This is a genomic window from Pseudonocardia parietis, from assembly GCF_017876315.1.
GTDB classification, from domain to species: Bacteria; Actinomycetota; Actinomycetes; order Mycobacteriales; family Pseudonocardiaceae; genus Pseudonocardia; species Pseudonocardia parietis.
Window position 1 is genome coordinate 1,819,993 of sequence record NZ_JAGINU010000001.1, and the last position, 56,467, is coordinate 1,876,459.

48 protein-coding genes (1 of these 48 cut by a window edge) are annotated in these 56,467 nt (G+C 73.0%); 26 read left to right on the top strand and 22 right to left on the bottom strand.

Annotated features, from left to right (window positions below):
- The 3 genes from JOF36_RS08650 to ybaK form a co-directional block, all read right to left on the bottom strand.
- Positions 1–263, bottom strand: partial view of a putative bifunctional diguanylate cyclase/phosphodiesterase gene (locus JOF36_RS08650; RefSeq protein WP_210026022.1) — the beginning only. 1,948 nt of this gene lie to the left of the window's left edge; 263 of the gene's 2,211 nt are visible here — the first part of the coding sequence; it begins with the start codon at positions 261–263; its stop codon lies beyond the left edge, outside the window.
- 54 nt (positions 264–317) lie between these two features.
- Positions 318–1,121, bottom strand: a complete 804-nt coding sequence (locus JOF36_RS08655; protein ID WP_210026024.1) for an SAM-dependent methyltransferase — start codon at positions 1,119–1,121, stop codon at positions 318–320.
- A gap of 99 nt (positions 1,122–1,220) precedes the next feature.
- A complete protein-coding gene (ybaK, locus tag JOF36_RS08660; RefSeq protein WP_210026026.1) occupies positions 1,221–1,697 on the bottom strand; it encodes a Cys-tRNA(Pro) deacylase in 477 nt (158 codons plus the stop codon).
- A gap of 205 nt (positions 1,698–1,902) precedes the next feature.
- Here ybaK and JOF36_RS08665 point away from each other — a divergent pair, with 205 nt between their 5' ends.
- A complete protein-coding gene (locus tag JOF36_RS08665; protein WP_307862279.1) occupies positions 1,903–2,631 on the top strand; it encodes a sigma-70 family RNA polymerase sigma factor in 729 nt (242 codons plus the stop codon).
- Complete coding sequence (rsrA, locus tag JOF36_RS08670; RefSeq protein ID WP_372447370.1) at positions 2,628–2,993, top strand: mycothiol system anti-sigma-R factor; 366 nt, start codon at positions 2,628–2,630, stop codon at positions 2,991–2,993. Before JOF36_RS08665 ends, rsrA begins: the two co-directional genes overlap by 4 nt.
- Positions 2,994–3,092: 99 nt before the next feature.
- Here rsrA and JOF36_RS41350 read toward each other — a convergent pair whose 3' ends face one another.
- Positions 3,093–3,167 (bottom strand): 50S ribosomal protein bL37, encoded by a 75-nt coding sequence (locus tag JOF36_RS41350; protein WP_372447449.1) that lies wholly within the window; start codon positions 3,165–3,167, stop codon positions 3,093–3,095.
- Positions 3,168–3,259: 92 nt separating this feature from the next.
- On the opposite strand from JOF36_RS41350, the gene JOF36_RS08675 reads away from it, so the two are divergent.
- Positions 3,260–4,786 (top strand): sensor histidine kinase, encoded by a 1,527-nt coding sequence (locus tag JOF36_RS08675; RefSeq protein ID WP_210026028.1) that lies wholly within the window; start codon positions 3,260–3,262, stop codon positions 4,784–4,786.
- Positions 4,787–5,161: 375 nt separating this feature from the next.
- Here JOF36_RS08675 and JOF36_RS08680 read toward each other — a convergent pair whose 3' ends face one another.
- Together JOF36_RS08680 and JOF36_RS08685 are read right to left on the bottom strand one after the other, a co-directional pair.
- Positions 5,162–5,413: a WhiB family transcriptional regulator gene (locus tag JOF36_RS08680; protein ID WP_210026029.1), complete on the bottom strand. Its 252-nt coding sequence runs from the start codon at positions 5,411–5,413 to the stop codon at positions 5,162–5,164.
- A gap of 462 nt (positions 5,414–5,875) precedes the next feature.
- Complete coding sequence (locus JOF36_RS08685; protein ID WP_210026031.1) at positions 5,876–6,826, bottom strand: diacylglycerol/lipid kinase family protein; 951 nt, start codon at positions 6,824–6,826, stop codon at positions 5,876–5,878.
- Positions 6,827–6,868: 42 nt separating this feature from the next.
- Here JOF36_RS08685 and JOF36_RS08690 point away from each other — a divergent pair, with 42 nt between their 5' ends.
- Positions 6,869–7,294 (top strand): hypothetical protein, encoded by a 426-nt coding sequence (locus JOF36_RS08690; protein WP_210026033.1) that lies wholly within the window; start codon positions 6,869–6,871, stop codon positions 7,292–7,294.
- Between the two features lie 111 nt (positions 7,295–7,405).
- Here JOF36_RS08690 and JOF36_RS08695 read toward each other — a convergent pair whose 3' ends face one another.
- Together JOF36_RS08695 and JOF36_RS08700 are read right to left on the bottom strand one after the other, a co-directional pair.
- Positions 7,406–7,888, bottom strand: coding sequence for a GNAT family N-acetyltransferase (locus tag JOF36_RS08695; RefSeq protein ID WP_307862280.1), 483 nt, complete (start codon positions 7,886–7,888; stop codon positions 7,406–7,408).
- The gene (locus tag JOF36_RS08700) at positions 7,885–8,532 is read right to left on the bottom strand and encodes a histidine phosphatase family protein (RefSeq protein ID WP_210026035.1); all 648 of its coding nucleotides are present in this window, start codon (positions 8,530–8,532) and stop codon (positions 7,885–7,887) included. Before JOF36_RS08700 ends, JOF36_RS08695 begins: the two co-directional genes overlap by 4 nt.
- 228 nt (positions 8,533–8,760) lie before the next feature.
- On the opposite strand from JOF36_RS08700, the gene JOF36_RS08705 reads away from it, so the two are divergent.
- The 3 genes from JOF36_RS08705 (at position 8,761) to JOF36_RS38740 (ending at position 14,444) form a co-directional block, all read left to right on the top strand.
- Positions 8,761–9,744, top strand: a complete 984-nt coding sequence (locus tag JOF36_RS08705; RefSeq protein ID WP_210026037.1) for a serine protease — start codon at positions 8,761–8,763, stop codon at positions 9,742–9,744.
- Between the two features lie 360 nt (positions 9,745–10,104).
- Positions 10,105–11,277 carry an NAD(P)-dependent malic enzyme gene (locus JOF36_RS08710; RefSeq protein WP_210026039.1) on the top strand — a complete coding sequence of 391 codons (1,173 nt, stop codon included), beginning with the start codon at positions 10,105–10,107 and terminating at the stop codon, positions 11,275–11,277.
- Between the two features lie 332 nt (positions 11,278–11,609).
- Complete coding sequence (locus tag JOF36_RS38740) at positions 11,610–14,444, top strand: putative bifunctional diguanylate cyclase/phosphodiesterase (RefSeq protein ID WP_210026041.1); 2,835 nt, start codon at positions 11,610–11,612, stop codon at positions 14,442–14,444.
- 33 nt (positions 14,445–14,477) lie between these two features.
- On the opposite strand, the gene JOF36_RS08720 is transcribed toward JOF36_RS38740, so the two are convergent.
- Complete coding sequence (locus JOF36_RS08720) at positions 14,478–15,278, bottom strand: TIGR03620 family F420-dependent LLM class oxidoreductase (protein WP_210026043.1); 801 nt, start codon at positions 15,276–15,278, stop codon at positions 14,478–14,480.
- 167 nt (positions 15,279–15,445) lie between these two features.
- Between JOF36_RS08720 and JOF36_RS08725 the strand changes: the two genes are divergently transcribed.
- The 5 genes from JOF36_RS08725 to JOF36_RS08745 are packed head-to-tail and all read left to right on the top strand — an operon-like array spanning position 15,446 to position 19,598.
- Positions 15,446–16,525, top strand: a complete 1,080-nt coding sequence (locus JOF36_RS08725) for an ABC transporter ATP-binding protein (protein ID WP_210026045.1) — start codon at positions 15,446–15,448, stop codon at positions 16,523–16,525.
- A 10-nt stretch (positions 16,526–16,535) separates the two neighbouring features.
- On the top strand, positions 16,536–17,186 hold the full coding sequence (locus tag JOF36_RS08730) for an ABC transporter permease (RefSeq protein ID WP_210026047.1): 651 nt from the start codon (positions 16,536–16,538) through the stop codon (positions 17,184–17,186).
- On the top strand, positions 17,183–17,902 hold the full coding sequence (locus JOF36_RS08735; protein ID WP_210026049.1) for an ABC transporter permease: 720 nt from the start codon (positions 17,183–17,185) through the stop codon (positions 17,900–17,902). Before JOF36_RS08730 ends, JOF36_RS08735 begins: the two co-directional genes overlap by 4 nt.
- The gene (locus JOF36_RS08740) at positions 17,899–18,807 is read left to right on the top strand and encodes an ABC transporter substrate-binding protein (RefSeq protein ID WP_210026051.1); all 909 of its coding nucleotides are present in this window, start codon (positions 17,899–17,901) and stop codon (positions 18,805–18,807) included. Before JOF36_RS08735 ends, JOF36_RS08740 begins: the two co-directional genes overlap by 4 nt.
- On the top strand, positions 18,804–19,598 hold the full coding sequence (locus JOF36_RS08745) for an MOSC domain-containing protein (RefSeq protein WP_210026052.1): 795 nt from the start codon (positions 18,804–18,806) through the stop codon (positions 19,596–19,598). Before JOF36_RS08740 ends, JOF36_RS08745 begins: the two co-directional genes overlap by 4 nt.
- Positions 19,599–19,605: 7 nt before the next feature.
- On the opposite strand, the gene JOF36_RS08750 is transcribed toward JOF36_RS08745, so the two are convergent.
- Positions 19,606–20,955 carry an Nramp family divalent metal transporter gene (locus JOF36_RS08750; protein ID WP_210035289.1) on the bottom strand — a complete coding sequence of 450 codons (1,350 nt, stop codon included), beginning with the start codon at positions 20,953–20,955 and terminating at the stop codon, positions 19,606–19,608.
- Between the two features lie 255 nt (positions 20,956–21,210).
- On the opposite strand from JOF36_RS08750, the gene JOF36_RS08755 reads away from it, so the two are divergent.
- Genes JOF36_RS08755 through JOF36_RS08765 form a run of 3 tightly spaced genes read left to right on the top strand, consistent with a single transcriptional unit; the run spans position 21,211 to position 24,633 of the window.
- Positions 21,211–21,471 (top strand): hypothetical protein, encoded by a 261-nt coding sequence (locus tag JOF36_RS08755; RefSeq protein WP_210026053.1) that lies wholly within the window; start codon positions 21,211–21,213, stop codon positions 21,469–21,471.
- Between the two features lie 28 nt (positions 21,472–21,499).
- Positions 21,500–24,280: an FtsK/SpoIIIE domain-containing protein gene (locus tag JOF36_RS08760; RefSeq protein ID WP_210026057.1), complete on the top strand. Its 2,781-nt coding sequence runs from the start codon at positions 21,500–21,502 to the stop codon at positions 24,278–24,280.
- Positions 24,277–24,633 carry a hypothetical protein gene (locus JOF36_RS08765; protein WP_210026059.1) on the top strand — a complete coding sequence of 119 codons (357 nt, stop codon included), beginning with the start codon at positions 24,277–24,279 and terminating at the stop codon, positions 24,631–24,633. Before JOF36_RS08760 ends, JOF36_RS08765 begins: the two co-directional genes overlap by 4 nt.
- Before the next feature lie 103 nt (positions 24,634–24,736).
- Here JOF36_RS08765 and JOF36_RS08770 read toward each other — a convergent pair whose 3' ends face one another.
- The 5 genes from JOF36_RS08770 to JOF36_RS08790 form a co-directional block, all read right to left on the bottom strand.
- Positions 24,737–24,913 (bottom strand): DUF6104 family protein, encoded by a 177-nt coding sequence (locus JOF36_RS08770; RefSeq protein ID WP_010225846.1) that lies wholly within the window; start codon positions 24,911–24,913, stop codon positions 24,737–24,739.
- A gap of 82 nt (positions 24,914–24,995) precedes the next feature.
- A complete protein-coding gene (locus JOF36_RS08775) occupies positions 24,996–28,820 on the bottom strand; it encodes a multifunctional oxoglutarate decarboxylase/oxoglutarate dehydrogenase thiamine pyrophosphate-binding subunit/dihydrolipoyllysine-residue succinyltransferase subunit (RefSeq protein ID WP_245350729.1) in 3,825 nt (1,274 codons plus the stop codon).
- 210 nt (positions 28,821–29,030) lie between these two features.
- The gene (locus JOF36_RS08780) at positions 29,031–29,879 is read right to left on the bottom strand and encodes a hypothetical protein (protein ID WP_210026064.1); all 849 of its coding nucleotides are present in this window, start codon (positions 29,877–29,879) and stop codon (positions 29,031–29,033) included.
- A gap of 84 nt (positions 29,880–29,963) precedes the next feature.
- A complete protein-coding gene (locus JOF36_RS08785; protein WP_210026065.1) occupies positions 29,964–31,604 on the bottom strand; it encodes a flavin-containing monooxygenase in 1,641 nt (546 codons plus the stop codon).
- Between the two features lie 44 nt (positions 31,605–31,648).
- Positions 31,649–32,677, bottom strand: a complete 1,029-nt coding sequence (locus JOF36_RS08790; RefSeq protein WP_210026067.1) for an LLM class F420-dependent oxidoreductase — start codon at positions 32,675–32,677, stop codon at positions 31,649–31,651.
- Positions 32,678–32,797: 120 nt separating this feature from the next.
- Between JOF36_RS08790 and JOF36_RS08795 the strand changes: the two genes are divergently transcribed.
- Positions 32,798–33,754 carry an acyl-CoA desaturase gene (locus JOF36_RS08795; protein WP_210026070.1) on the top strand — a complete coding sequence of 319 codons (957 nt, stop codon included), beginning with the start codon at positions 32,798–32,800 and terminating at the stop codon, positions 33,752–33,754.
- 71 nt (positions 33,755–33,825) lie between these two features.
- Here the strand turns inward: JOF36_RS08795 and JOF36_RS08800 are convergent, their stop codons facing one another.
- Positions 33,826–34,533, bottom strand: coding sequence for a LysR substrate-binding domain-containing protein (locus JOF36_RS08800; RefSeq protein WP_210026072.1), 708 nt, complete (start codon positions 34,531–34,533; stop codon positions 33,826–33,828).
- A 58-nt stretch (positions 34,534–34,591) separates the two neighbouring features.
- Here JOF36_RS08800 and JOF36_RS08805 point away from each other — a divergent pair, with 58 nt between their 5' ends.
- The 4 genes from JOF36_RS08805 (at position 34,592) to JOF36_RS08820 (ending at position 38,108) form a co-directional block, all read left to right on the top strand.
- On the top strand, positions 34,592–34,969 hold the full coding sequence (locus tag JOF36_RS08805; protein ID WP_210026074.1) for a DUF5997 family protein: 378 nt from the start codon (positions 34,592–34,594) through the stop codon (positions 34,967–34,969).
- A 460-nt stretch (positions 34,970–35,429) separates the two neighbouring features.
- Complete coding sequence (locus tag JOF36_RS08810; protein WP_210035291.1) at positions 35,430–36,353, top strand: slipin family protein; 924 nt, start codon at positions 35,430–35,432, stop codon at positions 36,351–36,353.
- A complete protein-coding gene (locus JOF36_RS08815; protein WP_210026077.1) occupies positions 36,350–37,324 on the top strand; it encodes a universal stress protein in 975 nt (324 codons plus the stop codon). Before JOF36_RS08810 ends, JOF36_RS08815 begins: the two co-directional genes overlap by 4 nt.
- A 61-nt stretch (positions 37,325–37,385) precedes the next feature.
- Entirely contained in the window at positions 37,386–38,108 is a 723-nt protein-coding gene (locus JOF36_RS08820) for an alpha/beta fold hydrolase (protein ID WP_210026079.1), read from the top strand.
- 375 nt (positions 38,109–38,483) lie between these two features.
- On the opposite strand, the gene katG is transcribed toward JOF36_RS08820, so the two are convergent.
- From katG to JOF36_RS08835, 3 genes are all read right to left on the bottom strand, one after another.
- Entirely contained in the window at positions 38,484–40,736 is a 2,253-nt protein-coding gene (gene katG / locus JOF36_RS08825) for a catalase/peroxidase HPI (protein ID WP_210026081.1), read from the bottom strand.
- Positions 40,729–41,157: a Fur family transcriptional regulator gene (locus tag JOF36_RS08830; protein WP_245351620.1), complete on the bottom strand. Its 429-nt coding sequence runs from the start codon at positions 41,155–41,157 to the stop codon at positions 40,729–40,731. The genes katG and JOF36_RS08830 overlap by 8 nt, the downstream gene beginning before the upstream one ends.
- Before the next feature lie 82 nt (positions 41,158–41,239).
- Positions 41,240–42,799 (bottom strand): long-chain-fatty-acid--CoA ligase, encoded by a 1,560-nt coding sequence (locus tag JOF36_RS08835; protein ID WP_307862281.1) that lies wholly within the window; start codon positions 42,797–42,799, stop codon positions 41,240–41,242.
- A gap of 266 nt (positions 42,800–43,065) precedes the next feature.
- Between JOF36_RS08835 and JOF36_RS08840 the strand changes: the two genes are divergently transcribed.
- From JOF36_RS08840 to JOF36_RS08850, 3 genes are all read left to right on the top strand, one after another.
- The gene (locus JOF36_RS08840) at positions 43,066–43,989 is read left to right on the top strand and encodes an ATP-binding cassette domain-containing protein (protein ID WP_210026088.1); all 924 of its coding nucleotides are present in this window, start codon (positions 43,066–43,068) and stop codon (positions 43,987–43,989) included.
- Positions 43,986–44,843, top strand: a complete 858-nt coding sequence (locus JOF36_RS08845) for a hypothetical protein (RefSeq protein WP_210026090.1) — start codon at positions 43,986–43,988, stop codon at positions 44,841–44,843. Before JOF36_RS08840 ends, JOF36_RS08845 begins: the two co-directional genes overlap by 4 nt.
- A 121-nt stretch (positions 44,844–44,964) precedes the next feature.
- Complete coding sequence (locus tag JOF36_RS08850) at positions 44,965–48,726, top strand: ABC transporter ATP-binding protein (protein WP_210026092.1); 3,762 nt, start codon at positions 44,965–44,967, stop codon at positions 48,724–48,726.
- A gap of 24 nt (positions 48,727–48,750) precedes the next feature.
- Here JOF36_RS08850 and JOF36_RS08855 read toward each other — a convergent pair whose 3' ends face one another.
- Entirely contained in the window at positions 48,751–50,247 is a 1,497-nt protein-coding gene (locus JOF36_RS08855; RefSeq protein WP_210035292.1) for a GAF domain-containing protein, read from the bottom strand.
- Between the two features lie 257 nt (positions 50,248–50,504).
- On the opposite strand from JOF36_RS08855, the gene JOF36_RS08860 reads away from it, so the two are divergent.
- The gene (locus JOF36_RS08860; protein WP_210026094.1) at positions 50,505–51,233 is read left to right on the top strand and encodes a LuxR C-terminal-related transcriptional regulator; all 729 of its coding nucleotides are present in this window, start codon (positions 50,505–50,507) and stop codon (positions 51,231–51,233) included.
- A gap of 387 nt (positions 51,234–51,620) precedes the next feature.
- Complete coding sequence (locus tag JOF36_RS08865; RefSeq protein WP_210035293.1) at positions 51,621–53,699, top strand: PhoX family protein; 2,079 nt, start codon at positions 51,621–51,623, stop codon at positions 53,697–53,699.
- Between the two features lie 6 nt (positions 53,700–53,705).
- Here JOF36_RS08865 and JOF36_RS08870 read toward each other — a convergent pair whose 3' ends face one another.
- Positions 53,706–54,506 carry a VldE C-terminal domain-containing protein gene (locus JOF36_RS08870; RefSeq protein ID WP_210026096.1) on the bottom strand — a complete coding sequence of 267 codons (801 nt, stop codon included), beginning with the start codon at positions 54,504–54,506 and terminating at the stop codon, positions 53,706–53,708.
- A 296-nt stretch (positions 54,507–54,802) separates the two neighbouring features.
- On the opposite strand from JOF36_RS08870, the gene JOF36_RS08875 reads away from it, so the two are divergent.
- A complete protein-coding gene (locus JOF36_RS08875) occupies positions 54,803–56,140 on the top strand; it encodes an MFS transporter (protein WP_210026098.1) in 1,338 nt (445 codons plus the stop codon).
- Positions 56,141–56,194: 54 nt separating this feature from the next.
- Here the strand turns inward: JOF36_RS08875 and JOF36_RS08880 are convergent, their stop codons facing one another.
- On the bottom strand, positions 56,195–56,452 hold the full coding sequence (locus JOF36_RS08880; RefSeq protein WP_210026100.1) for a hypothetical protein: 258 nt from the start codon (positions 56,450–56,452) through the stop codon (positions 56,195–56,197).
- Positions 56,453–56,467: the final 15 nt, after the last annotated feature.

The window sequence follows — 56,467 nt, forward strand, 5'->3', positions numbered from 1 at the left end:
TCCAGCGAGCAGCGCAGCGCCGCCGGGTCCGTCAGGTGCGCGGCGACCAGCGCCGCTCCGACCTCGCCGGCCGTCTCGATCTCGGCCCGGCCGTCCACGACGGCGCTCGTCCACCACGCAGCTCCGAAGAGCACGGAGTACAGCTCGGCCCGCCCGGCGGAGACGAACCCACGTGCGTGGATCGTCGCCACCCAGGCGTCGGTCAGCTCCTCGACGCCGGCGTCGGGCCGTCCGCCTCGACGGGCGGGTACGGGATCGCCCACGGCGACCTCCTCCGCGGCCTCCTCGGGGGAGTCCGCTCCGTCCGGGATGTCCGGTCAGCGGCGCGCCACGCCGGCCAGACCCGGGTAGCGCTGCGCCTCCGGGCCGACCGGGGACTCCGGCCGCCACAGCGGGATCCGTACCACTCCCGGTTCCAGTATTTCCAGGTCACCGAACAGCGCCCGCACCTCGTCCGCGTTCCGCATCCGCATCGGGTTCGGCGACTTGTCACGGTTGTAGAGGTTCTGGGCGTCGTTCGCACCCGAGTGCCCGCCCTCGTTACTCGCATGGGTGATCACGACGTGGCTGCCGGGCACGGTCGCGTCCACGAAGGAACGGACGAGGCCGGCGGGCCCCAGCTCGTCCGGCACGAAGTGCAGGACCGAGACCAGCAGCACCGCGACCGGGCGCGTGAGGTCGAGGTGCGTGCGGGTCAGCGGGTGCTCCAGGATCCGCTGCGGTTCGGTGAGGTCGCCGGCGAGCACCGCGGTGTGGTCGTCACCGTCGAGCAGAGCACGGCTGTGCACGACGGCAATCGGGTCGTTGTCGACATACAGGACGCGGGCGTCGTCGCACTCGGCGCTCGCGATCTCGTGCACGTTGCCCGCGGTCGGGATGCCCGAGCCCAGGTCGAGGAACTGGGTCACACCCTGGGCGCACAGGTGCCGCACGATCCGGCGCAGGAACGCCCGGTTCGCCTGCGCGACCGTCGCCATCTCGGGCAGGACGTGCAGGACCTGCTCGGCGAACCGCCGGTCGGCCTCGAAGTTGTGCGAACCACCGAGGTAGTAGTCGTAGACGCGCGCGACGCTCGGACGGGTGATGTCGACCTCGTCCGGCGCCCACGATGGTCTGTCCATTTTCTACCCCGCAACCGATCGACCGAACCCGACAGATGCACCCTAACCTGCGACGCGACCCGCATTCCCGGTCACACCGGCGCGGTCACACCGGCCCGATCACGCCGTCGCGATGCGGGCGACGGTGGCCCCGGTGAGCGACGCCAGGTCGTCGGGGGACAGCTCGATCTCCAGACCACGCCGTCCGCCGGAGCAGAACACCGTCGGGTGCTCGCGGGCGGAGGCGTCGAGGACGGTGGGCAGGCGCTTGCGCTGGCCGAGCGGGGAGATCCCGCCCGCGACGTAGCCGGTGGCCCGCTCGGCCTCGACGATCTCGGCCAGCACCGCCTTCTTGCCGCCCGCGGCGGCAGCGAGCGCCTTGAGGTCCAGCTGGGCGGAGACGGGCACGATCCCGACCGTCAGTACCCCGTCGACCCGCGCGACGAGCGTCTTGAACACCCGTCGCGGGTCCTGGCCCATGCGCGCGGCCGCCTCCTCGCCGTACCCGGCGCCGTCCTGGTGGGTGTAGCTGTGCACCTCGTGGCGCACCTTGCGCTTCGCCAGCAGCGCCGTCGCCGGAGTGCCCCTGCCCGCCATCGCCGTCGTCCTCCTGAGGGTCGCGCTGTGGGGGAGCGCGCGAGCAACCTACGGGAATGCCGGGGCGGGGCGCACCGTTGTTCCGGGCGTGACCACAGCAGTGATGGAGGCGCCGACGAGCGCGGGCGCGCCCGGCCGCGAGCGCCGCGAACGCGTACCCTCCCACGGGTCTGCAGTGCCGGTGACCCACACCGGTACGCGGCCCGTGTCACTGGAGAGGGAACAGTTGTCGGACCACTCGGAACAGCCGGAGCAGGCCCCCGGGCCCGGTGAGCCGGAGGCGACGGTCGAACAGGTCGGTGCGGCCGATCCCGACGGCAACCGCGCCCCCGAGGACGAGAGCGTCGAGGAGCGCACCGCCCGCTTCGAGCGCGACGCCATGCCGCTGCTCGACCAGCTCTACGGCGCGGCCCTGCGGATGACCCGTAACCCGGCCGATGCCGAGGACGTGGTGCAGGAGACCTTCCTGAAGGCGTACTCGGCCTTCGGGTCGTTCCGCCGCGGGACGAACCTCAAGGCCTGGCTGTACCGGATCCTGACCAACACCTACATCAACGGCTATCGCAAGCGGCAGCGCCAGCCGCTGCAGTCGCCGACCGACGAGATCACCGACTACCAGCTCGCGCAGGCCGGTCAGCACACCTCGACGGGGCTGCGGTCGGCCGAGGTGGAGGCGCTGGACGCGCTGCCGGACAACGACGTGAAGGAAGCGCTCCAGGCGCTCCCCGAGGACTTCCGGATCGCGGTCTACCTCGCCGACGTCGAGGGCTTCGCCTACAAGGAGATCGCCGAGATCATGGGCACGCCGATCGGCACGGTGATGTCGCGACTGCACCGGGGGCGTCGCCAGCTGCGCGACATGCTGACCCACGTCGCCCGCGACCGCGGGGTCGTCCGCGGTGGCGCCGGCAACCAGGAGGTGACGACGTCGTGAGTGCCGAGGACGCTCCGCTCGAGCAGGACCCGATGGGCGGGCACGGCGGCAACTGCGGTGAGGTGCTGGCCGAGGTGTGGCTGTTCCTGGACCAGGAGTGCGACCCGGACCGCAGGCGGTACCTGCAGCGGCACATCGACGAGTGCGCCCCGTGCCTGGCCGAGTACGGCATCGACGAGAAGCTCAAGGCGCTGCTCGCGCGCAAGTGCGGTGGTGAGGCGGCGCCGGAGTCGCTGAAGGACCGGCTGCGCACCCAGATCCGTTCGGCGGTGCTGGAGCAGGCGCAGGTGACCGTCGAGCGCGGCCCCGAGGGGACGAGCGTGTCGGTGTCCCGGCGGCGTACCGAGTACCGCGAGAGCTGACCCCCACGAACCACGAAGGGCGGGCACCTGCACAGGTGCCCGCCCTTCGTCGTTTCGCCCACCGGGAGAAGCGCAGGCGGAACGAGCATCAGCGCCGACTCAGGTGTTCGGCTTCTTGCCGTGGTTCGCCTTCTTCTTGCCGCGGTCGCGACGCTTGCGGGCACGCTTCGACATGGTCGGTCTCCTTCCCTCTACGTGATCTCGGATCCGCGGGATACCGCGGGAGCTGGTGGGGACCATTCTCGCATGTGGTGGGATGGGCGACCGTGACCACGCTGAGCGAGCTGCTCGCCGAGCACACGACGATGGACGGCGAGACGGCCGACCACCTGCAACGGGTGGTGGGCGAATGGCAGCTGCTTGCCGACATGTCGTTCGCCGACTTCCTGCTCTGGGTGCCGCTGGACGACCTGCACGGGGCCGCCGACCACACCGGGGACGGCTCCTCCCGGGCGGCGACGGCGCAGTTCCTCTGCGTCGCCCAGGCCCGCCCGACGACGGCGCCCACCGCGCACGCCGACGACGTCGTCGGCCGGCGGGCGGCACCGGTCGAGGTCGGGCAGCTGCGCCGGGCGGTCCGGGAGGGCCGGATCTGCCGCGACGACGACCCGCGCTGGCACCTGGAGGTCCCGGTCCGCCGGGAGACGATCCCGGTCCGCTACCGGGGCCGCATCGTCGCCGTCCTGTCCCGGGACACGAACCTCTCCATGCCGCGGGTGCCGTCCCCGCTGGAGATCGCCTACCTGGGCAGCGCATCGGACCTGTGCCAGATGATCGTCGACGGGACGTTCCCCCCGCAGTCCGGCCCGCCGGGGTCCGCCGAGGGCAGCCCGCGCGCCGGCGACGGTCTGGTCCGCCTCGACGTACACGGCAACGTCGCCTACGCCAGTCCGAACGCGCTGTCGGCCTACCACCGCATGGGACACGCCAGCGACGTCGCCGGGGCCGATCTCGCCGCGGTCACCAAGGCACTGGTGCTCGATCCGTTCGACGCCACGGACGTCACGAACCGGATCACCGAGGCGCTGGGCGGCACCCCGTCGTCCCGGATGGAGGTCCGCGGGCGGCGGGCGACGATGCTGGTCCGGGCGCTGCCGCTGCGCCCGCGCGGGGACCCCGCAGGCGCGCTCGTGCTGGTTCGTGACGTCACCGACCTGCGTCGCCGGGACGCCGCGCTGATGTCGAAGGACGCCACCATCCGGGAGATCCATCACCGGGTGAAGAACAACCTGCAGACGGTCGCCGCGCTGCTGCGGATGCAGGCCCGTCGCAGCGAGCACCCGCAGGCCGCCCGGGCGCTGGAGGAGTCGGTCCGCCGGGTCACCTCGATCGCCCTGGTGCACGAGGCGCTCGCGTACTCGGTGGCCGAGGTCGTCGAGCTCGACGAGCTGCTGCCGAAGGTGCTCCCGGCGATCCGGGACGGCGCGACCACCGAGTCCCGCGCCCGGGTCCGGGTCGACGCCGGGTTCGGCGCGCTCCCCGCGGCGAAGGCCACCCCGCTGGTCCTCGTGCTGGCCGAGCTGGTGCACAACGCCCTCGCACACGCCTACGACCCCGGTGTCGCCGGTGAGGTCGTCGTCAGCCCGCAGCGCTCCGCCAGCCGGCTGGAGGTCTCGATCGCCGACGACGGCCACGGCATGCCCCCCGAGTTCGACTTCGAGAAGTCGAAGGGCCTGGGGCTGCAGATCGTGCGCACCCTGCTGCGCTCCGAGCTGGAGGCGACGATCTCGGTCTCCGACCGCGAGGGCGGTGGGACGGTCGCGCTGGTCCGGATGCCGCTGGGCGGTTCGTGAACCGGGTCCGTGCGGTACACCGGCAGTGGCACCGGCCCCGGCGCAACGACGCCGCCACCGGTCGTCCCCGGACGGTCGTCGTGGTGCGCCGGGTGACCGTAACCGTCACCGCGGGTGACCCGGGGCGTCAGCGGGGGCCCGGAGGGGAGGCGATACCCTCGTCTCGTGACCGTCGATCCCGGTGCCGTGGTCGCGCCGGCACCGTGGTGGACGGACCACACGAGGTGGCAGATCACCTCGAACGCACCTCGGGCCCGTGGCCGGTGGCGTCCGGCTACGGGCCCGAGGTCGGGGAACTGTTCTTCAGTTGGTGTTTCTCAGCGAGCGCACGCCGTCAGGCTCAGACAATGCAGGCCTTCAGGCGATGCGAGCCTCTCAGGCGGTGTGAGCGCGCGGACGGCTGCTGCGCCGCTTCAGCGCGCGCCGCTCGTCCTCACTCATGCCGCCCCAGACACCCGCATCCTGCCCGGACTCGAGCGCCCACTGCAGGCACGACTCGGTGACGGGGCAGCGCCGGCATACGCTCTTGGCCTCGGCGATCTGCATCAGGGCGGGGCCGCTGGTACCAACCGGGAAGAACAGCTCCGGGTCCTCGTCGCGGCAGATCGCGTCGTGACGCCAGTCCATGATTGCCTACTCCTCTGGTGCGCGATCGGGGTCGCGCCGATCGTCATCGTGTTACGTGCGTGTTTCGCAGCTTGTGAATACTTTCACGAGCTGCGGCGGTCCTCAACGGGAAACTGCTCATCGGATGCGTGAGTGGCCTCATAGGCACTCGCGCACGACAGACCTGAACTCCCGGCTTCAGCCGGGGCCGGTTCCTCCGACCAGTGTCCCTGTCCGACATGGAATCGGCTACCCGAAAATCATGTCGTATCGAACACCCCGCCGGACCGACGCTCGGCCGGTCCGAACTGCCACGGGCTGCGTTGCCCGTGGCCCCTCGCTTGCGTAGGACCCACCTTGGATCACCGGTTTGGGCTGGTGTAAGCCCCAACGGGACCGGCGGTCCGCTCACATCGGTGAATGGCGGGGTTGCTCACTCCAGCGTGTGAGAGCGCACGCACGAGGCGCGACGAACCGTCCGTCTCACACGACGACGCGTAACGCTCCGGGCACGCTCAGGAACTCCACCTCGGTGCGCATCCCGAGGTGGTCGCCGTCCAGCTGCAGCGCGAGGGGGCGTTCCGAGGTGATCCGGGCCCGGGGGACCGCGTCGTGCCGGACGATGTGGCGCCCGTGCGGGTCGCCGTCGGGGGACAGGATCTGGCGCAGCGTGGAGGCGATCGTCCCGGGCCCGAGACGGGTCAGGGCGAACAGCCCGAGCCCGCTGCCGAACGACGAGCGCGGGTTGGTCCGCACCGCGCGGCCGGACAGGTAGGTCCACGGGTCGGTGTTCGACACGAAGGCCAGCCGGACGCCGTCGAGCGGCGCGGCGCCCGGGAGCTCCACCGTCATCGACGGCGGTCTGCGGAGCTGCGCGACGTACTGCGCGATGGCGGTCACGGCGTAGCGGCCGGGGCTGGCCTCGTGCCCCTGCGCCCGGGCCCGCTCGACGGCGGCGACCACGTCGGCGTCCCACCCGATGCCGGCGTTGAAGGTGAACCAGCGGTCGTCGGCGTGCCCCAGGCCGACCAGCCGGCGTCGCCGCTGTGCGAGGGCCTCCAGCACCCGGCCGGTCGCCTCCACCGGGTCCCGTGGCATGTCGAGCGCGCGGGCGAAGACGTTCGCGGATCCGCCCGGGACGACGGCGAGCATCGCGGTGGCGTCCGGGTCCGGGCGGGGTGCACCGGTGCCGGTACCGGTCTGCGCGGCGAGTAGCCCGTTGACGACCTCGTTCACGGTGCCGTCGCCGCCGAGCGCGACCACCAGCTCGATGCCTGCGGAGACGGCCGCGGCGGTGGCCTCCGCGGCGTGACCGCGGTACCGGGTCTGCAGCACATCCAGCTTCAGCTCGCTGGCGAGTGCCTTGGTCAGCACATCCCGTCCGGCGGCGGTGGTGGACGTGGCCTGGGGGTTGACCACGAGCAGCGCGCGCACGGGGCGACTGTAACGATCGGCCCGGCCTCTATCCTCGACCCCGTGGCCGACGAGCAGGAGAACGGCGCCCCGGCGCGGTCGAGGGTCCCGGAGAACGTGAAGGTCGCCGGGGTCCTGGTGGCGGTGCAGGGCCTGGTGGGCGTGGTGGTCGCCGTCGTGCTGGGCGTGCGGGCGGTCGGCGCCGAGGGGCCGCGGGGCTACTACGGCTTCGCCGAGGCCGGCATCTTCCTGCTGATGGCCTGTGCCGTCGCCGGCCTCGGGTACGGCCTGGTCCGGGGTGTGCACGGCTGCCGGACCCCGGCCATCGTCATCCAGCTGCTGCTGTTCCCGGTGATCTACTACACGCTCGGGCCGAGCCGGCAGCTGTTCTGGGGCATCGTCTGCGGCCTCTACGTGCTGCTGACGTTCCTGATGCTGATCAGCGAGCAGTCCCGGCGCTGGTCGATGGGCGACGAGTACCCGGACTGAGAACGGACTTCACACCCTTTCGCCGCGCCTCACACCTGTTGCGACAGGTGTGAGGCCGGGTCATGGGGTGTGAGGCGCGCCTCAGCTCCGGGCGGCTCAGCGCCGGGCGGCTCAGCTCCGGGCGGCGAGTTCCGTCAGGGGCGGGCCTGTCAGGCGGTAGGTGGTCCAGCCGTCCTGTGGGGTGGCGTTGATCGCGCGGTAGAAGCCTATGGCGGGGGTGTTCCAGTCGAGGACGTTCCACTCCAGCCGGGCCCAGCCGCGGCGCGTGCACTCCGCGGCCAGCTCCGCGAGCAGCCGGAAGCCGTGCCCTCCGCCGCGGTGGGCGGGGGAGACGTACAGGTCCTCCAGGTGCATGCCGGCGACGCCCTCCCAGGTCGAGAAGGTGCGGAACCAGATCGCCACGCCGACCACGCCGTCGGCGGGCGTGGTCGCGACGAACGCACCCGCGACCGGGTCGTCGCCGAACAGTGCGGCGTGCAGCAGGTCCTCGGTCAGGCCGCACTCGTCGGCGGCCTTCTCGTAGTCGGCCAGCTCGTGTACGAGGCGGACCATCACCGGCACGTCACCGGGCACGGCCACGCGGACGTCGTTCACTCGTGCTCCGTCGGTCGCTGGTTGACGTGGTCCAGGCGCGGGACCCCGCGCTCGAAGCCCAGCACGGTCACCCCGGCCGGGTCCATCTTGAAGTGCACTCCGCCACTCGCGGGCAGGCCGATCCAGCGCGCGGTCAGGACCCGGGAGAAGTGACCGTGCCCGACGAGCACGACATCGCCACCCGGCCGGTCGGAGGCGGAGCCCGTGTCGGACCCGCCCAGCAGTGACCGTGCGTCGGCGAGCACGGCGTCGGCCCTGGCGCACACGTCGTCCGCGGTCTCGCCGCCGGGCCACGGTCCGTCCCAGACCGTCCAGCCGGGCAGGGTCTCGCGGATCTGCGGCGTGGTGCGGCCCTCGCCGTCGCCGTAGTCCCACTCGGCCAGGCGCTCGTCGACGTCGTCCACGACCAGCCCGGCGAGCTCCGCGGTGTCGCGCGCGCGTGTGCGCGGGGAGCAACGGACGAGGGCGAGCGGGCTGTCGTTGCGGACCAGCGCGAGCGCGTCCCGGATCCCGCGCGCGGCCGCACGGCCGGCGTCGGTGAGCGGGACGTCGGTGCGGCCGGTGTGCCGACCGGTCCGCGACCACTCGGTCTCGCCGTGGCGCAGCAGCAGTATCCGGCCGCGGGGACCGGTCTCGGGTGTCACGGGCGGCGACGTTAGCGCCACGCCGCCCGATCCGCCCCATTTCACGAAGCGGTGCGGGAGCAGGTCGCAGTGGATCGGCGTCGGGCTCGCCCGGTCGGGGACGTTTCCCACCCGTCCGAGGGGTCATCGGTCGCGGGAGCGCCTCATCGGGCCACCCGTCCGGTGAGATCGACCCGGAAGGCGATCGGTCCCGGAACGCCTGCTCCCCACCGGCTCCCGAGGAGTGTCATGTCGCAGCATCCCCGCCGCGCCGCCCGGCGGATCGCCGGGCTCGGCGCCGCGGCCGGTCTGGCGCTCGCCGCCGCACTGACGGTGCCCGCCGTCGCCGGCTCCGCCGCGGCGCAGCCCGCGCCGATGGCCGCGATCGGGCCCGGCGTGCAGATCGCGACGCCGGTCACCGGTGGGGCTGAGCTGTGTACCGCGAACTTCCTCTACACCCCGGTGGCGGGTCAGGACGGGCACCGGGACGGCGACGGCGCGGAGTACCAGAGCGCGCCGGCCGGGAAGCTCTACCTCGGTGCCGCTGCGCACTGCATGGCCGGCGAGCAGGCCCGGTCGTCGGTGGACGGTTGCGTCGAGCCGGTGATGCCGGAGGGGACCGCGATCGGGGTCGTCGGGCGGGACGGGAAGACCTATTCCGGCCGCCTCGCCTACAACTCCTGGGCGGCGATGAAGGAGCAGGGCGAGACCGACCCGCGGCTCTGTCTCTACAACGACTTCTCGTTGATCGAGCTGAGCCCGGAGGCGGCAGCCGTCGCCGACCCGACCGTGCCCGGCTTCGGCGGCCCGGTGGCGCTGGACACCGACGGCACCCGCAGCGGTGAGACGGTCTACAGCTTCCAGCCGAACCAGCTCGGCGGGACGCCGTACAAGCAGGGGCTCGGCCTCGGGCAGCCGGAGGGGCCGCGCACGCACGTCGTCGCGACGGTCCCGCCCGGCGTCCCGGGCGACTCCGGCGCCGGCTACCTCGACTCCCGGGGACGGGCGTTCGGCCTGCTGTCCAGCCTGATGCTGCCGACCAGCACCAACGGCGTCACCGACATGGCGCGCGCTCTGGAGTACGCCGCCGAGCACGGGTCGATCGGTGCGGTCGACCTCGTGCCGGGCACGCGACCCTTCACCCCGGGTGTGTTGTCGCTGACCGAGACGCCGAGCGGTCCCGCGCTGCCGTCGCAGCCGTTGCCGGAGCTGACCCCGGCGCCGCTGGGCTGAACCGGCGCCGCTGGGCTTGAAAGGGCTCCGCGGGGCCGAACCGGCTCCGGTGGGCTGAACCCGGCCCCGCCGCGGGCCGTCCCGGTCGTCCGGTGTGGTCCGCCGCCGGTTGCGGTCCCCGCCGTACGCGCGTCCTGTGCCGGTGCCCACTCCGGTGGAGCGGGAGCGGCGGGCACGGCCGTCTTCCTGGTTAGACTTCCGCGCAGTACCCGACAGCCGAGTCCCGCCACGGATCCGCATCCGGAACCGCAGCGGTGGGATGGCCGTCCGGCACCGCGACCCGGTCGACGACACCCGCGACCTCCGGTGCAACGGCAGGCGCCCGACGCCGCTCACGTACCTATCGCATGGAGGTCTTCGATGACGCTCGCCCAGGACCGTCCGGTCACCGCTCCCGCCCCGGAGGAGGTGTTCGGCGCGCACGAGGGGGGCAAGCTCGCGACCGGCCTCACCGCGCCGCTGGCCGACGCCCGGGACCTGTCGATCGCCTACACCCCCGGTGTCGCCGACGTGTGCCGCGCGATCGCCGACGACGTCTCGCTCGCCTCCCGCTACACCTGGGCGCACCGGCTGGTCGCGGTCGTCAGCGACGGCACCGCGGTGCTGGGCCTGGGTGACATCGGCCCGCGGGCCTCGCTGCCGGTGATGGAGGGCAAGTCCGCGCTGTTCAAGTCGTTCGCCGGGCTGGACTCGATCCCGCTGGTGCTCGACACCACCGACGTCGACGAGATCGTCGAGACCCTCGTGCGGCTGCGTCCGACCTTCGGCGCGGTGAACCTCGAAGACGTCGCCGCCCCCCGGTGCTTCGAGCTCGAGCGCCGGCTGATCGAGGCGCTGGACTGCCCGGTGATGCACGACGACCAGCACGGCACCGCCGTTGTCCTGCTCGCGGCGCTGGACGGTGCGTGCCGGCTGCAGGGCCGGGCGCTGTCCGACCTGAAGGTCGTGATCTCCGGTGCCGGTGCGGCGGGGATCGCCTGCGCGCGGATCCTGCTCACCGCGGGCGCGTCCGACGTCGTGCTGCTCGACTCCCGCGGGGTCGTCGACGCCGGGCGCGGCGGGGAGAAGGCCGAGCTGGCGGCGGTGACCAACCCGCGCGGGATCAGCGGCGGGATCGCCGAGGCACTCGACGGGGCGGACGTGTTCGTCGGGCTGTCCAGCGCGACGCTCCCCGAGGACGTCCTGGCCACGATGGCACCGGAGTGCATGGTCTTCGCGCTGTCCAACCCGGACCCCGAGGTGCACCCGGAGGTGGCCGCCCGGCACGCGGCGATCGTCGCGACGGGCCGCAGCGACTTCCCGAACCAGATCAACAACGTGCTGGCCTTCCCGGGGATCTTCCGCGGTGCCCTCGACGCGCACGCCCGCCGGATCACCGACGGGATGAAGGTGGCCGCGGCACGGGCGATCGCGGACGTGGTGGCCGACGAGCTCGAGCCCACGAAGATCGTTCCCGGACCGTTCGACCTGCGGGTGGCGCCCGCGGTCGCCGCGGCGGTCGCCCGCGCCGCCGCCACGTCGGGTGTCACGTGAGTGTTGCGATCACCGCCCTCAGGTGACATCGGTCCGGGCGGTGGGTGGTTACGAAGGGTGTGCGACGGCGGTGTGCGTTGAGCGGTCCCTCACGCTGTGAGCGGTCGATCACGCTCTGTCCGGATTTCGTACACCGTTTGCCGACCCGGTGGCGCCCTTCACCCGTGGACATCAGCGTGTCACCGACGGTGAGCGTGTCCGGAGCGCGGTGATTGCGCCGAATGGCGTCGTCACCCGTTGTAGCGGGTAGCTCGATCGGGGTACCTGGGCGGATCGCCCGGCCTGGTGGCTCGTTGGATCCGGTGGAACAGCCGAGGAGAACGGAGGCACGCGTGGCCGAGTGGGAACCGCGGACGGGAGACCGTCCGGGTGGTGCGCTCCGTGGCGTGGCCGGCGAGCCGGGTGCCGGAGGTGCCGAGGACGGGCGCCGGGACGCCGACCGGCCCGCCGAGCTGGCCGGTGACCTCGCCCGGGCCTTCGCGGGCCCCGGCGGGACCCCGGCCTCGCGTCCCCCGTCCCCCGGCCCGCGTGCCGTGGAGGCCGGGGCGATGGCGGGGCCCCGGGTCGTGCAGCCGGCCGCCGACGCCCTCGGTGGTGGTCCGGCCCTCGGTGCCGGCCCGCCGTCCGGGACAGGCGCGCCCGGGGACGGCAGCCCCGGCTCCGGCCCCGGCTCCGGCGAACCGATGCCCGACGGTGCCGGCCGGGTGCCGTCGCCGCATCCGCCCGTTGCGGCGCAGGCGTTCGGCCAGGAGGGCGCGGACCCCGCCGAGCAGCTCGATCTCACCGACCACTCGGCGGTCCAGCTCCCGCCGTCGCCCGCGTTGCTCTGCGACGGGTCCGGCATCGTTCTGCACACCAACGCCGCGCTCCGCCGGCTCGCCGGGTCCGCCGACCCTACCGGCATGAAGCTCCGGCAGCTGCTCGTCGGCCCGGACTCCGACGCCCGGCTGGTCCGCGCCGACCGCCGGCTCGCCCGGGTGAAGGTGGTCCGGTGGCCGCAGGCAGGCGACCGCACCGTCGTCCTGCTGACCGCGTTCCCGGACGCCGCGCCCGCGGCGTCGGACGAGGCGCCCGCCCTGGATCTGGAGCGTGCGACCCGCTCCGGCACCTGGACGTTCGACCTGCAGGCCGGGACGCTCACCCGTAGCGAGGGCCTGGTCGAGCTCTACCGCACGCTGGGCGTGCGCCCGGACGGCCCGGACGGCCCGATCGAGGGCGAGCAGGTCGAGCGGGTGTGCCGGATGCTGCGCCGCGGCCCGGACGACTCCCCGTCGCCGGTCCGTGGGGGCCACTCCTCGGAGATCCGCCCGGAGGGCGGCTCCGTGCTGTCCTGCCGCACCCGGGTCGACCGCACCCCTGGCGGCGCCCCGCTGCGGCTGATCGGGACCGTCCAGGACGTCTCCGACCGGCGCCGCGCCGAGTCCCGTGCGCAGCGCTCCGGGCAGCGGTTCGCCGATCTCGTGGCCACCATCACCACCGGTGTGGCGATGCTCGACGGCCGCGGCCGGATCGTCGACGCCAACCCGGCGCTGTGCCAGCTGCTCGACGCCGATCTCGAGATCCTGCGCGGCGTCCCCGCCCGCAGCCTGTCCGCGGAGAAGCAGTCCGGCGAGCGGAGCGGTCTTCCGGACTGGCTGCGCGACCCGTCGCACCCGGAGCCGACCTACCGGATCGAGCAGCTGCCGCTGCTGCGCGCGGACGGCACCCGGGTCGACTGCGAGGTCGTGGTCAACGCAGCCCCGTCCGACGACGGCCGCCCGTTCTGGCTGCTGGTCGTCACCGACGTCGGCGAGCGCCGCCGCGCCGCGGACGTGCTGCGCGAGGCGAACACCGTCGACCCGCTCACCCGGCTGCCGAACCGGGCCGGGCTGCTCGAGATCGCCGACCGGTTGCTGGCCGGGCCGGACGCCGAGCGGGTCGCCGTGGTCAGCGGCGACGTCGACGACTTCGCCCGGGTCAACACCGGCCTGGGCCACGAGGCGGGCGACGCCCTGCTCGTCGAGCTGGCCGCCCGGCTGCAGCGGGAGCTCCCTCCACTGTGCACCGCCGGCCGGTTGTCCGCGGACGAGTTCGCCGTCGTCTGCGCCGACGTGGGTGACGCAGGCGGTCCGCAGGCGCTCGCGGCCACCGTCGCCGAGCTGATGCGCGGCACCGTGACCGTCGCCGGCCGGCCTGCCACGCTGACCGCGTCGGTCGGCGTCGCCACCCGGGACGGGGTGCCTGCCGGGCCGCGCCCGCCGCGCGGGGACGACCTGCTGCGCTCGGCCGAGGTCGCGGTGCAGCAGGCCAAGCAGCGCGGCCGGGGCACCGTTGCGGTCGCCGACCGGGGCACGGTCGGCCCGGTCCAGCGCCAGCTGGAGCTGGAGGCGGAGCTGCGTGCCGCGATCGAGACGGACGCGCTGCGGCTGGAGTACCAGCCGGTCGTCGGGCCGGACGGGACGGTGCTGTCCGCCGAGGCGCTGCTGCGCTGGTCGCACCCGGTGCACGGGGAGGTCTCGCCGGGCGAGTTCCTGCCGGTCGCCCAGCGCGGCGGTCTGCAGCGCGACCTGGACCTGTGGGTGCTGCGGACCGCGGCCGCCGAGGCCGCCACCTGGCCGCGGCACGGCCAGCGGATCGCCGTGGCGGTCAACCTCGCCGGGCTGCTGCCCGCCGACCCGGCATTCCTCGACGAGGTCGCCGCGGTCGTGGACGCCACCGGGCTGGGCTGGGACCAGCTGGTGCTCGAACTGGTCGAGACCAGCCTGGTCGCGCTGCCGCGCCCGGCGCTGGACGCGATGAGCGAGCTCGTCCGGCGCGGGGTCCGGTTCGCCGTCGACGACTTCGGCACCGGCTACTCGTCGCTGGCTCGGCTCAAGGAGCTGCCCGCGCAGACCGTGAAGGTCGACCGGGCGTTCGTCACCGGGGTCGGGACGGACCCGGCGGACTTCGCGCTGGCCCGCGCGGTGGTCGAGGTGGCCCGGGCGATGGGCCGCACCACCGTGGCCGAGGGCGTCGAGACCGCCGAGCAGTTCCACGTGCTGCGCGGGCTCGGGGTGAACGCGTTCCAGGGCTGGCTGTTCGCCCGCTCGCTGCGCCCCGACGACCTGCACCGGGTGCTGCGCGGCGGTGGGCTGCCCACCCCGGCGACGACGGCGACCCCGGCGGGAGGCACGCCCGGCGACTGGTGAGACCCGGCGCACGAGTGTGCCCGGCCGGGACCGTCAGGAGGGCACGCTCCCGGCCAGTGCGCGCACCGTGTCGAGACCTCCGGACGGATCCCCAGCCGGACTCAGCACGACGTGGTCGGCCCCGGCCGCACGGTGCTCGGCGACCCGGTCCGCGATGTCGTCCGGGGTGCCCGACGCGGAGATCGCGCCGGCGAGCCGGTCGTCGGGAGCGTCCATCTCGGCGTCGGTGAAGCCGAGCCTGCGGGTGTTGGCCCGGTAGCCCGGGACCTGGAGCAGGAAGCCCGCCAGCTCGCGGACCGGTGCGAGATCGGCACCGAGCACGACGGGCAGCATCACCGCGAGAAGCCGGTCCGGGCCCAGCACCGCGCGGGCACCGGCGGTGTGCTCGGGCGTGACGAGCAGGGTCACCGCACCGGCGAACCGGTCCCGGGCGAGTGCCAGCTTGCGTGGTCCGAGTGCGGCGAGGATCCGCTCGTGGGACGGGACCGGCGGATCGGCGGCGTCGAGCGCGTCCACGTAGGAGCCGAGCGCGGCGAGCGCCCGCGGCTGTTGCGGTGCGCCGAGCCCGAGCAGGAACCGCCCGGGATGCCGCCGTGCGGCGTCGGCGTGCAGGGCGGTCACCCCCTCGGCCGGGTGCACGCCGGTCGGCACGATGCCGGGCACGACGGCGGCCTCGCGGGTGCCGTCGAGCAGTTCGGTGAGCCGGTCGAGCCGGTCGATCGAGCCGCCGCCGAGCCACAGCGTGCGGGCGCCCGCATCCTCCAGCGCAGCGGCGTCGGCGGGATCGGGGCCGGTGGCGAAGCCGACCGGGCCGAGGGACGTCGTCGTGGTCATGCCGACGATCCTGCGACCTGTACCCGACTTCAGGTCAAGGTGCGTGTCGACGGTCCGGACACTCCGGATCGGTCGCGGGACGGGGTCGCCGGTCGTGCACGGCCGGGTTAGTGTGCTGCGACCAGTGGCCGATCCGGCCGCACGCCGGGAGCACGGGGGAGTCGGCGATGATCGAGTTCCGGGGCGTCACCAAACGCTTTCCGGGTGGGACGCTCGCGGTCGACGAGCTCGACCTGGTCGCGGAGCAGGGGCGCATCACGGTGTTCGTGGGCCCGTCCGGCTGCGGCAAGACGACGTCCCTCCGCATGATCAACAGGATGGTCGAGCCGACCTCGGGCGAGCTGCGGGTCGACGGGCAGGACGTCCTCGCCGCCGACCCGGCCGATCTGCGCCGCGGGATCGGCTACGTGATCCAGCAGGCCGGCCTGTTCCCGCACCGCACGGTCGTGGACAACATCGCCACCGTCCCGATGCTGCTCGGCCGCGGCCGGAAGGCCGCCCGGGACCGGGCGATGGAGCTGATGGAGACCGTCGGTCTCGACACGTCGATGGCGCGGCGGTACCCGGCCCAGCTCTCCGGTGGCCAGCAGCAGCGGGTCGGCGTGGCCCGCGCGCTCGCCGCGGACCCGCCGGTGCTGCTGATGGACGAGCCGTTCTCCGCGGTGGACCCGGTCGTGCGGGAGAGCCTGCAGGACGAGCTGCTGCGGCTCCAGTCCGAGATCGGCAAGACGATCGTCTTCGTCACCCACGACATCGACGAGGCGGTCAAGCTCGGGGACAAGGTCGCGGTGTTCCGGGTCGGCGGGAAGCTCGCGCAGTACGACGAGCCGGGCGTGCTGCTGTCACGCCCGGTCGACGACTTCGTGGACAACTTCGTCGGCCGCGACCGCGGCTACCGCGGGCTCGGGTTCCTCACCTCGGAGACCATCCTGCTCGGATCGCTCGACATGCTCTCGATGGGCGACCCGAGGCCCGACGACGGCTGGGCCCTCGTGCTGGACGGCACCGGCCGTCCGCTGGGCTGGGTGGCGGACGGGGACGGCCCCGTCACCGAGGACACGATCGTCCCCGGTGGCTCGCTCTACACCGTCGGCTCCGGCTCGCTGCGCGGCGCGCTGGACGCGGCGCTGTCGTCGCCGTCCGGGCAGGGCGTCGCCGTCGACGCCGACGGCCGGGTCGCCGGCTCGATCACCGCCGACGCCGTGCTCGCCGCGCTGCCGGCCGCCCGCGACGACTCCGCCGCGTAGGGGCGGGCGGATGGACTGGGTCCTGCGCAACTCGGAACTGGTGCTGGAGCTGACCCGGGAGCACCTGGTGCTCTCGCTGGTCCCGGTGCTGGTCGGCCTGCTGCTGGCCATCCCGCTCGGCTGGCTGGCCAACCGCCGCTCGTGGGGCCGGACGCTGACGCTCAACGCGGCCGGATTCCTCTACACGCTGCCCTCGCTGGCGCTGTTCGTGTTCCTGCCACCGATCATCGGCACCCGGATCCTCGACCCGGTGAACGTGATCGTCGCACTCACCGTCTACGTGCTGGCGCTGCTCGTGCGGACCGTCGCCGACGGGCTCTCGGCGGTCCCGGCCAGGATCGTCGACTCCGCGACGGCGATGGGCTTCCGCCCGGTGCGCCGGTTCCTCGTCGTCGAGCTGCCGATGGCGGTCCCGGTGATCGTCGCCGGGCTGCGGGTCGCCGCGGTGAGCTCGATCAGCCTGGTCACCGTCGGCTCCGTGATCGGGTTCGGCGGGCTCGGGAAGATGTTCACCGAGGGCTTCCAGCGGGAGATCCCGCAGCAGACGGTCGCCGGGATCGTGCTCGTGCTGCTGCTGGCCCTGGTGATCGACGCCCTGCTGGTGCTGGCGGGGCGGCTGCTCACCCCCTGGGAACGCGCACGATCGGGGGCGGGCGCATGAACCACCTCGGCTGGCTGTTCACCGGTGCGAACTGGTCGGGCCCGGAGGGGATCCTGGTCCGGCTCGCCGAGCACCTCGGCTACACCGCCCTCACGATGCTGGTCGCGATGGTGATCGCGCTGCCGCTGGGCGCCTGGATCGGGCACACCGGCCGCGGCGGGTTCGTCGTCGTCGCGCTGGCGAACGCGCTGCGCGCGCTGCCCACGCTCGGCCTGCTGGTGCTGCTGTTCCTGATGATCGGGCTCGGCCTGCTCGGTCCGCTGATCGCGCTGGTGATCATCGCTGTGCCGCCGCTGCTGGCAGGCGCCTACGCCGGTGTGCGCAACGTCGATCCCGCGGTGGTGGACGCCGCGCGCGGCATGGGCATGCGCGGGCCCGAGGTGCTGTGGAAGGTCGAGCTGCCCAACGCGCTGCCACTGGTCATCGGCGGTATCCGCAGCGCGACCCTGCAGGTGATCTCGACGGCCACCGTGGCCGCGTACGTCGGCATCGGTGGCCTGGGCCGGTTCATCCTCGACGGCCTCGGTCAGCGCGACTTCGGGGCGATGATCGGCGGATCGATCCTGGTGGCCGCGCTCGCCGTCGTCGCCGACCTGGTGCTGGGCGGGCTGCAGCGGCTGCTGGTCTCACCGGGGCTGCAGCTGACGGCCGAGCACGGCCGCCGGCCGTTGCGGCTGATCCGCGGCGGCGGGGGAGAGAAGGTTCGGGCGGCATGAGAAGGCTCGTGGCGACGCTGCTGGTGGCGGCGTTCGCGTTGGCCGGCTGCGGGGGCGACCCGCTGGCCGGAGGTGCCGACACCGACCCGGACGTGATCGCGATCGGCTCCGGGAACTTCACCGAGTCCCAGCTGCTCGCCGAGGTGTACGCGCTCGCCCTGCGGGACGCGGGCGTCGACGTCGAGAACCCGGTCGCCATCGGGTCGCGGGAGGCGTACTTCCCGGCCCTGCAGGACGGCTCGGTCGACCTGATCCCGGACTACTCCGGAGCGCTGCTGACCTACCTCGACGAGGAGGCCACCGCCGTCGAACCCGACGACGTGTACCGCGACCTGCAGGCCGCGCTACCGCCCGGGCTGGTGCTGGGTGAGCGGTCCGAGGCGGAGAACAAGGACGCCGTCGTCGTGACCCGGGAGACGGCGCAGCGGTGGAACCTGCGGTCCCTCGAGGACCTGGCGCGCTACTGTCCGGACATGGTCTTCGGCGGTGGCTCGGAGTTCCGGACCCGGCCGGACGGTATCCCCGGCCTGGAGGAGAACTACGGCTGCACCTTCGGCCAGTACCGGGTGCTGGACTCCGGCGGCCCGCTGACCGTGGCGGCCCTGAGCGGTGGGGACGTGCAGGCGGCGAACCTGTTCACCACCGACCCGGCCCTGCCGCAGAACGACTTCGTCCCGCTCGCCGACCCGAAGGAGAACTTCGCGGCGCAGAACGTCGTGCCGGTGATGGCGGAGCGGAAGGCGACGCCGCAGGTGCGGGCGGTGCTGGACCGGATCTCGGCCGAGCTGTCGACCGAGGAACTGCTCGCGATGAACGCCGAGGCCGCCGGGCCGGACAAGCCCGCGCTGCGCACCGTGGCCGCGGACTGGCTGGCCCGTAAACAGATCGTCGGAGGTGCCCCGTGAAGATCCGGTCCCTGTACCGGTACCCGGTGAAGTCGATGCTGGGGGAGGAGCTCGGTTCGCTCGAGGTGGACACGCACGGCGTCGTCGGCGACCGGGTGTTCGCCCTGATCGACACCGAGCACGGCCGGGTCGCGACCGCGAAACAGCCCCGGCACTGGCGGGCGCTGCTGCGCTGCCGCTCGGCCGGCTCCGGATCCGAGGTGACGGTCGTCCTGCCGGACGGCCGCAGCGTGGCGGCCGAGTCGGCCGCCGGTCCGCTGTCCGAGCTGCTGGGCCGGGCGGTCACCGTGAGCACCCGGCGGTCCGACGGGGCGGTCGTCGAGCGACCGGACCCGGAGGACGTCCTGGCCCGGGGACTCGACGCCGAGGTCGACGCACCGCTGCTGGAGATCGCCCAGGGCGCGCCCGGCGGACGGTTCGTCGACCACTCGCCGGTGCACGTGATCACCACGGCGACGCTCGACGAGCTGGGTGTGGAGGCGCTGCGCTACCGGCCCAACGTCGTCGTCACCACGCCGGCGGGGACACCGGCGTTCGTCGAGAACGACTGGCTGGGCCGCACGCTGACGATCGGTGGCGTCACCCTGGTGCCCACGCTGCCGACGCCGCGCTGCTCGGTGCCGACCCTGGAGCACGGCGACCTGCCGCGCGCCCCGGAGGCGCTGCGCGGGCCGGCGCAGCGCAACCGGGTCGACGTGCCCGGTTTCGGGGTGCTCCCGTGCGCAGGCCTCTACGCCCGGGTCGAGGTTCCCGGGACGTTCCGCCGAGGCGACGCGGTGGAGATCGCCTGAGGCCCGATCAGAACAGCCGCGACTGCACGTCGGTGATCAGCAGGATGAGGAACAGCACCGACGAGACGGTCAGCACGGTGTTCGACAGCCACCCGTTGCGCCCCTCCTTCGGGACCAGCTTCGTGTTCAGCAGCAGGAGCAGCGTGATCGCCAGGAACGGCATGAAGAACGAGCCCAGCACGCCGTAGGCCAGGGTCAGCGCGAACGGCCGGTCCAGGAACAGCAGCGCCATCGGGGGGAAGGTCAGCCACAGCATGTAGCCGCGGAACGCCCACGAGCGCTCGGCCTTCACCGCCTCGTAGACGCCGGCCCGGCCGGGCCCGGCACCACGCTCGGCCGGTTCCTCGCCGGCGACGACCGAGTCCTGCGGGCCGATCACGGCCGCCTTGCCGTGCGGTAGCCGGATCGCCCGCACCCAGTCGGTGAACAGCAGCGACACCCCGTTCCACACGCCGAGCAGCGAGGTCAGGGTCGCGGCCAGGAAGCCGATCAGGAACACGATCCGCACCCCGGGGCCGTGGAGCTCGCCGAGCCGGTCACCGAGGATCAGCAGCCCCTCGTCGTCGTCGGTGATGTCCGTGCCGAACAGGATAGTCGCGCCGACGACCAGCATCGCGATGACGAACAGACCGGTGAGGACGTAGCCGACGAGGTTGTCCAGCCGCATCATCGAGAGCCACTTCGGGCCCTTCCAGCCCTTGGCGTAGAGCCAGTAGCCGTAGCTGGACATCGTGATCGTGCCGCCGACGCCGCCGATCAGGCCCAGCACGTACACCGTCGACCCGCTCGGCAGGCGCGGGACCAGGCCGGAGAACAGGGCGCCCAGGTCGGGCCGGACCAGCACGGCGATGCCGATCACCGACACGAACATCACCGCGACCAGCACGGTCATGACCTTCTCGAAGGCGTTGTAGCGCTGCATCCACACCAGCGCCAGCCCGACGACGCCGGCGATCATGCCCCAGTAGCGCACCGACAGACCGCCGAACAACGCGTTCATCGGCAGTCCGACCGCGGACATCGCGGTGGCGCCGTAGACGAAGCCCCAGAGCACGATGTAGACGCCGAAGAACACCGTCGCCCAGCGGCCGAGCCGGCGCCAGCCGTCGAGCATGGTCGCGCCGGAGGCGAGGTGCCAGCGGCCGACGGCCTCGCCGAGCGCGAGCTTCACCAGGGTCCCGACCACGGCGGCCCACAACAGCACCGTGCCGAAGCTCGCTCCGGCGACCATCGTCGCGACCAGGTCGCCCGCGCCGACACCGGTCGCCGCGGCGACCAGGCCCGGACCGATCGAGCGGATCTTCTTGGCGCCGGTCGGCGGTTCGAGGAACTCGGTCTGCGGGCCGGGTGACGGCATCGTCACACTCCGATCGGATCGCCGTGGGCGGTGGCCGGTCCGGCACCGGCCGTTCGGGTGCAACCTAGGCGACAGGTGCCGTGCCTTCCAGCGCGAACGGATCACGATGGGCCGTTCGCGGCGTCCAGGGTCACGTTCGGCGAGCGTTGCATCGGGTGACCGCGCGGCTCACCATGGTGACGACACCGGCCGATAGGTTCCTGGAACGCGACCGGGGGCACCCGGCCGCGCGGACGCGCACGCACGGAGGGCGGCATGGCGAACATCGACGAGATCCGGGCCGGGATCGGGCGGGCCAACCAGCAGGCCACCGAGAGCCTCGGTGCCCTGCGCCACGCCCGCCAGGCCATCGAGGAGGCCGCCTCGGCCTTCTCGCAGAACATCTACGGCACCGCCCAGAACGATGCCGACGACGCCCGCGGCCGGTTCGCCGCCGCCTCCGAGAAGATCGACGAGGTCGAGCAGATGCTGCACGTCGCGATGCAGTCCGCCGACGACGTCGCCGCGCGGCTGTGACGGCGCCGGTGCCCGACCCGCCAGCGTGATGGCCCGTCGTCGCGACCGCATCCGCGCCGCCTTCGAACGCTTCCACAGCGCCGCCTCCGCCGCGGTCGGGGCGGCGGAGGTACGCCGGGACCGGGCCGCCCGCGTACACGCCGAGGTGATGGCCGAGCTGTGGCTGCGGGAGACCGGTTACGACGCCGCGCAGCACGACCCCGGCCTCGCGCGGATCCTGGCCAACCCGCGGTTCGCCGAGGTCGTCGCCCGCGTCGCCGACGACCGCGCGCACGCCTTCGACCGCTGGCAGGGCGACTCGCCGCGGGCGCTGTCGGACATCGTCGCCGGAGCGACGCCCGGCGCGGCCGGCGACGACCCGGCGGCGTGGGAGCCCGTCGCGGGCGACGCCGAGGCGGTCGGCGAGGTGCCCGAGATGTGGGCGCTGGGTACCGGCTCGGTCGAGGGCGGTGCGCCGTTCCGGGTCGCGGTCCCGCTGCTGGACGGCGCGCACCTGCAGATCGTCTCCACGCCGCGCACCCGGGAACGGGCCGAGGCGATGGTCGAGCAGCTGGTGCTGCGGATGCTGCGGCACTTCCGGCCCGGCGTCGTCGGCGTGCATGTGTGGGACGTCGGCCAGCTCGCCGGTGCCCTGCCCGGGCTCTACCCGCTGACCCGCACCGGCCTGCTCACCGTGCACGACCCCACCCGGCTGGAGGCGCTGCTCGCCCAGCTCGCCGACCGGATCCGGCGGGTGCAGACGCGGGTGCTCGCCGCGGGTAGCTCGTCACTGGCCGAGCTGGCGAGGCAGAGCGGGAAGCGGCCCGAGTCGTGGATGGTGGCGGTGCTGGTCGGCAGCGGGCGCGAGCTGCCCGAGGCCGAGCTGCGCCAGCTACAGCGGGTCGCCCGCGGCGGCATCGCGGCCGGGGTGGTGCTGGTGCTGCTCGACGTCCCGGTGGCGCTGCGCAGGCCGGTCGAGTCGGTCACCTTCGGCGACCCACCCGGGACGGACCCGGAGGACGCGTCGGCGCCGGTGCCGGTGCACACGTCGCTGACCGGGCCGCACGTGCTCGTCGAGCCGGACCGGCCGGTCCCCCCGGACGACGTGACGGCGGTCTGCACCGCGATCGCGGCGGCGCACGAGCAGTGGCGCGGCAGGCTCGGGGCGTTCGCCGACCTGTTGCCTCCGGTGGCGGACCGTGGGCGGGAGCGCTCGGACCAGGGACTGGTCACTGAGATCGGGTTCAGCGACGGCATGCCGGCCGAGATCTGCCTCGACGACCACTCGCCGCACGCCCTGGTCGGCGGGCCCAGCGGCTCCGGCAAGACGAACCTGCTGCTGGCCTGGATCTCCGGGCTCGCCGCGCGCTACGGGCCGGAGGAGGTCGAGCTGTACCTGCTCGACTTCAAGGAGGGCGTCTCCTTCACCCAGTTCGCCCCCGATCCCGGCGGGCACCGGCCGGACCGGCTGCCACAGGCCCGGCTGATCGGGGTCAACGTCAACACCGACCGGGAGTTCGGACTGGCGCTGCTGCGCCACCTGTCCGACGTGATGCGCTCCCGGGCCGAGGCCGCCCGGCGCTACGGGGCGACCAAGCTCGCCGAGCTGCGCGCGGAGCTGGCCGACCGGGGGATCACCGGCGCCGAGGCCCGGCTGCCGCGGATCGTCGCCGTGATCGACGAGTTCCAGTTCCTGTTCACCGGGCGCGACGCGGTCAGCGCCGAGGCCACCGCGCTGCTGGAGGACGTCGCCCGGCGCGGCCGCTCGCAGGGCGTGCACCTGGTGCTGGCCAGCCAGGACATCTCCGGGATCGACGCCCTGTGGGGCCGGTCGGCGATCTTCGAGCAGTTCGTGCTGCGGATCGCGCTGCCCCGCGCCCGGCGGATCCTGGCCCAGGACAACGAGGCGGCGCTGGAGCTCCCGCGCTGGCACGCGGTGGTCAACCACGACTCCGGCGTCGAGCACGGCAACCGGGTGGTCACGGTGCCCGAGGCCGGTGCCGCACTGGTGCGCGAGGTGCAGCGCACGGCCTTCGAGGCCCACCCGCACGAGCCCCGGCCGGTCGTGTTCGACGGTGCCCGCGCCCCGGAGCACGACGAGCTGGCCGCCCGGCTCCCGGCCGACGGTGTGCCCCGGGCGCTGGTCGGGCAGCTCGTCGACGTCCACGGCAGCCCCGCGGCGGCCGAGCTGGCGGACGCGCCCGGCCGCAACCTCGGTGTGATCGGGCCGGACGCGCGCGTCGCCGTCCCGCTGCTGTGCACGGCGGTCGAGTCCTACGTCGCGGGCCTGCCCGACGACGGTGCCCGGGTGCTGCTGATGCCGCTGGCCCCCGACGCCGTCGCCGCGGTCGACGAGCTCGCCGGACGGCTGCCCGGCGAGGTGGAGAAGGTGTTCGCGGACGGTTTCGCCGCCCGGATCCGGGAACTGGCGGCCGCGGTCCGGGAGCGGGCCGGCGCAGCCGGTACCGACGGGCATCCGCCGCTGGTGGTCGCCCTGTTCGGCGCGGACGTGGCGGAGACGATGCTGGACCGCACCGGCACCGAGGACCTGCGCTCCGTGCTACGGCACGGGCCGGGTGTCGGCGTGCACCTGCTGGGGTGGTGGCAGGGGGCGCAGCGGCTCAAGACGCTGCTGGCGCCGCCCGGCGCCGCGCTCGACGACCTCGGCGCGTGGGTGGCGGCCGGGGTGCAGGGCGCCGATCTCGTCCCGCTGCTCGGGGGCCAGCCGCTGGACTGGACCCCGGCCCCGGGGCGCGGGCTGTTCCTCGACCGGGCCCGGTACTCGCGGCCGCAGCTGGTGATCCTGACCGATCGGGGTGGTGGCCGATGAGCGCGTCCGAGCGGTACCGCGAGGTGGTGGCCGAGCTGGCCGGGGCCGTCGTCGAGCTGCGCGCGCGGGACGCGGAACGGGCCGCCGAGCTGCGCCGGGAGCTGCACGCCGCCGAGCGCGAGCTGCACGCCGCGGCCGACACGCTCACCCTCGCCCGCGGCATGGCCGAGCTCCGCTGGGAGGCGGCGCTACAGGTGATGTGGTCGGCGGAGGAGCCGGGCAAGCCGCGCCCGCGACCCGACCACCGCGCCGACCCGGCCCGGTACGCAGAGCTGGAGCGCGAGGCCGACGAGGCGCTCGAAGAACTGCGCGCGTCCGGGAACCGGCGGCTGTTCCGGCGACGCCGCTCCTGACCGGGCGGGAGACGCACCCTGCACTCGCCGAGATGCGGCTCAGGGTCGGCGAATGATCGACAATTCGCCCTGAGCCGCATCTCGACGGGTGCGGGGCGTCCTGTCAGTCGTCGTCGGCGTCGTCGCGGGCGAGGAAGCTGGAGAGCCGCTCGACGGCCGTCTCGAACTGCGGGTTCAGGTCGACGAACGCCCGCAGCCGGTCGGCGAGCCACTCGACGCTGACCTGCTCGTCGCCGCGCCGGTCGACGAGCTCCTCGATGCCGCGGTCGGTGAAGTACACGTCGTCAGGTTAGTGCCCCGGTGACAGCGGCGGCCGGGCGCGGGGTCTCCCGCGCCCGGCCGCCGGGCGTGTCAGCAGACGATCAGGACGTCGCGAACGCCTTGTCGATCAGCTCGGCCTGCTCGACCTCGTGCACCTTCGACGAGCCGGCGGCCGGGGCCGCCATCCGCCGCCGGGACACCCGGGTGAACTTCCCCTGCAGCTGCGGGAGCTTCTGGGGCAGTTCCAGGCCGTAGTACGGCCACGAGCCCTGGTTGGCGGGCTCCTCCTGGACCCAGCGGATGTCGTCGGCCTCCGGGTAGCGCTCGAGGGCCTCGGTGATCTCCTCGATCGGCATCGGGTACAGGCGCTCGACGCGGACGATGGCGGTGTCGTCCACCGAGGTGTCGCCGTTCTTGCGGCGCTTGTCCCGTGCCGCGGCGAGCTCCCAGTAGATCTTGCCGGAGCAGAACAGCACCCGCTTCACGTCCGTGACCGGGCTGCTCTTCTCGCGGTGCTCCGGGTCGTCGATGACCGGGCGGAACCGGCCGTCGGTGAAGTCGGACAGCTGGTTGACGACCTGCTTGGCGCGCAGCATCCACTTCGGCGTGAACACCACCAGCGGCCGGCGCACCCCGTCGAGGGTGTGCTGGCGCAGCAGGTGGAAGTAGTTCGCCGGCTCGGACGGCAGCGCGACCGTCATCGATCCCTCGGCGCACAGCTGCAGGAACCGCTCGATGCGACCGGAGCTGTGGTCGGGACCCTGGCCCTCGAGGCCGTGCGGCAGCAGCAGCGCGACGTCGGAGAGCTGGCCCCACTTCGCCTCACCGGACGAGATGAACTCGTCGATGATCGGCTGGGCGCCGTTGACGAAGTCGCCGAACTGGCCCTCCCACACGACGAGCGCCCCGGGGTGGGCGACCGAGTAGCCGTACTCGAAGCCGACCGCCGCGAACTCCGACAGCGCCGAGTCGTAGGCCAGGAACCGGCCCTGCCCCTCGGCCAGGTTGCGCAGCGGGAAGTACTCCGCGCCGGTCGTGCGGTCGAGCAGCACCGAGTGCCGCTGCACGAAGGTGCCGCGGCGCGTGTCCTGGCCGGAGAGCCGGATCAGGCGGCCGTCCATGGCCAGCGAACCCAGGGCGAGCAGCTCGGCGAAGGCCCAGTCGATGTCGCCCTCGCGCGACATCTTGTAACGCTTCTTCAGCACCGGCTCGACGCGCTTGTGCACCCCGAAGCCCTCGGGGAGCGCCTCGTGCACGTCACCGACCCGGTGCACGACCTCCAGCGGGATCGAGGTGTCGAGATTGCTCGGGACCTTCTGCACGTCCTCGATCGACGGCGAGATCACCGGCGGGGTCTTCTCGAGCTCGCGCACCTCGTTGAAGACGTGCTCGAGCTGGTTCGAGAAGTCCTTGAGCGCCTGCTCGGCCTCGCCCATCGTGATGTCGCCCCGGCCGATCAGCGACTCGGTGTAGATCTTCCGGACGCTGCGCTTGGCATCGATGATGTCGTACATCGACGGCTGGGTCATCGACGGGTCGTCGCCCTCGTTGTGGCCCCGGCGCCGGTAGCAGATCATGTCGATCACGACGTCGTTGTTCCACCGCTCGCGGTACTCGACCGCCAGCTTGGCCACCCAGACGCAGGCCTCCGGGTCGTCGCCGTTCACGTGGAAGACCGGCGCGCCGATCATCTTCGCGACGTCGGTGCAGTACTGCGAGGAGCGCGAGTGCTCCGGCGCGGTGGTGAACCCGACCTGGTTGTTGACCACGACGTGCACGGTGCCGCCGGTACGGTAACCGCGCAGCAGTGCCAGGTTCAGCGTCTCGGCCACCACACCCTGGCCGGCGAACGCGGCGTCACCGTGCATCAGGACCGGCAGGACGGTGAAGGCGCCGTCGCCCTTGTCGAGGATGTCCTGCTTGGCACGGACGATGCCCTCGAGCACCGGGTCCACGGCCTCCAGGTGCGACGGGTTCGCGGTCAGCGACACCGCGGTCTCGCCGTCGCCGAACATCCGGAAGTACTTGCCCTCGGCGCCGAGGTGGTACTTCACGTCGCCGGAGCCGTGCGCCTGGCCCGGGTCGAGGTTGCCCTCGAACTCGCGGAAGATCTGGCTGATCGGCTTGCCGACGATGTTGGCCAGCACGTTCAGCCGGCCGCGGTGCGGCATGCCGATGACGACCTCGTCGAGCTCGCGCTCGGCGGCCTTGTCCAGGACTGCGTCAAGCAGCGGGATGACGGTCTCCCCGCCCTCCAGCGAGAACCGCTTCTGCCCGACGTACTTGGTCTGCAGGAACGTCTCGAACGCCTCGGCGGCGTTCAGCCGGGACAGGATGTACTTCTGCTCGCTCTGGTCCGGCTTGACGTGCGGGACCTCCATGCGCTCCTCGAGCCACTTGCGCTGCTCGGGGTCCGCGATGTGCATGTACTCGGTGCCGATGGTCCGGCAGTAGGACGCGCGCAGCAGGCCGAGCACGTCGCGCAGCTTCATGTGGCTCTGGCCGCCGAAGCCGCCGACGGCGAAATCGCGGTCGAGGTCCCACAGGGTCAGGCCGTGCGAGAGGACGTCGAGGTCCGGGTGGCGCCGCTGGCGGTAGTTCAGCGGGTCGGTGTCGGCCATCAGGTGCCCGCGGGTCCGGTAGGACTCGATGAGCTCGAGCACCCGGGCGGTCTTGTCGACCTCGCCCTCGGGGAAGTCCTGCACCCAGCGGATCGGCTCGTACGGCACCCGCAGCGACGCGAAGACGTCGTCGTAGAAGCCGTCCTCACCGAGCAGCAGGTGGTGCACCCGGCGCAGGAAGTCGCCGGACTCGGCGCCCTGGATGATCCGGTGGTCGTAGGTGGACGTCAGCGTGATGATCTTGCTGATGCCGAGCTCGGCCAGCCGCTCCTCGGACGCGCCCTGGAACGCGGCCGGGTACTCCATCGCGCCGACGCCGATGATCGCGCCCTGGCCGACGGTCAGCCGCGGCACCGAGTGGTTGGTGCCCAGCGTTCCCGGGTTGGTCAGGCTGATCGTGGTGCCGGAGAAGTCCTCGGCGGTCAGCTTGCCGCCGCGGGCCTTGCGGACGATGCCCTCGTAGGCGGCCCAGAACTGGGAGAACGACATGTTCTCGCAGCCCTTGATCGACACGACGATGAGCGTCCGGCCGCCGTCCTTGCCCGGCATGTCCATCGCCAGGCCGAGGTTGACGTGCTGGGGCGTGACGACCTGCGACTTCCCGTCGGAGTCCGCGAAGTGGCGGTTCATGTTCGGGAAGTCGGCCAGCGCCTTGACCAGCGCGTAGCCGATCAGGTGGGTGAACGAGAGCTTCCCGCCGCGGGTCCGCTTGAGGTGGTTGTTTATGACGATCCGGTTGTCGGCCAGCAGCTTGGCCGGGACCGCACGGACACTGGTCGCCGTCGGCAGCTCGAGCGACGCGGTCATGTTCTTGGCGATGGCGTTGGCGGCGCCACGCAGCGGGGTGGTGGTCGAGCCATCCCCGTCCTGCGACGGCTTGGCGGCCTTCGAGGCGCTGCCGGCGGCAGGCTTCGCGCTCCCGTTCGACGAGGGCGCGCTCGCGGTGCGCAGCTTCTCCTCGGCGGGTGGCGGCTCGGCCCTCGGCTTCACCGGCGGCGGCACGTCCTGCGCCGAACCGGACGACCTGCCCGACGCGGTGCCGCCGTTCTCGACCGCCTTCTGGGACGGCGAGGACGAGACGTCGGAGCCCTCGTCGTCCTCGGTGGCGGACCCGCTGGTGACCCCGCCGGAGCTCTTCGTGGGCACGGAGCCCTTCTCGGGGGTCTCGGCGGTGGCGGCGGCCCCGGTGTCGGCCGGGGTATCGGCCGGTGTCGGGCGCTGCTCACCGTCCTTGCCGTAGTCGGCGAAGAACTCGTGCCAGGCCGGGTCCACGGCCGACGGGTCCTCCTGGAAGCGCTGGTACATCTCCTCGACGAGCCACTCGTTAGGACCGAAGCCGCTCGCCTGGTGGGAGGTACTGCTCGATGACACTCTGCGTCAACCGCCTTGTTAGCTGCTCGATTTGTCGCGACCGGCTACCAGGTTAGTCCCCTCGGCGCGAGTGGTGTCAGTGCGCCGGGTCCCACTTCGTGACGGTTTCGTGATCATTTGATACGGAGCGGCGCGCGACACGATTCAGAAGCCGGGCGGTGACCCCAGTACGTCGACCACGGAGGTCTGGACGGTGGTCTCGGCGATGACGGTGCCGACCGGCGGGCCGACCCGGGCCGGGCGGCGGACGGTGTCGCGCTCGCCGGCGTACTGGCCGTCGACCGGGGAGATCAGCAGCTCGCTGCGGACCGGCCCGTCGTCGTGGACCAGGGTCGGGTGGAGCTCACCGTCGAGGTTCGTGGTCTCGCCGAACTCGACCGCCGGCAGCTCGCGGAGCGCGGTGTAGAGCACCGCACGGACGTCGGCCGGGACCCGGCAGGTCCGCAGCGCGTCCACCGCGCTCTGGAACGGGCCGGTGTAGCCGCGGCCGGGCGGGCTCTCCTCGACCAGGCGCGCCAGCATCGCGTCCGGCTCGGTCGGCAGCGTGGCCAGGAACGCCTCGGTCGGGTTCGACCAGGAGCCGGGCTTCGCGGCCGGCAGGTGGCCGTGCAGCTCGGCGTAGAAGTCACCGTGCGGGGCCCGGAACCGCCCGGTCGGCCACTGGTCGGCGATCAGGAAGCCGTCGTCGACGGCGCGTGCCCCGTCACCGCAGAGCCAGCGCAGCTGACCGGTCAGCTCCCGGTCGAGCAGCCAGTCCGCGGCGGGGTCGGCCGGGGTCCACTGCTGCAGCAGGTGCTCGGAGAAGTGCACGCAGAGCTCGTCACCGGCGAACCAGGTGCCCATCCACCAGGCGTGGGTGGCCGTGTGCCGGTACTGCCCCGGGGAGACCGGCTCGTCGGAGGTCCGGATGGCCAGCTCCAGCAAGTCCTGCTCCTCCTCGTCGTTGCCGGGCGGATTGCCCCGGACGCGGTGACCGTGGACGACATCACACATTCTGTACATCGCGGATACGACCCGTGACGCGGCCCCCCGTCACTGCGCCGAACGGCCCAGTGGGAGGAGGCGCCGCCGGGACGGTCACGCGGCGGCGCGCGGACCGTCCGTGTGGAAGCCGCGGTACCCCTCCCGTGCGACGTCCGTGCAGGTGGTGACGTACCGGGCGAAGCCACCGGCGTAGGGCATGAACACGCTCGGCTTGCCCGGCACGTTCGCGCCGAGGTACCACGACGTCGCCGCCCGCGGCAGCAGCGTGGCGTCCGCCGCCTCGCGGTTGTGCTCGCCCCACGCGCGCTCCGCCTCGGGGTCGGCCTCGATCCGGTCGGCCCCGGTGTCGCGCAGGTGTTCCAGGCAGCCGGCGATCCAGTCCACGTGCTGCTCGATCGAGCTCGGCATGTTCGTCAGCACCGAGGGGCTGAACGGGCCGGTGATCGTGAAGAGGTTCGGGAAGCCGGAGACCGCCAGGCCCAGGTAGGTCCGTGGCCCCGCCCGCCACGCCTCGCCCAGTGTCGTACCGTCCGGACCGGCCGGGTCGAGCCGCAGCAACGGGCCGGTCAGCGCGTCGAACCCGGTGGCGAAGACCAGGTCGTCGAGCTCGTGCACGACGCCCGACCGCAGCCGCAGCCCCTCCGCGACGACGGCCTCGATCGGGTCGGACCGGACGTCGACCAGCGTGACGTCGTCCCGGTTGTAGGTCTCGAAGTAGTGCGTGTCGATCGGCGGGCGCTTGGTGGCGAACCCGTGGTCGCGGGGGAGGAGCTTCTCGGCGGTCGCCGGGTCCCGGACGATCTCCCGGATCCGTTCCCGGATGAACTCCGACGCGGTCTCGTTCGCGGCCTCGTCGGCGAGCAGGTCGCGGTAGGTCGCCCGGAACCGCAGGCCGCCGCGCTCCCACGCCGCGCGGTACGCGTCGGTGCGCTCCTGCTCCCCGGCCTCCAGCGCGGACTGCTGGTTGATGACGAACGGGTGCCCGTTCGTCGAGGCCGCCTGGACCTCGCGGATGTGGCGGTAGTCGGCCTTGTAGGCGCGTGACTGCGCCTCGGTCAGCGGGCCGTTGCGGGCCGGGATCGAGTAGTTCGCGGTGCGCTGGAAGACGGTCAGGTGCGCCGTGTCCTCGGCGAGCGCCGGAACGGCCTGGATGCCGGTCGATCCGGTGCCCACGACACCGACCCGCCGGCCGGTGACGTCCACACCCGCGTGCGGCCACCGGCCGGTGTGGAACCAGCGGCCCGCGAACGTCTCCAGCCCGGGAAGGTCCGGGACGTTCGCGGCGGACAGGCAGCCGACGGCGGTGATCAGGAACCGGCAGTGCAGCGTTACGCCGGTGCCGGTGCCGGTCTCGACCGTCCAGCCGCGGCCGTCGGCGTCGGCCCGGGCCCCGGTCACCTCGGTCGAGAAGCGGATGTCGCGGCGCAGGTCGAACCGGTCCGCGACGTGGTCGAGGTAGGCCTTGATCTCCGGCTGGCGCGGGTAGCGCTCGGTCCAGGTCCACTCCTGCTCGAGCTCGCGGTCGAACGAGTAGCAGTAGTAGTAGCTCTCCGAGTCGCACCGGGCGCCCGGGTAGCGGTTCCAGTACCACGTCCCGCCGACGCCCGCGGCCTGTTCCAGCACGACCGCGGACATCCCGAGCCCGCGCAGGCGGTGCAGCATGTAGAGCCCGGCGAACCCGGCCCCGATCACGACGGCGTCGAACTCCCGGTCCCCGACCTCGATGTCGACCATGAGATCCAGAGCACCACGCCCGCGCGGGCCACGGCAAGCACCCGTCAGGAGATCCAGCTCTTCAACTTCTCGAACGTGCCGTTCACGTCGGAGGTCATCGGGTTCACGTGAAGGTGGGTGATCCCGTTCTCGCGCAACGCCGCGATCCGCTCCCGGACGTGCCCCTCCGGGCCGATCAGGGACACCTTGTCGATGAAGTCCTCCGGGAGGGCGGCCATGGCCTCCTCCTTCTTCCCGTCCAGGTAGAGGTCCTGGACGACCTTCGCGGCGTCGGCGTAGCCCTGCTTGGCGAAGACGGTGTTGTAGAAGTTCTTCCCCCGCGCGCCCATGCCGCCGATGTAGAGCGCGTACATGCCGCGGGCGGCCTGGCGGGCCGGCTCGAACATCTCCTCCTCGAGCGCGCAGATCCCGCCGCCGGTGATCTGCAGCGGTCCGAGCTCCGGGGCGCGCTTGGCGAGACCGGCGTCCAGGGCGGGCCCGAAGACCTCCCGGATCTTCTCCGGCAGCACGACGTGCGGGAGCCAGCCGTTCGCCAGCTCCGCGGTCATCTCGAGGTTCTTCTCGCCGAGTGCGGCCACCCAGACCGGGATGTCCGCCCGCTTCGGGTGATTGATGATCTTCAGGGGCTTGCCGAGGCCGGTGCCGCCGGGGAGCGGGATCGGGTACAGACCGTCGTTGGTCAGCTTCTCCTCGCGCTTCCACACCGTGCGGCAGATCTCGATGATCTCGCGGGTGCGGGCGACCGGCTTGTCGTAGGGCACCCCATGGAAGCCCTCGATGACCTGCGGCCCGGAGGCGCCGAGGCCGAGGCTGAACCGTCCGCCGGACAGCGCGTCCAGGCCGGCCGCCGTCATGGCGGTCAGCGTCGGGGTGCGGGAGTAGATCGGCAGGATCGCCGAGCCGATCTCGAGGCGCTCGGTCCGGGCCGCGAGGTAGCCGAGCAGGGAGACGGCGTCGAAGCTGTACGCCTCGGCGGCCCAGACGACGTCCAGGCCGGCCCGCTCCATGTCGGTCACCGCGTCCGCGTTGCGGATGGGGTCGTCGCCGTAGGGAAGGATCGTCGAGAGCTTCACACTCCGGGTGAGTAGTCCTAAGTTACTCGCGAGTCAAGTCGGCGCGGCGGCTGAACCCGAATCGGGATAGGGGGGGTAGCGCCACTGCCGGTGCGGGGCCCCGGCGGGTCTCATGGAGGCATGACGCTCGAGGCCGCACCCCCCCGCAGCGGACCCGCCCCCATCATCGACGGACAGCGCCCGCCCGGCGGCATGTTCCTGGTGGGCGTGTTCGTGCTCCTCCCGACCCTGGCGCTCGCCGCCGCTGTCCCGCTCGCCTGGGGCTGGGGGCTCGGCTGGGTCGACGTGGCGCTGTTCGCGGTCTTCTACATGATCAGCGGCCTGGGCGTGACGGTCGGCTTCCACCGCTACTTCACCCACGGTTCGTTCAAGGCGAAGCGTCCGCTGCGGATCGCGCTGGCGATCGCCGGCAGCATGTCGCTGCAGGGCGGCGTCCTCGACTGGGTCGGCGACCACCGCCGCCACCACGCCTTCTCCGACAAGGAGGGCGACCCGCACTCGCCGTGGCTCTACGGCAACGGCCCCACGGCGCTGGTCAAGGGCTTCTGGCACTCGCACATGGGGTGGCTGTTCGACCGCGACCTGACCAACATGGCGCGCTTCGCGCCGGACCTGGTCGCCGACAAGGACATGGACCGGGTGCAGAAGGCGTTCCCGCTGATCGTCGTGGTCAGCCTGGTGGGCCCGGCGCTGATCGGCGGCCTCGTCACGATGTCCTGGTGGGGCGCGTTCACCGCGTTCTTCTGGGCCGGCCTGGTCCGCGTCGCGGTGCTGCACCACATCACCTGGTCGATCAACTCGATCTGCCACATCTGGGGCGAGCGTCCCTTCGCCTCCCGGGACAAGTCCGCGAACGTCTGGTGGCTGGCGGTGCTCTCCTTCGGTGAGTCCTGGCACAACCTGCACCACGCCGACCCGACCTGCGCCCGGCACGGTGTGAAGAAGGGCCAGGTCGACCTCTCGGCCGTCGTCATCCGCGGCTTCGAGAAGGCAGGCTGGGCGACCAACGTCCGCTGGCCCACCACCCGCCGGCTGGAGAAGCTGGCCTCCAAGAAGCAGGCCGCTGCCGCAGCCTGATCCTCGCGTCGTACGAACAGGCCCCCGCACCGATCCGGTGCGGGGGCCTCGTCGTGTCTCGGGTGTCGCGACTAACGGCGGGGCTTCCCGCGGCGGGCCGGACGACGGCGGGCGGTCTTCGCCGACGGGGCGGGTGTCGCCGGCCTCCGGTCCTGCGTCCGCGGAGGGGTCCGGGTGCTGTTGACCGTGCGCCCGCGGACGATCCCGATGAACTGCTCCATCAGGTCGGTGGTCCCGGTCTCCGGCCAGGTGAGGACGACGCCCGACCCGGGGGCGTCGGCCAGCGGCCGGTAGGTGAGGTCCCTGCGGTGGTGGAGCCGGGCCAGCGACTGCGGGACGACCAGCAGGCCGACGCCCGCGGCGACGAGCTCGACCGCCTCGGCCGTCGTGGCGGGGACGACCGTCGCCGCCGTCCCCGGCCCGTCCCCGGTCCAGGTGACGGTCCCGTCGGCCGGATGGAGGACGAGCTCGTCGGCCAGGTCGTCGACCGTGATCTCGTCGGCCGCGGTGACGACGTGGTCCTTCGGGACGACGACCACGGTGGTCTCGGTGTAGAGCGGGATCGCGTGCAGACCGGTCCGGTCGATCGGCAGCCGGACCACACCGGCGTCCACCGCGCCCGACCGGACCGCGTCCTCCGCCTCGGCGGCGGTCACCGTGACCAGCTCCAGCGGGACGCCGGGGAGGCGCTCGGCCCAGATCCGGGCCCATTTGCCGGGCGTGACGCCCGGGACGTAGCCGAGCCGGAAGGATGCGGCGGCGTCGTCGGGTCCGGTCACCGGCTCAGGTTATCCGCCGGTGGCCGATGGGTCGGTCGCCCCTCGATACCCTGCGGATATGACGTCGCAGAAGCACTCCCAGACGATGAAACCCGCGACGGCGGCGAAGAAGCTCGGTGTGTACCTCGAGGCCACCCCCGCCGAGTTCCAGGACGGGGTGGTCTCGCGCGACGAGCTCAACGCCCTGCAGGCCGATCCGCCCGTGTGGCTGCGCGAGCTCCGCCGTGACGGGCCGCACCCGCGCCCGGTCGTCGCGGACAAGCTGGGGGTCTCGATCTCCGGGCTGGCCCGCGCCGGGATCACCGAGCCGCTGACCACCGACCAGATCGTGGCGTTGAAGGAGGAGCAGCCGGGGTGGCTGCGCCGCGAGCGGAGCACGCGGGCCGAAGCCCAGCGCGAGGCCGCCCGGCTGAAGGGCGAGAAATCCGGGACCTGATCCGGCGCGGTCCGCCCTCCTCCGGTGCCGGGATCGGGACCGGCCCGGAACTCCGGGGCCGGGTCGCCTTGCGCAGTGCGACCTCGGGGCCGGTCAGGAGATGTGGGCCGGAGGTCAGCACGGCCCACAGCGTCAGGACGACCACCCTCGAACGGAGGGAGTCGTGGTGGTGACGGGTGCGGTGCGGTGAGACGCCACGGGGCGACTCCCGCTCACGGTCGTCGAGCATGATCCACCTCCTCCGCGTGCCATCGGCGCCACGCGGAATATTTATATCGTAACACGATATAAGTGGAGCGGCCGTGTGCCGCGATCGCGGGCGTCCGGCCGTGCCGGTACCGGCATTCGGCAGCATCTGGCGCGGCCGTTTGTATCGCGTTACGATATAAACTGCCCGGCTCGCAACGACCGTCCGGAGCCGGGCGACCGCCTGGTCCCGGAACGAGCGCCGGAGGGCGCCATGATCGTCGCCGTCGTTGCAGTGATCGCAGTCATGATCCTCGTGCTGGCCGGGTCCAGCGTCCGGATCGTCACGCAGTACGAGCGGGGTGTCGTGTTCCGCTTCGGGCGCGTGCTGCCCGCGACCCGTGGTCCCGGGCTGGCGATGCTCGTCCCGGTCGCCGACCGGCTGCACAAGGTCAGCATGCAGATCATCACCCAGCCGATCCCGGCCCAGGACGGCATCACCCGCGACAACGTCACCGTCCGGGTCGACGCCGTCCTCTACTACCGCGTCGTCGATCCGGTCCGGGTGGCGGTGGACGTGCAGGACTACCGCGCGGCAATCCTGCAGGTGGCCCAGGCCTCCCTGCGTTCGATCATCGGCAAGAGCGACCTGGACGACCTGCTCTCCAATCGCGAGCGGCTGAACCAGGGCCTGGAACTGATGATCGACAGTCCGGCCGTCGGCTGGGGTGTGCAGATCGACCGTGTCGAGATCAAGGACGTGGCGCTGCCGGAGACGATGAAGCGGTCGATGTCGCGCCAGGCCGAGGCGGAACGGGAACGGCGTTCCCGGGTGATCACCGCCGAGGGCGAGCTGCAGGCGTCGGAGAAGCTGGCCGAGGCCGCCGAGGTCATGGCAGGCCACCCGGCCGCGCTGCAGCTGCGGTTGCTGCAGACGGTCGTCGAGGTGGCCGCGGAGCGGAACTCCACCCTGGTACTGCCGTTCCCGGTCGAGCTCCTGCGCTTCCTGGAACGCTCCACCCCCGCCTCGCCTGCCGATCCGGCGGTCAAGGAGGAGGGTGGCGCCGTTGCCGATCCGGCGTCACCCGTCGAGCCGGAGCCGGAGTCGCCCGCCGTCCCGGCCGGGACGAACGGGCATGATCCATCGGAGATCATCGCGTCCGTGGCCACGGCGGTCCGGACCGAGCCGCCGCGATGAGTCGGGCGGGGCGGGGCGCCGTCGTCGTGGCGGTCGACGGAGCCGGCACGGCGCGGGACGCGGTCGAGTGGGCGAGCTCGGAAGCCGCAGCACGCGGGTGCCCGCTCCGGATCGTGCACGCGCACCGGCCGCCCTGGCCGGCCGGCCTCGGCCCGACGGTGCCGTCGCCCGAGAGCATCCGCATGCTGCGGACCGAGATCGACGGGATCCTGGCCGCGGAGGTGGCCCGGGCACGCGCGGTCGCGTCCGATCTGGAGGTGTCCGCGACGCAGGTGCAGGGCCCGCCGGTGCGCGCGCTGCTCGCCGCGGCGGCGGGAGCGGGGCTGCTCGTCGTCGGGAGCCGGACCCGGCCCGGGCTGCGGGGGCTCCTGACCAGGTCGATGTCCATCGGGCTCATCGCCCACGCGCCGTGCCCGGTCGTCGTCGTCCGGCCGGCCCCGGCCGGGGGCGATCGAGATCTGTCACCGCCGCGTGTCGTGGTCGGGGTCGACGACACCGCATCGGGGCGCGAGGCCGTGGGCTTCGCGTTCCGGGCTGCCCGGCAACGTGGCGTCCCGCTGGTGGCCGTGCGCGCCTGGGCGCCGGACCGTCCGGCCGACCTCGAAGGGGCCAGCGGGTCGCCGGTGCTGGCCGAGGCGTTCGCCCGCCGGACCCTCGAGCGGGTGCTCGACCACCTGCACGGCGACTTCCCCGACGTGCCCGTCCACGCCCTGGTGGCTCAGGGAGAACCCGCACAGGCACTGGCCACCCGGACCGAGGGTGCCGCGATGGCGGTGGTCGGCTCCCGGGGCCTCGGGCACCTGCGGGGGACGCTGCTCGGCTCGGTGAGCCAGGCCGTGCTGCAGCACACCCGCTGCCCCCTCGCCGTCGTCGGGAACGGGTGGGCCGGGCGGGCGAGCACCGATCATGTTCGCGGTGCGGACGGGTTCGGGCCCGCGGAGGAACGGCGGGATCGACGTCGCCCGGCCTGAGCGGTCGTCGACCGCGCAATGAGGACCGGACCTGTCCGGGTCGGGCCGTACTGTCGTCCACATGACGACGTACGTGCTGGTCCCCGGGTTCTGGCTGGGTGCGTGGGCGTGGGACGCGGTGGCCGCGGACCTGCGCTCCCGTGGACACGCGGTGACGGCGGTCGAGCTCGGCCATGCGCCCGGCGACACCGCCGAGTCCCATGTGGACGACGTGCTGGCCGCGATCGGGCCGGCCGGTGAGCCCGTGATGCTCGTCGGGCACAGCGGTGGTGGACCGATCTGCGCCGCGGCCGCCGAGCGCGCCCGGGAACGGGTCGCCCGCCTCGTGTTCGTCGACACCGGCCCGCTGCCCGACGGTGTGGCCCAGATCGACTTCACCCCGCCCGAGGTGCAGGAACGCACCCGGGCGGAGATCGAGGCGCACGAATCCGGGCAGCCGATGCCGACCCGCGCCGAGTTCGACGCGCTCGGCACGAGTACGGCCGGCCTCACCGACGACGTCTTCGCCGACGTGTACGCCCGGTCGCTGGTCGAGCCCGCGGGCGCGGTCCTGACCGGGGTCCGCCGCGGCACGCCCGACCCGACGTTGCCGAAGACCGTGGTGGCCTGCAGCTTCACCCCGGAGCAGGTGCGCCCGCTGATCGACGCCGGGGCCCCCGGGTTCGCCGAGATGGGCGGCCCGGAGTGGTCGTTCGTGGAACTGCCGACCGGGCACTGGCCGATGTTCTCGGAGCCGCGGCGACTCGCGGAGGTGCTCCGGCGGTCAGTGCGTCCGACGAGGTGATGGGGAGCTCGTCGGCCCCCAGGAGGGAGAGGTGCGCGTCGTAGCCGTGGACGACGGCCTGCGCACCGTCGAGCTTCCGAGGCGGAGCTTCGTCGCGATCTCCCACGCGCTCGCCGCCGATACGGCGAGTGCCGTTCCCGGGTCGCGGATCCGGTCCGGATCGAGCAGCGCCCACAGCAACGCGTGGGTGTCGAGGGCCGGCGTCGGCGTCATTCCCAGCGAGCCAGCTCGGTCTTGGCTTCCTGGACGTCCACCTGGACGGTCACGAGTTCGGACTAGCTCGGCCAGGCCTGCTCGGTCAGGCCCTGACCTGCGAAGACGACGACGCCCGGGCCGGTGAACCGGCCCGGGCGTCGTGCGCTCGTCAGAGGGTGATCAGACCAGGTCGTACCGGTCGGCCACCATGACCTTGTCCCACGCGGCGACGAAGTCGCGCACGAACTTCTCGCCCGCGTCGGCGCTGGCGTAGACCTCGGCGACCGCGCGCAGCTCGGAGTTGGAGCCGAACACCAGGTCCGCCCGGGTGCCGGTCCACTTCTTCTCGCCGGTGGCGCTGTCGACGCCCTCGAACGCGTTGGCGTCGCCGGCGACCGACGTCCACCGGGTGCCCATCGAGAGCAGGTTGGTGAAGAAGTCGTTGGTCAGCGTGCCCGGCTGGTCGGTGAGCACGCCGGCGGTGTTGCCACCGGTGTTCGCGCCCAGCACCCGCAGGCCGCCGACCAGCACCGTCATCTCCGGCGCCGTGAGGCCGAGCAGGTTCGACCGGTCGATGAGCAGGTACTCCGCCGGCATGCGGCTGTCCTTGCCCAGGACGTTGCGGAAACCGTCGGTCGTCGGCTCCAGGTGGGAGAACGACTCGACGTCGGTCTGCTCCTGGGTGGCGTCGGTACGGCCCGGGGCGAACGGCACGGTGATGTCGTGACCGGCGTCCTTCGCGGCCTTCTCGACGCCCGCGGCGCCGGCGAGCACCACCAGGTCGGCGAAGGAGATCTTCTTGCCGCCACCGAGCGAGCCGTTGATCTCGGACTGGAGCGCCTCCAGCTTCGAGACGACCGTGCCCAGCGAGTCGGGGTCGTTGACGCCCCAGCTGCGCTGCGGCTCCAGGCGGATGCGGCCGCCGTTGGCGCCGCCCCGCTTGTCGCTGATGCGGAACGACGAGGCCGCGGCCCACGCCGTCGACACCAGCTCGGAGACCGACAGGCCGGACCCGAGCACCTTCGCCTTGATCGAGGCGACGTCGTCGGCGGAGACCAGCTCGTGGTCCACGGCCGGGACCGGGTCCTGCCAGATGAGCTCCTCCTGCGGCACCAGCGGGCCGAGGTAGCGCTGGATCGGGCCCATGTCGCGGTGGGTCAGCTTGTACCAGGCGCGGGCGAAGGCGTCCTGGAACTCCTGCGGGTTGTCCAGGAAGCGCCGCGCGATCGGCTCGTAGATCGGGTCGTACCGCAGCGCCAGGTCGGTGGTGAGCATGGTCGGCTTACGCGCCGGCTGCCCCTCCTCCGGGTCCGGGATGATCGCCTCGGAGTCCTTGGCGACGTACTGCCAGGCGCCGGCCGGGGACTTCTCGAGCTCCCACTCGTAGCCGAACAGGATCTCGAAGAAGTCGTGGCTCCACCGGTTCGGCGTGCGCGTCCAGGTGACCTCGAGCCCGGAGGTGATGGTGTCGCGGCCCTTGCCGGAACCGAAGTTCTGCTTCCAGCCGAGGCCCTGCTCGGTGATGTCGGCGGCCTCCGGCTCGGGGCCGACGTTGCCGTTCTCGTCCGGGTTCGCCGCACCGTGGGTCTTGCCGAGCGTGTGGCCACCGGCGATCAGCGCGAGGGTCTCCTCGTCGTTCATCGCCATCCGGGCGAAGGTCTCGCGGATGTCGCGGGCCGCGGCGATCGGGTCGGCGCTGGCGTCCGGGCCCTCCGGGTTGACGTAGATCAGACCCATGTGCGAGGCGCCGAGCGGCTTCTCGAGCTCGCGGTTCGAGATGTCGGTGTCGCCGCCGTAGCGCGCGGAGTTGCCCAGCCACTCCGTCTCGGCACCCCAGTAGACGTCCTCGTCCGGCTCCCAGACGTCGGCGCGCCCGCCGGCGAAGCCGAAGGTCGTGAAGCCCGAGACCTCCAGCGCGCGGTTGCCCGTGAAGACCATCAGGTCGGCCCAGGAGACCTTGCGGCCCCACTTCTGCTTGACCGGCCACAGCAGACGGCGGGCCTTGTCCAGGTTGCCGTTGTCCGGCCAGCTGTTCAGCGGGGCGAAGCGCTGCATGCCCGCGCCCGCGCCGCCGCGGCCGTCGAAGGTCCGGTAGGTGCCCGCGCCGTGCCAGGCCATCCGGACGAAGAGCCCGGCGTAGCTGCCGTGGTCGGCGGGCCACCAGTCCTGCGAGGTGGTGATGACCGCGTCGACGTCGCGCGCCAGCTCGTCGAGGTCGACGGTGGCGAACTCCTTCGCGTAGTCGAAGTCCTGACCCATCGGGTCGGCGGCCGCCGTGTGCTTACGCAGGATCTTGAGGTTGAGCTGGTTCGGCCACCAGTCCGTGTTGCCGCCACCCTCGGTGGGGTGCGCGCGCCGGCCGTGGGGCACCGGGCAGCCGCCGTCCTCCTCCCTGTTCAGTTCGCTCTCGACGGTGACGTGCTCGTCAGACACGGGGTCTCCTTGCAGGATCAGTGATGGTGGAGGTGGAGCAGTCGGGGCACCGCCCCCAGTAGACGACCTCGGCCTCGTCGATCACGAAGCCGCTGCCGTGGGAAGCGGTGAGGCAGGGCGCGGCGCCGATGGCGCAGTCGACGTCCGCGATGGCCCCGCAGGACCGGCAGACGACGTGATGGTGGTTGTCCCCGACCCGCGCCTCGTACCGTGCGACGGAACCCGTCGGCTGGATGCGCCGCACCAGACCCGCGTGGGTGAGGGCCCGCAGCACGTCGTAGACGGCCTGGTGGGAGACCTCCCCGAGATCCGCCCGCACCGCACGGATGATCGAGTCCGTGTCCGAGTGCGGGTGATCGTGCACGGAGCGCAGCACTGCCAGCCGGGGGCGCGTCACGCGCAGGACTGCTCCGCGCAACATGCCCTCGTAGTCCGCAGCGATCGACACGGGCGCAAGCCTGGCGCCTTTTCTGGAACGAGTCAAGTTTCGGCGCGTCTCACTTTTAGACGGTGCTCCGCTCGCGCCCCTTCCAGTACGGCGCTCGCAGATCCTTCTTGAGGATCTTGCCGGTCGGGTTGCGCGGCAATTCATCCAGGACGTCGACGGACTTGGGGCACTTGAACGCCGCGAGGTGCAGGCGGGCGTGGGCGAGCAGGGCCTCCGGATCGACGGTGGCGCCCGCGGCCGCGACGACGCAGGCCTTCGGGACCTCGCCCCAGCGTTCGTCGGGTACGCCGATGACGGCCACGTCGCCCACCGACGGGTGCTCGGCCAGCACACGTTCGATCTCGGCGGGGTACACGTTCTCCCCGCCCGAGACGATCATGTCCTTGATCCGGTCGGTGACGTAGATGTAGCCGTCGGCGTCGATGTGCCCGCCGTCCCCGGAGCGCAGCCAGCCGTCCTCGGTGACCGCCGCCGCCGTCGCCTCCGGCTTCTGCCAGTACCCGCTCATCAGCTGGTCGGTCTGCACCCAGATCTCGCCGGGCTCGTCGACCCCGAGCCGCTCGCCGGTGGCGGGATCGCGGATCTCGATGACGACGCCGGTGATCGGCTTCCCGGCCGAGACCAGCCGGTGCGCGACGGCCGGGTCCGCGTGGTCCTCCGGGCCGAGCGAGGTGACCACGCCGCACGCCTCGGTCATCCCGTACACCTGGTGCAGGCGCGGGCCGAACAGCTCCAGCGACGCTCGCAGCACCGGCAGCGGCATCGGCGAGGCCCCGTAGGAGATCGCCCGCAGCGACGAGTAGTCCTTCTCCCGCGCACCGGGGACCTGGGTCATCGCGCCCATCAGGGCAGGCACCCAGAACGTGTGCGTGATGCCCTCGGTGGCGACCATGTCCAGCAGCGCCGCCGGGTCGGGCATGCGGGCCATCACGATCCGTGCGCCCTGGCCGAGCGCGAGGAACGCGTAGCTGGTGCCTCCGACGTGGAACAGCGGCATCGCCACCTGGACGACGTCGGTCGGGCTCAGCTCGAAGTCCGTGGCGACGTGCGCGGCGTGCGCCAGCATCGCGCCGTGGGTGAGCATCGCGCCCTTCGGGAAGCCGGTGGTGCCCGAGGTGTAGAGCTGGACGAAGCAGTCGTCCCGTTCGGCGGGGAAGGGGTCCCCGTCCGGTTCGTGCGCGGACAGGAACGCCTCGTACTCGTCCTGCTCGCCGCCGACCGGCAGGATCCGGCGCACCGTGTCCAGCTTCTCCCGCAGCTGCGCGGCCGCCCCGGCGAACTCCGGGCCGACCAGCAACAGCCGCGCCCGGGCGTCGTTGATCACGTAGAGGATCTCCGGTGGCGCCAGCCGGAAGTTGACCACCGCGTTCGCCGCGCCGATCCACGCGCAGGCCAGCGACAGTTCCACACAGGACGGGTGGTTGAGGTCCAGCACCGCGACCCGGTCACCGGGGCCGATGCCCTCCGCCCGCAGCGCCGCCGCCAGCCTGCGCACCCGCTCGTCCAGTTCGGACCAGGTCCGGCGGACGTCGCCGAAGCGCATCGCCTCGTCGTCGGGGCGTTCGGCGGCGTGCTTGCGCAGCAGGGAGGAGACGGTGCTGTTCGGGTCGATCACGGGGGCGCTCCAGGGGACTCGGCGCTGAGCGTGTGTGATGCAGGCCATCCTGTCCGTTTCGCGGTGTCCGCGCCAGAGGCGTTCGCGTGCCTGTGGACAACTGCTCCGGCCGCATCTGCCGCGGCCCCGGCGACCCTGGCTCCGGGGGCGCACCGGCGCTGGGTGAGGATGACCCGGCACGCGGTACCCGGGCCGCCGCCCCGGGGCCGAGGCAGAGCGGCCGCCCGTGGTGCGGGTCCCGCTCGAAGCACGGCGGGAGGCCTGGAGTGCAGCAGACGCCACCGCCCGGCCCCGGGCGGATCACCGTCGAGGGCCTGGGCAAGAAGTTCGGCCCGGTGGAGGCGGTACAGGACCTGTCGTTCACCGTCGAACCGGGATCGGTGACCGGGTTCCTCGGCCCGAACGGGTCGGGCAAGACGACGACCCTGCGGATGATCCTCGGGCTGGTGGTCCCGACGACCGGGCGGGCGTTGATCGACGGCGTGCCGTTCGCGGAGCTGGAGTCACCCGGCACGGTGGTCGGCGCCGTCCTCGAGGTGCAGGGGGTGCATCCGAGGCGCACCGCCCGCGCGCACCTGCGGGCGGCCGCCGCGGCCATCGGCGTCCCGGACTCCCGGGTCGACGAGGTACTCGCACTCGTCGGGCTCGGCGCGGTCGCCGACCGGCGGGCCCGCGGGTTCTCGCTCGGGATGAACCAGCGGCTCGCACTGGCCGCCGCGCTGCTGGGCGATCCACGGATCCTGGTCCTCGACGAGCCCGGAAACGGGCTCGACCCGGACGGCATCGCCTGGCTGCGCTCGTTCGTGAACGCCTTCGCGGCGTCCGGCCGCAGCGTGCTCGTGTCCTCGCACCAGCTCGCCGAGATGGAGCTGACCGCCCGGCGCCTGGTCGTGATCGACCGTGGACGGTGCCGGTTCGACGGCGCGGTGTCCGAGCTGCGAGCCGGGCACAGCGGCCGGGTGCTGGTCCGGCCTGCCGACCCGGCGCGGCTGGCCGAGGTGCTGGTCGCCGACGGGATCACCGAGGTCGACCGGATCGAGGACGGCTGGCTGGCCGTCGCCGGGGCCGACGCGGTCCGGGTCGGCGACCTGGCGCTCACGGCAGGCGTCGCCGTGTACGGGATGAGTGAGGAGCGGGTCGGCCTGGAGCAGATGTTCCTGCGGCTGCTCGCAGGGGAGGAGGCGGCATGAGGCTCGGTGCACCGCACCGCTGGGCCGCGGTCCTGACCGCGGAGGTCCGGCGCACGCTCTCGGTGCGGCTCTGGTGGCTGCTGCTGATCCCGGCGGTACTGCTGGCGCTGGCGATGAGCCTGTTCGGCAGCCTGATCACGCTGCTCGTTCCGGCCGCGACCGAGACCTCGGCGATCCTGATGCTCACCGGGCTCGCCTCGGCCCTGAGCACGACCGCGATCGTCGGGGCCGCCTACGGCGCGCTGCTCGCCGCCGGGGAGTACCGGCACCGGACGATCACGTCGGCCTTCCTGACCGGGACCCGGAGCCAGGTGCTGGGCGCCAAGCTGGTGGTCGCCGCCGTCGTCGCCGGGGCCTACGGCCTGGTGGTCGCGCTGCTGGGGCCGCTGCTGGGCGGCACGGTGCTCGGCGGCCAGCAACTGCCGAGCTGGGGACAGCTCGCCGGGCTGGGGGCGATCGGGGTCCTGGTCTGTGCGCTGTGGGGCGCGCTCGGCGTCGCCGTCGGGACCCTGGTGCCGAACCAGGCCGGAGCGGTCACGCTGACCGTGGGCTACCTGCTGGTCGGGGAGAACCTGATCGCCGGGGCGCTGCGGGCGGGTGACTCGTCGTTCGGTGACCCCTCGGTGTTCGCCCGGCTCACCTCGTTCCTGCCCGGCAACGCCGGCGATCTCGCCCTCTACGAGGCGCCGGTCAGTGCGGCCGGTGCGGGTGCGGACGTCCGGACGGTCCTGGAGTTCCTCGCCGGGGTGAGTGCGCCCCCACCGGGCTGGGTCGCGCTGCTGGTCCTGGCCGGGTGGACGGTGGCCGGAGTGGCACTCGCCGTGGTCGTCGGTGGCCGGCGCGACATCACCTGAGTCCGTTCCTGTCGGTGGGCGGGCATAGCCTGATCGTGTGCCCCACCCCCGACCCGGCTCCCGTCCCCGACCTCCTGTTCCGTCCCCTCCCGGCTGGATCCGCCGCCTCGCCCACGCCTGTATGCAGCACCGCCGGGTCACCCTCGGTGCGCTGCTGGCGTCGATGGCCGGGGTCGGGCTGGAGGCGGTCGGGCCGCTGCTGATCCGGTCCGGGGTGAACGGTGCCGTCGGTGGCGACCCGGGCGTCCTGACACCGGTGGTGCTCGGACTGCTGGCGCTCGGTGCGGTGAAGTTCGCCGGTGCGTTCGTGCGCCGCTACCTCGGTGGCCTGATGGCGCTGAACGTCCAGCACGACCTGCGGCGGGCGGTGTTCGGCGCGGTGCAGCGGATGGACGGGGTGCGCCAGGACCGGTTGCGCACCGGCCAGGTCGCCTCCCGGGCGATCTCCGACCTGCAGCTCGTCCAGGGGTTCCTGTCGATGGTGCCGCTGTCGGCGGGCACGGTCGTGCTCGTCGTCGTCGCGGTGGTGGCGATGCTGTGGCTCTCCCCGCTGCTCACCGTGGTCGCGCTGATCACGCTGCCGCTGGCGTTCCTGGCCACGAACCGGATCCGCCGCACCCTGTTCCCCGCGACCTGGTCGGCCCAGCAGCGGGCGGCCGAGATCGCCCAGCAGGTCGAGGAGACCGTCACCGGCGTCCGGGTGGTGAAGGGCTTCGGCCAGGAGGCCCGGGAGACCGGGGTACTGGAGCGCCGCGCACACCGGCTCTACGGCGAGCGCCTGCGTGCGGCCGGGCTGACCGCCCGGCTGAACCCGGCCCTGCTCGCGCTGCCCGGCCTCGGTCAGGTCGCGGTGATCGGTGTCGGCGGGTACATGGCCGTGCAGGGGTCGATCGACCTCGGCACCTTCCTGGCGTTCACCGTCTACGTCGGCATGCTCGTCGGGCCGGCCCGGCTGATCGGCGCGCTGGTCGTCACCGGTCAGCTCACCCGGGCCGCCGCGGAGCGGGTGTTCGAGATCACCGACGCCGAGCCGGAGGTCGTCGACCCGCAGCACCCGGGCGAGCTCCCCGACGGTCCGCCGGCCGTCGAGCTGGACGACGTCCGGTTCGGCTACGAACCGGCCGGTTCCGGCCCGGACGGCAACGCCGCGCCCGACCCGGTGCTGGACGGGCTGTCGCTGCGGGTGGAAGCCGGCGAGACGCTCGCGCTGGTCGGTCCGCCCGGTTCGGGCAAGTCGACGGTCGCGCTGCTGCTGCCCCGCTTCTACGACCCGCAGTCGGGCGCGCTCCGGATCGGTGGCACCGACCTGCGCGAGCTGCGGCTGCGTGACCTGCGCGCCGAGCTGGGGGTGGTGTTCGAGGAGGCGTTCCTGTTCTCCGACACCATCCGGAACAACATCGCCTACGGCCGGCCGGACGCCACCGACGACGAGATCCACGCCGCCGCCGAGGCCGCGCAGGTCGCCACGTTCGTGGAGGTCCTGCCCGAGGGGTACGACACCGCGGTCGGCGAGCGCGGCCTGACCCTGTCCGGCGGGCAGCGGCAACGGATCGCGCTGGCCCGCGCCATGCTCACCCGGCCCCGGGTGCTGGTGCTCGACGACGCGACCTCCGCGGTCGACACCGCCACCGAGGCGGCGATCCACGAGACGCTGCACGAGCTGACCGCCGAGCGGACCACGCTGCTGATCGCGCACCGCCGGTCGACGCTGGCGCTGGCCGACCGGATCGCGGTGCTCGACCGCGGCCGGGTGGTCGACCTGGGCACCGAGGACGAGCTGCGCGGCCGGTGTGCGCTCTTCCGGGAACTGCTGGCGACCGGTCCGGCGGACGAGCTCGGCGGCCCGGCCGCGGGCGCCGGCTCCGCCCCGGCCGCTCCCACCGAGGCGGTCTCGCCCGGAGTGGCGGCGGCGCGGGCCTCCGGCCCCACGCCGGAGCTGTGGCCGGAGGTCGAGCGCGCCGACGAACCGGACCGCGCCCTCGGCGTCGAGTCCGGCGGCGGCGCCGCGGGCTGGGCCGGCGGGGTCAGCGCGACGCCGGAGCTGCTGGACTCGGTCGCGCGGCTGGCCCCGGCGACCGAGTCGCCGCGGCTGCGTGGCGAGGGCGACCCGACCGCGCCGGACCCGGAGTTCCGGCTGGCGTCGCTGCTGCGCCCGGTGCGCCCGCTGCTGGTGCTCGGCATGGCACTGATGACCGCGGACGCGCTCGCCACGCTCGCGCTGCCGAGCATCGCCCGGGCCGCGGTCGACTCCGGCATCACCGAGGGCTCGACCCGGGTGCTGCTCGTCGCGGCACTCGTCGGGTTGCTGATCGTCCTGGCCGACGCGGTCGTCGTGGGATTCCAGACGCTGGTCACGGCGCGAGCCGGGGAGAGCCTGCTCTACCTGCTGCGCCTGCGCAGCTACGCGCACCTGCAACGCCTCGGGCTCGACTACTACGAGCGCGAGCTCTCCGGGCGGATCATGACCCGGATGACCACCGACGTGGATGCGCTGTCCACGTTCCTGCAGACCGGGCTGGCGCAGGCGATGGTCAGTGTGCTGACCATCGGTGGTGTCGCGGTCGCGCTGGTGGCGACCGACGTCGAGCTCGCGGTGTACGCGCTGGGCTGGCTGCTGCCACTGCTCGCGATCGGCACGGTCGTGTTCCGCCGCTTCTCCTCGCGGGCCTACGCCGAGGCGCGCGAGCGGGTCGGCGTGGTCAACGCCGACCTGCAGGAGAACGTGACCGGCGTCCGCATCGCGCAGGCCTACGTCCGCGAGGAGATCAGCTACGACCGGTTCGGCGAGCGTTCGGACGCCTATCGCCGCTCCCGGATGCGCGCGCAGCGCTACATCGCCCTGTACTTCCCGTTCGTCGCGTTCCTGTCGGACGCCGCGACGGCCGTGGTGCTCGGCGTCGGCGGGACCATGCTCCTCTCCGGCGAGATCACCGCAGGCGTGCTGACCGCGTTCCTGCTGTACCTGACGATGTTCTTCGGGCCCGTCCAGCAGCTGTCCCAGGTCTTCGACGGCTACCAGCAGGCCCGGGTCGGTCTGGACCGGATCGCCGAGCTGCTGCGCACACCGACCTCGGTGCCCGATCGTTCCGAGCACCCGGTCCCGGTCCCGGAGCGGCTGCGCGGGGCCGTGGAACTGGACCACGTCACGTTCCGGTACGCCGGTACCGGCACCCCGGCGCTGGACGACGTGTCGCTGCGCGTCGCGCCCGGCGAGACCATCGCGCTCGTCGGGGCGACCGGGGCCGGCAAGTCCACGCTGATCAAGCTGCTGGCCCGGTTCTACGACACCGGCGAGGGACAGGTGCGGGTGGACGACGTCGACGTCCGTCGCTATCCGCTCGCCGCGTACCGCTCCCGGCTCGGCGTGGTGCCGCAGGAGGCGCACCTGTTCACCGGGGACGTGGCGACCAACATCGCCTACGGCCGGCCCGACGCGCCGCCCGAGCTGATCGAGGCGGCGGCCCGCGCGGTCGGCGCGTTCGACCTGGTGAAGTCCCTGCCCGCCGGGTTCCGCACCCCGGTCGGTGAGCGCGGTCAGGGACTGTCGGCGGGGCAGCGGCAGCTGATCGCGCTGGCCCGGGCCGAGCTGGTCGACCCGGACGTCCTGATCTTCGATGAGGCGACGGCGGCGCTGGACCCGGCGACCGAGGAGACCGTGCTGGCGGCGGGGGAGCGGGTTGTCTCCCGGCGCACGGCCTTCGTCGTCGCCCACCGGCTGCAGACCGCTCGCCGCTCGGACCGCATCGTCGTGCTCGCGGGCGGGCGGATCGTCGAGGAGGGCCCGCACGACGAGCTGGTCCGCGCCGGTGGCCGTTACGCCGCGCTCTGGCGGGCCGGTGAGCTCGAACCCGAGCCGGACAGCCCGCTGGCCGCCCGGTCGTGAGGGCGGTCCCGAGCCGCCCCGCGGTCAGGCCAGCAGGCGCTCCGCCCGGGCGGTGACCGCGGCGCGGCGTGGGTCGTCGCGGTCGAGCAGCTCCAGCAGACGCTCGTGCGCCTCGAGGTCGTCGACGCCCAGCGGATGCCCGGTGAACCGGTGCAGCAGTTCGGGGTCCTCGGCGGCGCGCACGGCGTGCCGCAGCCCGACGGCCAGCTCGTCGCGCAGCTCCCGGACCGCCGGGGCGTCCGAGCGGGGCAGCAGTTCGCCGTGACAGGCGTCGAGTGCGTCCGCGGCCCGGCCCTGCCGCAGCGCGACCCGCATCCGGAGGAAGTCGGCGTCCGGCTCGGCGGCGAGCCGGTACGGGCGGGTCAGGAGCAGGTCGGCGCCCAGCGACGAGCGCAACCGGTGGATCTCGCCGCGGACCGTCGTCGGGTTGCCGTCCTCGCCGTAGAGCAGGAGCGTGAGCTGCTCGCCGGAGAGCCCGTCGGGGTGCAGCGCCAGCGCCGTGAGGATCTCGGCAGGCCGCAGCGTCGCGGCGGCCTCGGTCCCGTCGAGGGTGATCCGCGGACCGGCGCCGCCGGTGAACCGCAGCGCCAGCGACGGCGGCGGACGCTCGGTGAGAGCCCTTGCACGCCGCCGCGACGGCGGGACCAGCAGGTATCCCTCGGACAGCGCCTCGACGGCCATCTCCCGGCCGTCGCCGAGCTGCACCCGGTCGGCGCCCTGCTCGAGCCGGATCCGCTCCGGGAACCGGCCGTAGGGTTCGCTCGCGATCACCCGGCCGGTCGCGGACAGCAGCGCGCCCTCCGCGCCGCGCAGCGCGGAGAGGTGCGGCATGTTCCGGACCCGCAGCCGTTCGTCGGCGATCGCCAGGCGTACCCGCAGCTGGTTCTCGGCGAGCTGCGCGGTCGTGGTCACCAGCTGGACCAGCGCGGGGTGCACGGTGTGCAGGGGCCCGGAGATGTCGATGGCGCCGATCGTGTCGCCGGTGTCGGGGTCGTGCACGGGCGCGGCGACGCAGGTCCAGTCGTGATAGGTGCGGACCAGGTGCTCGGCCGAGTGGATGCGGACCGGCTCGTCGAGCGCGAGGGCGGTTCCCATGGCGTTGGTGCCGATCGCGTCCTCGGTCCAGCGGGTGCCCTCGGCCAGGCCGACGTCGTCGGCGGAGGTCAGCAGCCCGTGCGCCCCGTCCCGCCAGAGCACGTGGCCGTCGGCGTCGGTCACCAGCATCACGTGCATCGCCTCGTCGGCGATGCTGACCAGGGTGTTGCGCAGCAGCGGCATCACCGAGTGCAGCGGGTGGCACTCCCGGACGTCGCGCAGCTCGTCCGCGCGGTAGACCAGCGGGGGCAGCCGGCTCTCCGGGTCGACGCGGGCGGCGAGGCTCCGCTGCCACGAGTCGGAGACCACCGGGCGCGGGCCGGGGGTGGCCCCGCCGGTGCCGAGATCGTCGTCGTAGATGCGGCGCAGGCGGTTCGCGTCCGCGACGAGTTCGTCGACCGACGCGTCGCCGTCCGGACCGAGCATGCCGCCTCCCGTTCCCGCCGCGGGCACCGGCCGGGCGCCCTCGTCACTCACGGTCCCGCTCCGCAGCGGGTCCGGGTCGCCGTCCCCATGACCCGGATCCGCGAGCATACCTGCGGATCGGGGCGCACGAGCCCGCCAGATCCCGGGACGGTCGACGACCGCGCCCAGCGGGCGCAACGTGCGGGCAACGTAACCCGCTCTACGGTGGCCCCGACCGCCAGCGAGGTGGTCGGCGAGGATACACCCGGAGGACAGCGATGACGCTCGAAGCCGTTCGTGAGGCCACCGATCTGCCCGCCCGCGGCCACGATGGTGCCGACGTCGTCCGCCGAGCAGCCCGGGTACTGGTCGTGGATTCCGAGCCGGTCGTCCGGCACGGTCTGCGCGCGCTGCTGACCGCGGAGCCGGACCTCGCGTCGGCCGGTGAGGCCGCCTCCCCCCGGGACGCGCTGATGGCCGCCGAGCGGGCCCGGCCCGACGTGATCGTCGTCGACATCGAGTTCGGGCGCGACGAGCGCCCGGGACTCGACCTGGTGCGTGCGCTGCTGGAGCGCTGCCGCGGCACCAAGATCCTGGTGCTGACCGGCTGCCGCGACCGTGACTCGATGATGCGGACCGTCCGGCTCGGTGTGCACGGCTACCTGCGCAAGGGCGCCGACACGACCGAGATCATGCGTGCGGTGCGCGCGGTGCTGCGTGGCGAGGGCGTCTTCGACCCCGGGACCGCCGGTGCCGGACCGCTGCAGGTGCTGCGCGAGCCGGCCCCGTCCACCGGCCCGGACCTGTGCAAGACCTCGCTGCTCACCGACCGCGAGAACCAGGTGCTGCGGCTGCTCGCCGTGGGGATGAGCAACCGCGAGATCGGTACCCGGCTGCGGATCTCCGAGGCCACCGTGAAGTTCCACGTGCGGAACCTGCGCGACAAGCTCGAGGTCCGCCGCCGCACCGAGATCGTCTACACCGCCGCCCGCCAGGGCATCGTCTGACCGCCGTGTGAATCCCGGCGCCCGTTGCGGCGCCGGAACCCGATCCGCCGGACCGGGGCGCGTGGAGAAATCCCGCCCCGGTCCGCGCTCTGTCCCGGAGTCGATCTGCGCGTTCACGCCCGGGCGGGCGACGCGACTCGGGGATGCGGCGGCCCCCGGTAAGGCGCCAGTGGGTCGCCGAGCGTGGCCGAGCCCACGTCCCGCTGCGCCGTCGTTCACTCGACGGCCATCTTCTTCTCACTCGTCAGGAGGACGCGGGTGCTGTGATGCGGAGGAACCGGGCGATCGTCATCCGAACGCCCGCCGCCGTCACCCCACCACGAATCCAGGAGGACGACCGTGGCCGACCGCTGCCCCGGCGACACCCCCGAGTCCGGCTCCCGCCGGATGCTCCCCGTCCTCGACCGGGCGCAGCCCCGGCCCGGGCGCCAGGGCCTGACCTGCCGCTACCGGTGCGGGGACGCCTGCTCGAAGCCGGAGCCGAACCCGTCGTCGAACGGGTACTTCGGCGACGTCCTGCAGACCGTCCTCGACCGGCGGGGCATGCTCCGTGCCGGCGCGGTGCTCGGCCTCTCGGCCGGGGCCGGTGCGGCACTCGCGGGCACTGCGTCGGCCGGGACCCCGGTCGCGCAGCAGGGCTCCGCGCACCCCCTGGGCGCCGACCCGGCGACGCAGGCCGGGCCGCCGCGCGGGCTGCGCTACGAGACCGTCGCGCCGAACCTCGACGACACGATCCGCGTCCCGCACGACTACGCGACCAACGTCGTGATCCGCTGGGGGGACCCGATGTTCCCTGACGCCCCCGAGTTCGACTTCGAGAACCAGACCGCCGCCGCCCAGGCCCGCCAGTTCGGTTACAACAACGACTTCTGCGGGATCCTGCCGATCGACGGCGCCGGGCGGCGCTACGTCATGTTCTCCAACCACGAGTACACGCTCGAGCCGCTGATGTTCCGCGGCTACGACGAGGACGCGCCCACCGAGGAGCAGATCCGGATCGGCATCGCCGCGCACGGCGGCGGCATCGTCGAGGTCACCCGCGAGCTGAGGACCGGCGAGCTGCACTACGACCGGGCCGGGAAGCTGAACCGCCGGATCACCGCCGAGACCGAGATGGTGCTCGACGGCCCGGCCGCCGGCGCGGACGTGCTGCGGACGACGTCCGACCCGGCCGGGCGCACTGTGCTGGGCATGATCGGCAACTGCGCCGGCGGCACCACCCCGTGGGGCACCTTCCTGTCCGGGGAGGAGAACTTCGACGGCTACTTCGCCTCCGGCCCGGTCACCGACCCGCGGCTGGAGCGCTACGGCCTGGCGGAAGGGCCGTCGGAGCGCAGGTGGGAGCGCGTCGACCCGCGCTGGGACCTGGCGAAGGAACCCAACGAGGCCAACCGGTTCGGCTACATCGTCGAGATCGACCCGCACGACCCGGACTCGAAGCCGGTCAAGCACACCGCGCTGGGCCGGTTCAAGCACGAGGGCGCCACCGTGGCGCTGACCGACGACGGTCGTCCGGTCGTCTACATGGGTGACGACGAGCGCTTCGACTACGTCTACAAGTTCGTGTCGGACAAGCGGATGCGCCGCGGGAACAGCCGGGACGCGCGCGAGCACAACGCGACCCTGCTCGCGTCGGGCACGCTCTACGTCGCCACCTTCACCGGCAACAGCCCGGCCGCGGAGATCACCGGGAACGGCGCCCTCCCGCGCGACGGGGAGTTCGACGGCAGCGGGGAGTGGCGGCCGCTGGCGTCCACGACGAAGTCCTACGTGGACGGAATGAGCGTCGCCGACGTCTTCGTGTTCACCCGGCTCGCCGCGGACCGGGTGGGCGCGACCAAGATGGACCGTCCCGAGGACGTCGAGCCGAACCCGCGGACCGGCAAGGTCTACATCGCCTGCACCAACAACTCCGACCGCGGCAAGGCGGGCGAGATCGGCGCGGACGAGGCGAACCCCCGCGTCGACAACCAGCACGGCCACGTGATCGAGCTGACCGAGGCGTCCGACGACCCCGCGGCGACCCGGTTCGGCTGGAACATCCTGCTGGTCTGCGGGAACCCGGACGACCCGTCGACGTACTTCGGCGGGTTCGACAAGGCCCAGGTCAGCCCGATCACCTCACCGGACAACATCGCGTTCGACTCCTACGGCAACCTGTGGCTGTCCACCGACTCCGGCCAGGCGTTGGAGATCAACGACGGCCTCTACGGCGTTGTGCTGGAAGGCCCGCAGCGGGGCTCGACCCGGCTGTTCGCGAGCGTCCCGGTGGGCGGCGAGTGCTGCGGCCCGATCATCACCGAGACGTTCGTGCTGGTCTCGGTGCAGCACCCCGGCGACGTCGACGACGCCTCACCGGAGGCACCGGCGTCGCACTGGCCGGACGGCGGCGCCGCGCAGCCGCGCCCGTCCGTCGCCGCGATCCGGCACCTGCAGGACGGCCGGCCGGCGAAGATCGGGGTGTAGGCGCCGTCAGGCGCACCGGGCGAGGGAGGGGTCGCCGGAGCCGGCGCTCTTCTCGAACGAGATGTGCACGTGGTCGTGGTGGTTCGCGGTCTCCCCGCCGCGGTCCTCCATCTCGGTCCATCCGGAGCCGTGGTTCATCTGCTGCTCCCAGATCACGTACTCGACGCCCAGCTCGTCGGCGTTGGCCAGCGCGCACTCCGCGATCCGGTCGCCGTCGCTTCCGCGGACCATGAGATCGAGCGCGTGCCCGGTGGGATGGTCGGAGACGTTGCCGCGCTGGGCGACGCCGATCAGCTCCGGCTGCCCGTAGGCGCACCCGAGGAACACCGCCGCGTCCTCCACCCAGCTCTTCACCGGGCCGAGCTCGTCGGTGTCGATGTCGCAGGAGGCGTCGCCGAGGGCGGACCCGCCGGCGATCCGGGCGCGCTCGGCGGCCTCGCGCGCGACGCGCTCACCCTCCGCGGCGGCGGCCCGGCCGGCCTCGGCGGCCGCGTCGAGCAGGCCGGCGTCACGGACGATCTCCGAGCCCAGCACCGGCTCGGTGCGGGGCGCCTCGGCGGCCGCCACGGCGTCGGCGAACGCGACGCCGAGATCGTCCGCGGAGTCCGCCGAGGCTGCGGAGTCCGCGGAGCCGTCGGAGACGCCGACGGACGCCAGGCGCAGGTCGGCCTCGGCCGGACCGAACTCCAGCCCGGCCAGGGGCGTGACGACGGCGAGGGTGCCGCTCGCGACGGCGGCCGCGGTGGCGACGTGGCGCAGCCCGGGAAGGGCTTCGACCTGCGCCCGCCGATGGCGGTGTCGGGGCACGACAGATCTCCTCCGGCGCACGGGCCGGGCGGGCTGCGGGGGAGCGTGGGACGGGGAGTCCCTGCCCGTCGGGGGAACCGGACCGCGCGTTTCGTGCCGGACGCTAGTGAGATGTCACCGAATGTCCGATGCCGTGGTCGTTCCGTGACGACGACCGCGCGTGATCATGCGGCGAACGGTCGCCGTCGCCCGGCCCCGGCCGGTGTATCCGGAATCGGGTCTTTACCCGACCGGACGTTCGGTGCAAGGTATCCGCGGGCCGGCACACCGGAGTCCCGGCCCGGGGGTGAATCCGCATGACATCCACCGGCCCGACCACCGGTTCCGGGAGCGTCGCCGACACCACCGGCTCCGCTCCCCGCCAGGTCCGTCGCGTCGCGATCACGAGCGCGATCGGGACGACCATCGAGTGGTACGACTTCTTCATCTACGCCACGGCCGCGGCCCTGGTGTTCAACAGCCAGTTCTTCTCGACGATGTCCGCCGCGTCGGGCACGCTCGCCGCCTTCGCGACACTCGGCGTCGGCCTCGTCGCACGCCCGCTCGGCGGGATCGTCTGGGGCCACTTCGGTGACCGGATCGGCCGCAAGAAGATGCTGGTCGCCTCGTTGCTGCTGATGGGCATCGCGACCGTCGGCGTCGGCCTGCTGCCGACGTACGCGCAGATCGGGATGGCCGCACCGGTCCTGCTCGTCGTCCTGCGCCTGCTGCAGGGGCTGAGCGCCGGCGGGGAGTGGGGTGGCGCGGCGCTGATGTCGGTCGAGCACGCGCCGCCCGGCAGGCGTGGGCGCTACGGCTCGTTCCCGCAGATCGGCGTGCCGGCCGGGCTGATCCTGGCCCAGCTGGTGTTCCTGGTGGTCTCGAACACGACCTCGCCGGAACAGTTCGCGGCCTGGGGCTGGCGGATCCCGTTCCTGCTGTCGATCGTGCTGGTCGTCGTCGGCCTGGTGATCCGCCTGCGCGTCGAGGAGAGCCCGGTGTTCGCGATGCTGCGGGAGAGCCGCTCGCGCAGCCGCGCCCCGATCGTCGAGGTGTTCCGCAACCGGCCGCGCGAGCTGGTGCTGGCCTCGCTCAGCTTCATCGCGAACAACGCGATCGGCTACGTCTTCCTGGCGTACCTGCTCTCCTACGGCACCCAGGTGCTGGAGGTCCCGCGCAACACGATGATCATCGTGGTGATCATCGGATCGCTGAGCTGGCTGGCGAGCATCGTGGGCGGCGCGATCTGGTCGGACCGGGCCGGGCGCAAGGCGGTCTACCTGGTCGGCTCGGTGCTGCTCGTGGTGTGGCCGTTCCCGTTCTTCCTGCTACTGAACACCACGTCGTTCGTGGCCATGGTCGGTGCCGTGATCGTGCTGACGATCGGGCTCGGCCTGTCCTACGGCCCGCAGTCGGCGCTGTTCGCGGAGATGTTCGAGGCCCGCTACCGCTACAGCGGGGCGTCGTTCTCCTACGCCGTCGGTGCGGTGCTGGGTGGCGGGTTCGCCCCGCTGATCGCGACCGCGCTGCAGCAGGCGTACCGGACCTCGTCGGCGGTGGCGGCGTACATGGTCGCCGTCGCGGTCATCTCGCTGGTGGCGATCCTGTTCATCCGGGAGACGCACCGGCCGGAGGCGCCCGCACGGCTGTCCTGACCCGCGCACGACGAAGGCCGGGCCCCTGCTGTGGGCCCGGCCCCCAACGAGGCGCTAGGAGCGGTGCCTGCCGTCCGCGGTCGCGTCCAGACTCCGCGCGCGGCGGCGGCCCGCGACCGTGCCGGTCTCGGCTGCCGGGCTGTTCATGGAGCGTGCCTGTTCGGCGAGCTCACGGGTGACGCACGGCCAGGTCGCGCTGACGCCGGCGGCGTCCCGGCACTCCCGGCAGCACCCCTCGGCGTCCGGAGTGTGTTCCTCCAGGGTCCGCTCGAGCAGATCGGGCATCTCGGACAGGATGTTCGCGAGCGCCAAGACTCACCTCCAGGT

What these genes read in the sequence shown, in the direction of transcription:
- JOF36_RS08805 (WP_210026074.1), top strand. Translation starts at nt 34,592, where the DNA reads ATGACGTCGCAGAAGCACTCCCAGACGATGAAACCCGCGACGGCGGCG.
- JOF36_RS08755 (WP_210026053.1), top strand. Translation starts at nt 21,211, where the DNA reads ATGGCGAACATCGACGAGATCCGGGCCGGGATCGGGCGGGCCAACCAG.
- JOF36_RS08815 (WP_210026077.1), top strand. Translation starts at nt 36,350, where the DNA reads ATGAGTCGGGCGGGGCGGGGCGCCGTCGTCGTGGCGGTCGACGGAGCC.
- JOF36_RS08785 (WP_210026065.1), bottom strand. Translation starts at nt 31,604, where the DNA reads ATGGTCGACATCGAGGTCGGGGACCGGGAGTTCGACGCCGTCGTGATC.
- JOF36_RS08855 (WP_210035292.1), bottom strand. Translation starts at nt 50,247, where the DNA reads ATGCTCGGTCCGGACGGCGACGCGTCGGTCGACGAACTCGTCGCGGAC.
- JOF36_RS08760 (WP_210026057.1), top strand. Translation starts at nt 21,500, where the DNA reads ATGGCCCGTCGTCGCGACCGCATCCGCGCCGCCTTCGAACGCTTCCAC.
- JOF36_RS08710 (WP_210026039.1), top strand. Translation starts at nt 10,105, where the DNA reads ATGACGCTCGCCCAGGACCGTCCGGTCACCGCTCCCGCCCCGGAGGAG.
- JOF36_RS08725 (WP_210026045.1), top strand. Translation starts at nt 15,446, where the DNA reads ATGATCGAGTTCCGGGGCGTCACCAAACGCTTTCCGGGTGGGACGCTC.
- JOF36_RS08780 (WP_210026064.1), bottom strand. Translation starts at nt 29,879, where the DNA reads ATGTGTGATGTCGTCCACGGTCACCGCGTCCGGGGCAATCCGCCCGGC.
- JOF36_RS08845 (WP_210026090.1), top strand. Translation starts at nt 43,986, where the DNA reads ATGAGGCTCGGTGCACCGCACCGCTGGGCCGCGGTCCTGACCGCGGAG.
- JOF36_RS08765 (WP_210026059.1), top strand. Translation starts at nt 24,277, where the DNA reads ATGAGCGCGTCCGAGCGGTACCGCGAGGTGGTGGCCGAGCTGGCCGGG.
- JOF36_RS08750 (WP_210035289.1), bottom strand. Translation starts at nt 20,955, where the DNA reads ATGCCGTCACCCGGCCCGCAGACCGAGTTCCTCGAACCGCCGACCGGC.
- JOF36_RS08850 (WP_210026092.1), top strand. Translation starts at nt 44,965, where the DNA reads ATGCAGCACCGCCGGGTCACCCTCGGTGCGCTGCTGGCGTCGATGGCC.
- JOF36_RS08655 (WP_210026024.1), bottom strand. Translation starts at nt 1,121, where the DNA reads ATGGACAGACCATCGTGGGCGCCGGACGAGGTCGACATCACCCGTCCG.
- JOF36_RS08810 (WP_210035291.1), top strand. Translation starts at nt 35,430, where the DNA reads ATGATCGTCGCCGTCGTTGCAGTGATCGCAGTCATGATCCTCGTGCTG.
- JOF36_RS08795 (WP_210026070.1), top strand. Translation starts at nt 32,798, where the DNA reads ATGACGCTCGAGGCCGCACCCCCCCGCAGCGGACCCGCCCCCATCATC.
- JOF36_RS08735 (WP_210026049.1), top strand. Translation starts at nt 17,183, where the DNA reads ATGAACCACCTCGGCTGGCTGTTCACCGGTGCGAACTGGTCGGGCCCG.
- ybaK (WP_210026026.1), bottom strand. Translation starts at nt 1,697, where the DNA reads ATGGCGGGCAGGGGCACTCCGGCGACGGCGCTGCTGGCGAAGCGCAAG.
- JOF36_RS08830 (WP_245351620.1), bottom strand. Translation starts at nt 41,157, where the DNA reads ATGTTGCGCGGAGCAGTCCTGCGCGTGACGCGCCCCCGGCTGGCAGTG.
- JOF36_RS08720 (WP_210026043.1), bottom strand. Translation starts at nt 15,278, where the DNA reads ATGACCACGACGACGTCCCTCGGCCCGGTCGGCTTCGCCACCGGCCCC.
- JOF36_RS08705 (WP_210026037.1), top strand. Translation starts at nt 8,761, where the DNA reads ATGTCGCAGCATCCCCGCCGCGCCGCCCGGCGGATCGCCGGGCTCGGC.
- JOF36_RS08820 (WP_210026079.1), top strand. Translation starts at nt 37,386, where the DNA reads ATGACGACGTACGTGCTGGTCCCCGGGTTCTGGCTGGGTGCGTGGGCG.
- JOF36_RS08740 (WP_210026051.1), top strand. Translation starts at nt 17,899, where the DNA reads ATGAGAAGGCTCGTGGCGACGCTGCTGGTGGCGGCGTTCGCGTTGGCC.
- JOF36_RS08775 (WP_245350729.1), bottom strand. Translation starts at nt 28,820, where the DNA reads ATGTACCAGCGCTTCCAGGAGGACCCGTCGGCCGTGGACCCGGCCTGG.
- JOF36_RS08680 (WP_210026029.1), bottom strand. Translation starts at nt 5,413, where the DNA reads ATGGACTGGCGTCACGACGCGATCTGCCGCGACGAGGACCCGGAGCTG.
- JOF36_RS08860 (WP_210026094.1), top strand. Translation starts at nt 50,505, where the DNA reads ATGACGCTCGAAGCCGTTCGTGAGGCCACCGATCTGCCCGCCCGCGGC.
- JOF36_RS08865 (WP_210035293.1), top strand. Translation starts at nt 51,621, where the DNA reads ATGCTCCCCGTCCTCGACCGGGCGCAGCCCCGGCCCGGGCGCCAGGGC.
- JOF36_RS08730 (WP_210026047.1), top strand. Translation starts at nt 16,536, where the DNA reads ATGGACTGGGTCCTGCGCAACTCGGAACTGGTGCTGGAGCTGACCCGG.
- JOF36_RS08875 (WP_210026098.1), top strand. Translation starts at nt 54,803, where the DNA reads ATGACATCCACCGGCCCGACCACCGGTTCCGGGAGCGTCGCCGACACC.